Origin of the sequence: Paenarthrobacter sp. YJN-5 (assembly GCF_015040095.1) — a bacterium.
GTDB lineage: Bacteria > Actinomycetota > Actinomycetes > Actinomycetales > Micrococcaceae > Arthrobacter > Arthrobacter ureafaciens.
Genome location: NZ_CP053544.1, coordinates 1307862 through 1364613, shown reverse-complemented (window position 1 = coordinate 1364613; position 56752 = coordinate 1307862). Strand labels below are relative to the sequence as shown.

The 56752-nt window shown below is 63.2% G+C and carries 55 protein-coding genes (2 of these 55 only partly in view); 18 read left to right on the top strand and 37 right to left on the bottom strand.

Going from position 1 to position 56752, the window contains the following annotated elements:
• The 3 genes from HMI59_RS06475 to HMI59_RS06465 form a co-directional block, all read right to left on the bottom strand.
• A protein-coding gene (locus tag HMI59_RS06475; protein ID WP_193593166.1) for a shikimate 5-dehydrogenase crosses the window boundary here: on the bottom strand, nt 1-765 show its 5' portion. Its footprint begins 54 nt before the window's first position; only the first 765 of its 819 coding nucleotides appear in the window; its start codon is at nt 763-765; the stop codon falls past the left edge of the window.
• Between the two features lie 79 nt (nt 766-844).
• A complete protein-coding gene (gene ykgO, locus HMI59_RS06470) occupies nt 845-967 on the bottom strand; it encodes a type B 50S ribosomal protein L36 (RefSeq protein ID WP_021472472.1) in 123 nt (40 codons plus the stop codon).
• Nucleotides 968-992: 25 nt separating this feature from the next.
• On the bottom strand, nt 993-2123 hold the full coding sequence (locus HMI59_RS06465) for a GTP-binding protein (RefSeq protein ID WP_193593165.1): 1131 nt from the start codon (nt 2121-2123) through the stop codon (nt 993-995).
• 160 nt (nt 2124-2283) lie between these two features.
• Between HMI59_RS06465 and HMI59_RS06460 the strand changes: the two genes are divergently transcribed.
• On the top strand, nt 2284-3435 hold the full coding sequence (locus HMI59_RS06460) for a glutamate--cysteine ligase (RefSeq protein ID WP_071416253.1): 1152 nt from the start codon (nt 2284-2286) through the stop codon (nt 3433-3435).
• A 42-nt stretch (nt 3436-3477) separates the two neighbouring features.
• Here the strand turns inward: HMI59_RS06460 and tsaD are convergent, their stop codons facing one another.
• The 6 genes from tsaD to HMI59_RS06430 form a co-directional block, all read right to left on the bottom strand.
• Entirely contained in the window at nt 3478-4629 is a 1152-nt protein-coding gene (gene tsaD / locus HMI59_RS06455) for a tRNA (adenosine(37)-N6)-threonylcarbamoyltransferase complex transferase subunit TsaD (RefSeq protein WP_193593164.1), read from the bottom strand.
• Nucleotides 4626-5129, bottom strand: a complete 504-nt coding sequence (gene rimI / locus HMI59_RS06450) for a ribosomal protein S18-alanine N-acetyltransferase (protein ID WP_166183548.1) — start codon at nt 5127-5129, stop codon at nt 4626-4628. Before rimI ends, tsaD begins: the two co-directional genes overlap by 4 nt.
• Nucleotides 5129-5800 carry a tRNA (adenosine(37)-N6)-threonylcarbamoyltransferase complex dimerization subunit type 1 TsaB gene (gene tsaB, locus HMI59_RS06445; RefSeq protein WP_021472467.1) on the bottom strand — a complete coding sequence of 224 codons (672 nt, stop codon included), beginning with the start codon at nt 5798-5800 and terminating at the stop codon, nt 5129-5131. The genes rimI and tsaB overlap by 1 nt, the downstream gene beginning before the upstream one ends.
• On the bottom strand, nt 5800-6387 hold the full coding sequence (gene tsaE / locus HMI59_RS06440) for a tRNA (adenosine(37)-N6)-threonylcarbamoyltransferase complex ATPase subunit type 1 TsaE (protein WP_193593163.1): 588 nt from the start codon (nt 6385-6387) through the stop codon (nt 5800-5802). The genes tsaB and tsaE overlap by 1 nt, the downstream gene beginning before the upstream one ends.
• Nucleotides 6384-7661: an alanine racemase gene (gene alr, locus HMI59_RS06435; RefSeq protein WP_193593162.1), complete on the bottom strand. Its 1278-nt coding sequence runs from the start codon at nt 7659-7661 to the stop codon at nt 6384-6386. Before alr ends, tsaE begins: the two co-directional genes overlap by 4 nt.
• 63 nt (nt 7662-7724) lie before the next feature.
• Nucleotides 7725-8819, bottom strand: coding sequence for a carbohydrate kinase family protein (locus tag HMI59_RS06430; RefSeq protein WP_227471550.1), 1095 nt, complete (start codon nt 8817-8819; stop codon nt 7725-7727).
• Nucleotides 8820-8865: 46 nt separating this feature from the next.
• Between HMI59_RS06430 and HMI59_RS06425 the strand changes: the two genes are divergently transcribed.
• Nucleotides 8866-10263 (top strand): 6-phospho-beta-glucosidase, encoded by a 1398-nt coding sequence (locus tag HMI59_RS06425; RefSeq protein ID WP_193593161.1) that lies wholly within the window; start codon nt 8866-8868, stop codon nt 10261-10263.
• Here the strand turns inward: HMI59_RS06425 and HMI59_RS06420 are convergent.
• Nucleotides 10260-10775 carry a GNAT family N-acetyltransferase gene (locus HMI59_RS06420; RefSeq protein WP_071416720.1) on the bottom strand — a complete coding sequence of 172 codons (516 nt, stop codon included), beginning with the start codon at nt 10773-10775 and terminating at the stop codon, nt 10260-10262. The genes HMI59_RS06425 and HMI59_RS06420 overlap by 4 nt on opposite strands.
• A 92-nt stretch (nt 10776-10867) precedes the next feature.
• On the opposite strand from HMI59_RS06420, the gene mshA reads away from it, so the two are divergent.
• Together mshA and HMI59_RS06410 are read left to right on the top strand one after the other, a co-directional pair.
• Nucleotides 10868-12124 carry a D-inositol-3-phosphate glycosyltransferase gene (gene mshA, locus HMI59_RS06415; RefSeq protein ID WP_193593160.1) on the top strand — a complete coding sequence of 419 codons (1257 nt, stop codon included), beginning with the start codon at nt 10868-10870 and terminating at the stop codon, nt 12122-12124.
• A gap of 78 nt (nt 12125-12202) precedes the next feature.
• Nucleotides 12203-13891 carry a formate--tetrahydrofolate ligase gene (locus tag HMI59_RS06410; protein ID WP_193593159.1) on the top strand — a complete coding sequence of 563 codons (1689 nt, stop codon included), beginning with the start codon at nt 12203-12205 and terminating at the stop codon, nt 13889-13891.
• A 176-nt stretch (nt 13892-14067) separates the two neighbouring features.
• Here HMI59_RS06410 and HMI59_RS06405 read toward each other — a convergent pair whose 3' ends face one another.
• The 8 genes from HMI59_RS06405 to glmS all read right to left on the bottom strand — a co-directional run bounded on the left by HMI59_RS06405 (nt 14068) and on the right by glmS (nt 26967).
• Nucleotides 14068-15153 (bottom strand): inositol-3-phosphate synthase, encoded by a 1086-nt coding sequence (locus HMI59_RS06405; RefSeq protein WP_021472459.1) that lies wholly within the window; start codon nt 15151-15153, stop codon nt 14068-14070.
• Nucleotides 15154-15461: 308 nt separating this feature from the next.
• Nucleotides 15462-16499 (bottom strand): L-glyceraldehyde 3-phosphate reductase, encoded by a 1038-nt coding sequence (gene mgrA / locus HMI59_RS06400; protein ID WP_021472458.1) that lies wholly within the window; start codon nt 16497-16499, stop codon nt 15462-15464.
• 82 nt (nt 16500-16581) lie between these two features.
• The gene (gene treZ / locus HMI59_RS06395) at nt 16582-18348 is read right to left on the bottom strand and encodes a malto-oligosyltrehalose trehalohydrolase (protein ID WP_193593689.1); all 1767 of its coding nucleotides are present in this window, start codon (nt 18346-18348) and stop codon (nt 16582-16584) included.
• Between the two features lie 96 nt (nt 18349-18444).
• Nucleotides 18445-20757 carry a malto-oligosyltrehalose synthase gene (treY, locus tag HMI59_RS06390; RefSeq protein ID WP_193593158.1) on the bottom strand — a complete coding sequence of 771 codons (2313 nt, stop codon included), beginning with the start codon at nt 20755-20757 and terminating at the stop codon, nt 18445-18447.
• Nucleotides 20754-23075 carry a glycogen debranching protein GlgX gene (glgX, locus tag HMI59_RS06385; protein WP_079941119.1) on the bottom strand — a complete coding sequence of 774 codons (2322 nt, stop codon included), beginning with the start codon at nt 23073-23075 and terminating at the stop codon, nt 20754-20756. The genes treY and glgX overlap by 4 nt, the downstream gene beginning before the upstream one ends.
• A 69-nt stretch (nt 23076-23144) precedes the next feature.
• The gene (locus tag HMI59_RS06380) at nt 23145-24716 is read right to left on the bottom strand and encodes an NAD(P)H-hydrate dehydratase (protein ID WP_193593157.1); all 1572 of its coding nucleotides are present in this window, start codon (nt 24714-24716) and stop codon (nt 23145-23147) included.
• A gap of 18 nt (nt 24717-24734) precedes the next feature.
• A complete protein-coding gene (locus HMI59_RS06375) occupies nt 24735-25082 on the bottom strand; it encodes a holo-ACP synthase (protein ID WP_011775548.1) in 348 nt (115 codons plus the stop codon).
• A 4-nt stretch (nt 25083-25086) separates the two neighbouring features.
• A complete protein-coding gene (glmS, locus tag HMI59_RS06370) occupies nt 25087-26967 on the bottom strand; it encodes a glutamine--fructose-6-phosphate transaminase (isomerizing) (RefSeq protein WP_071416240.1) in 1881 nt (626 codons plus the stop codon).
• A 136-nt stretch (nt 26968-27103) separates the two neighbouring features.
• On the opposite strand from glmS, the gene coaA reads away from it, so the two are divergent.
• Complete coding sequence (coaA, locus tag HMI59_RS06365; RefSeq protein ID WP_193593688.1) at nt 27104-28078, top strand: type I pantothenate kinase; 975 nt, start codon at nt 27104-27106, stop codon at nt 28076-28078.
• A 5-nt stretch (nt 28079-28083) separates the two neighbouring features.
• Entirely contained in the window at nt 28084-28923 is an 840-nt protein-coding gene (locus HMI59_RS06360; protein ID WP_079941133.1) for a D-alanyl-D-alanine carboxypeptidase family protein, read from the top strand.
• 70 nt (nt 28924-28993) lie between these two features.
• Here HMI59_RS06360 and glmM read toward each other — a convergent pair whose 3' ends face one another.
• The 3 genes from glmM to rplM form a co-directional block, all read right to left on the bottom strand.
• Nucleotides 28994-30358, bottom strand: coding sequence for a phosphoglucosamine mutase (gene glmM / locus HMI59_RS06355; RefSeq protein WP_062097457.1), 1365 nt, complete (start codon nt 30356-30358; stop codon nt 28994-28996).
• A gap of 153 nt (nt 30359-30511) precedes the next feature.
• Nucleotides 30512-31018, bottom strand: coding sequence for a 30S ribosomal protein S9 (gene rpsI / locus HMI59_RS06350; protein WP_021472449.1), 507 nt, complete (start codon nt 31016-31018; stop codon nt 30512-30514).
• Between the two features lie 37 nt (nt 31019-31055).
• Nucleotides 31056-31499 carry a 50S ribosomal protein L13 gene (rplM, locus tag HMI59_RS06345; RefSeq protein ID WP_021472448.1) on the bottom strand — a complete coding sequence of 148 codons (444 nt, stop codon included), beginning with the start codon at nt 31497-31499 and terminating at the stop codon, nt 31056-31058.
• Between the two features lie 283 nt (nt 31500-31782).
• On the opposite strand from rplM, the gene HMI59_RS06340 reads away from it, so the two are divergent.
• The 9 genes from HMI59_RS06340 to HMI59_RS06300 all read left to right on the top strand — a co-directional run bounded on the left by HMI59_RS06340 (nt 31783) and on the right by HMI59_RS06300 (nt 39819).
• The gene (locus HMI59_RS06340) at nt 31783-32427 is read left to right on the top strand and encodes a prepilin peptidase (RefSeq protein ID WP_193593156.1); all 645 of its coding nucleotides are present in this window, start codon (nt 31783-31785) and stop codon (nt 32425-32427) included.
• A 339-nt stretch (nt 32428-32766) separates the two neighbouring features.
• Nucleotides 32767-32961: a Flp family type IVb pilin gene (locus HMI59_RS06335; protein WP_193593155.1), complete on the top strand. Its 195-nt coding sequence runs from the start codon at nt 32767-32769 to the stop codon at nt 32959-32961.
• 102 nt (nt 32962-33063) lie between these two features.
• Nucleotides 33064-33471 carry a TadE/TadG family type IV pilus assembly protein gene (locus HMI59_RS06330; protein ID WP_193593154.1) on the top strand — a complete coding sequence of 136 codons (408 nt, stop codon included), beginning with the start codon at nt 33064-33066 and terminating at the stop codon, nt 33469-33471.
• Nucleotides 33459-34538: a Tad domain-containing protein gene (locus HMI59_RS06325; RefSeq protein WP_227471548.1), complete on the top strand. Its 1080-nt coding sequence runs from the start codon at nt 33459-33461 to the stop codon at nt 34536-34538. The genes HMI59_RS06330 and HMI59_RS06325 overlap by 13 nt, the downstream gene beginning before the upstream one ends.
• Nucleotides 34539-34587: 49 nt before the next feature.
• Nucleotides 34588-35355 carry a Flp pilus assembly protein CpaB gene (locus HMI59_RS06320; RefSeq protein WP_193593153.1) on the top strand — a complete coding sequence of 256 codons (768 nt, stop codon included), beginning with the start codon at nt 34588-34590 and terminating at the stop codon, nt 35353-35355.
• Nucleotides 35352-36551, top strand: a complete 1200-nt coding sequence (locus HMI59_RS06315; protein ID WP_193593152.1) for an AAA family ATPase — start codon at nt 35352-35354, stop codon at nt 36549-36551. Before HMI59_RS06320 ends, HMI59_RS06315 begins: the two co-directional genes overlap by 4 nt.
• A 116-nt stretch (nt 36552-36667) precedes the next feature.
• Nucleotides 36668-37987: a CpaF family protein gene (locus HMI59_RS06310; protein ID WP_227471547.1), complete on the top strand. Its 1320-nt coding sequence runs from the start codon at nt 36668-36670 to the stop codon at nt 37985-37987.
• Nucleotides 37988-37989: 2 nt separating this feature from the next.
• On the top strand, nt 37990-38931 hold the full coding sequence (locus tag HMI59_RS06305) for a type II secretion system F family protein (RefSeq protein ID WP_193593150.1): 942 nt from the start codon (nt 37990-37992) through the stop codon (nt 38929-38931).
• 9 nt (nt 38932-38940) lie between these two features.
• A complete protein-coding gene (locus HMI59_RS06300; RefSeq protein ID WP_193593149.1) occupies nt 38941-39819 on the top strand; it encodes a type II secretion system F family protein in 879 nt (292 codons plus the stop codon).
• 130 nt (nt 39820-39949) lie between these two features.
• Here HMI59_RS06300 and HMI59_RS06295 read toward each other — a convergent pair whose 3' ends face one another.
• The 8 genes from HMI59_RS06295 to HMI59_RS06260 all read right to left on the bottom strand — a co-directional run bounded on the left by HMI59_RS06295 (nt 39950) and on the right by HMI59_RS06260 (nt 45194).
• Nucleotides 39950-40840: a tRNA pseudouridine(38-40) synthase TruA gene (locus HMI59_RS06295; protein WP_071416230.1), complete on the bottom strand. Its 891-nt coding sequence runs from the start codon at nt 40838-40840 to the stop codon at nt 39950-39952.
• Between the two features lie 20 nt (nt 40841-40860).
• Nucleotides 40861-41421: a 50S ribosomal protein L17 gene (gene rplQ, locus HMI59_RS06290; protein ID WP_193593148.1), complete on the bottom strand. Its 561-nt coding sequence runs from the start codon at nt 41419-41421 to the stop codon at nt 40861-40863.
• A 66-nt stretch (nt 41422-41487) separates the two neighbouring features.
• Complete coding sequence (locus tag HMI59_RS06285) at nt 41488-42498, bottom strand: DNA-directed RNA polymerase subunit alpha (RefSeq protein ID WP_021472436.1); 1011 nt, start codon at nt 42496-42498, stop codon at nt 41488-41490.
• Between the two features lie 137 nt (nt 42499-42635).
• Nucleotides 42636-43037, bottom strand: a complete 402-nt coding sequence (rpsK, locus tag HMI59_RS06280) for a 30S ribosomal protein S11 (protein ID WP_021472435.1) — start codon at nt 43035-43037, stop codon at nt 42636-42638.
• A 51-nt stretch (nt 43038-43088) separates the two neighbouring features.
• Nucleotides 43089-43466, bottom strand: coding sequence for a 30S ribosomal protein S13 (gene rpsM, locus HMI59_RS06275; protein ID WP_021472434.1), 378 nt, complete (start codon nt 43464-43466; stop codon nt 43089-43091).
• A 194-nt stretch (nt 43467-43660) separates the two neighbouring features.
• Nucleotides 43661-43774, bottom strand: coding sequence for a 50S ribosomal protein L36 (gene rpmJ, locus HMI59_RS06270; RefSeq protein WP_011775570.1), 114 nt, complete (start codon nt 43772-43774; stop codon nt 43661-43663).
• Nucleotides 43775-43844: 70 nt separating this feature from the next.
• Entirely contained in the window at nt 43845-44066 is a 222-nt protein-coding gene (infA, locus tag HMI59_RS06265; protein ID WP_011775571.1) for a translation initiation factor IF-1, read from the bottom strand.
• Between the two features lie 195 nt (nt 44067-44261).
• Nucleotides 44262-45194, bottom strand: coding sequence for a P1 family peptidase (locus HMI59_RS06260; RefSeq protein ID WP_193593147.1), 933 nt, complete (start codon nt 45192-45194; stop codon nt 44262-44264).
• Between the two features lie 224 nt (nt 45195-45418).
• Here HMI59_RS06260 and HMI59_RS06255 point away from each other — a divergent pair, with 224 nt between their 5' ends.
• From HMI59_RS06255 to HMI59_RS06245, 3 genes are read left to right on the top strand one after another with little or no spacing between them, the layout of a single operon-like run.
• Nucleotides 45419-46321 (top strand): carbohydrate ABC transporter permease, encoded by a 903-nt coding sequence (locus HMI59_RS06255; protein ID WP_193593146.1) that lies wholly within the window; start codon nt 45419-45421, stop codon nt 46319-46321.
• Nucleotides 46318-47262 carry a carbohydrate ABC transporter permease gene (locus HMI59_RS06250; RefSeq protein ID WP_193593145.1) on the top strand — a complete coding sequence of 315 codons (945 nt, stop codon included), beginning with the start codon at nt 46318-46320 and terminating at the stop codon, nt 47260-47262. The genes HMI59_RS06255 and HMI59_RS06250 overlap by 4 nt, the downstream gene beginning before the upstream one ends.
• A 53-nt stretch (nt 47263-47315) precedes the next feature.
• Entirely contained in the window at nt 47316-48662 is a 1347-nt protein-coding gene (locus HMI59_RS06245; protein ID WP_193593144.1) for an ABC transporter substrate-binding protein, read from the top strand.
• A 102-nt stretch (nt 48663-48764) separates the two neighbouring features.
• Here HMI59_RS06245 and map read toward each other — a convergent pair whose 3' ends face one another.
• From map to secY, 8 genes are all read right to left on the bottom strand, one after another.
• A complete protein-coding gene (gene map / locus HMI59_RS06240; RefSeq protein WP_193593143.1) occupies nt 48765-49592 on the bottom strand; it encodes a type I methionyl aminopeptidase in 828 nt (275 codons plus the stop codon).
• 31 nt (nt 49593-49623) lie between these two features.
• Nucleotides 49624-50535 (bottom strand): NAD(P)-dependent oxidoreductase, encoded by a 912-nt coding sequence (locus HMI59_RS06235; protein WP_193593142.1) that lies wholly within the window; start codon nt 50533-50535, stop codon nt 49624-49626.
• Nucleotides 50532-52304, bottom strand: coding sequence for a class I adenylate-forming enzyme family protein (locus HMI59_RS06230; protein WP_193593141.1), 1773 nt, complete (start codon nt 52302-52304; stop codon nt 50532-50534). The genes HMI59_RS06235 and HMI59_RS06230 overlap by 4 nt, the downstream gene beginning before the upstream one ends.
• On the bottom strand, nt 52294-53475 hold the full coding sequence (locus tag HMI59_RS06225) for a cytochrome P450 (protein WP_193593140.1): 1182 nt from the start codon (nt 53473-53475) through the stop codon (nt 52294-52296). Before HMI59_RS06225 ends, HMI59_RS06230 begins: the two co-directional genes overlap by 11 nt.
• Nucleotides 53476-53477: 2 nt before the next feature.
• Nucleotides 53478-54281: a glycosyltransferase family 2 protein gene (locus tag HMI59_RS06220; protein ID WP_193593139.1), complete on the bottom strand. Its 804-nt coding sequence runs from the start codon at nt 54279-54281 to the stop codon at nt 53478-53480.
• On the bottom strand, nt 54278-55333 hold the full coding sequence (locus tag HMI59_RS06215) for a 3-oxoacyl-ACP synthase III family protein (RefSeq protein ID WP_193593138.1): 1056 nt from the start codon (nt 55331-55333) through the stop codon (nt 54278-54280). Before HMI59_RS06215 ends, HMI59_RS06220 begins: the two co-directional genes overlap by 4 nt.
• Nucleotides 55334-55444: 111 nt before the next feature.
• Nucleotides 55445-56014 carry an adenylate kinase gene (locus HMI59_RS06210; RefSeq protein ID WP_193593686.1) on the bottom strand — a complete coding sequence of 190 codons (570 nt, stop codon included), beginning with the start codon at nt 56012-56014 and terminating at the stop codon, nt 55445-55447.
• A gap of 5 nt (nt 56015-56019) precedes the next feature.
• Nucleotides 56020-56752 carry the 3' portion of a preprotein translocase subunit SecY gene (gene secY, locus HMI59_RS06205; RefSeq protein WP_031216558.1) on the bottom strand. 578 nt of this gene lie beyond the right edge of the window, so 733 of the gene's 1311 nt are visible here — the last part of the coding sequence; the start codon falls outside the window, past its right edge; its stop codon occupies nt 56020-56022.

Here is a 56752-nt window from a genome sequence, read left to right as displayed (position 1 = left end):
ACGGACGCCCGTGTACAGAACGAACTGCTCTTCCGCCTGGATGGCAATCACTTCCGCTCCCGTGATGACGGGCTTGCCGGCCTGGCGCGCCGCAGCGATCAGCGGAGTCTCAGACGGCAAGGCGACGACGTCGAACACCACCTTCGCCGCTGCAATGGTGGCGTCGCCGAAGGACTGGGCAGTCTCGTCGGCACCGGCCATGCCCAGCGGCGTGACGTTGATGATGAGGTCCGCTGTGGAGCCGTTCGCGTCGTCCTGCCACGTAAAGCCATACAGCCCTGCGAGCGCCCTGCCCGTGGTTTCGTTGCGCGCCACGATGGTCACGTCGGTGAACCCGGCGTCACGGAGGGCGGCGGCCACAGCTTTGGCCATCCCGCCCGCGCCCCGGAGCAATACTGAGTGGCTGGTCGGCACCTCGTGGTCCTTCAGGAGCCGCGCGATGGCAATGTAGTCGGTGTTGTAGGCGGTGAGGACGCCGTCATTGTTCACGATCGTGTTGACGGAGTCGATGGCCTTCGCTGAGGGGTCCATGACGTCCACCAGGTCAATGACCTGCTCCTTGTAGGGCATGGAGACTGCGGCGCCACGGATGGGAAGTCCGCGGATGCCCGCGACCGCCATGGTGATGTCGGCGGGGGCAAAGGCTTTGTAAACGAAGTTCAGGCCCAACTGGTCATAGAGATAGTTATGGAACCTGGTCCCGATGTTGCTGGGTCGCGCGGCCAGCGAGATGCACAGGGACATGTCTTTGTTGAGGATGGGCATGCGTCCATTAAACAGCCCGGACAGGGCGGGCGGACCACTAAGTCATATTTATGAACGCCGACCCGCCCCGTGATCCCGGCTAGCCTTGCCGGGCCTTCATACGCGGGTTCTGCTTGTTGATCACGAAGGTGCGTCCGCGCCGCCGCACGATCTGGGCTCCGGGAATCTTCTTCAAGGCACGGAGCGAGTTGCGGACTTTCATTGATGTTCTCCTTTGTGTTGTAGGGCTAGAGGGCTTTGCTGAGCTCAAACGGGTCATCCCACGCCGCGGGCTGGGCCTCCATCTCCGCCTCGGTCAGCTGGCAGCCATCCAACAGCTGCCTGATTTCCTGTGCGTTCACGTCTTCCGACCGTCCGGTAAGGGCCAGCACGGTTCCGCGGTCGCCATGGTGGGCGTGCCCGTCAAGGACTATGTCGACGCCGGTGTCCGGCTTTGCCTGCGCGGCCGCCTCGACCGACCAAGGTCCTGTGCTTTCAAGCCAGACGCGAGGGCCTATCCCCTGAACTGCGATCCGGATGTTGGCGGCCGAGGCAATCCAAAGGCGGCCCCGCATCCAGTGGGTGCCGGCGGCCAGCTGCGGCAGGGCTTCACGAAAACGGCCCGGATGGAGTGGCTTGGACAGAGCGTGGAGGACGGTACTGAACGTCCCCGTGGCATCGTCCGGTGGACGGCGAACCACGCCGGGCCTGGTCCGGGCGATTGCCTCGACGCGGTCGTAGCATCCCGGCGTGAACTTATCAGCGGAGCCAATGACGGCGGCATGCGGCGCCAGCTGCCCAAGGAGTTCCGTGCCGGCCCGCCAGTGCGCGCTGTCAATCCGCGTTTCAGCGCTCAGCCCGGCACTGAGGCCCGGAAACAGCATGACGGAGTCCACGTGGCCCAATTCTCCGATGAGGAACTCGCCGCTGGTCCGGTCGTCTTCGGGCATTGCGGTGAAGCCGGATTCATACAGGGTGTGCCGGTCCCACATGTGGTCCTCGAGCTCCGCGGGGTCGACTCCCAGCACCGCGTTGTCGATGACTATGCGACCATCCAGGGCCTGCTTCAGTTCGGCTGCCGCCATGGCAGCTGCTACTCCCGGCGGGAGTCCCAGGACTACTTGGTCGAAGCCGCAGGAAGCGAGCCGCTCCGCAGTAGGGACTACATCCAGGCGGCCGGTGCAGCTGAGGCAGCCGTGCTCAAGAACCGTGGTTTCCCGCTCAAAGAGTTGGCCGTCCCGGTAAACCCTCCGCAGCACGAGCGACCCGTCCAGGAGGTCGTGGAGGACTACCGCCGAGTGGCCGTGGGTGCGGCCAAGCCGGGCAGCAGCAGAGTCGCGGCAATGGGTGTCTAGTGAGCTAAGGACGGTGGTGTGCATGAAAGCCAGAGTAATTGAGAACTGTTCTCAATAGCAAGAAGCGGAAAGACATTACCCTTCGCCCGTCCGGCGCCTTGGGCTGCACTAGACTTGATCCGACCGCTGGCGGCCCCGCAGCGGGGCGGCGTCCGGCCGAATGACAAAACAACGAGGGGACTACGTGCATATAGAGTTTGCGCCATCCAGGCAATCGACGCTGGGTGTGGAATGGGAGCTGGGGCTCGTCAGCGCACGCACAGGAGAACTCGTCTCGGTCGCGAACGACGTCCTCAAGGGCGTTGCCGCCAATCATCCGGACCTCAACGAGGACGACGAGCACCCCCATATCAAGCGGGAACTGCTCCTCAACACAGTCGAACTGGTTACAGGCGTCTGCAACACGGTCAAAGAAGCCAAAGAAGACCTCAGCCGTTCGCTGGCAGCGGTCCGCGAGGTCACGGATTCCATGGGCGTTGAGGTTTTCTGCGCCGGAAGCCACCCCTTCAGCCCTCCCCTCCTCCAACCGGTGACGGACAAGGAGCGCTACGCCAAGTTGATCGAGCGTACCCAGTGGTGGGGACGCCAGATGGTGATCTATGGCGTCCATGTCCACGTCGGCATCGACCGCCGGGACAAGGTCCTTCCGATTCTTGATGGACTGGTCAACTACTTCCCGCACTTCCAGGCCCTTTCGGCCTCCAGCCCCTACTGGTCCGGCGAAGAAACAGGGTACGCGTCCCAGCGGGCCCTGATGTTCCAGCAGTTGCCCACCGCAGGGTTGCCTTTCCAGTTCCAGTCCTGGGAGGCCTACGAGTCCTATGTGCAGGACATGTTCACCACTGGTGTCATCGACGCCATTTCGGAGATCCGCTGGGACATCAGGCCGGTGGCAGCGCTCGGAACTATCGAGATGCGCATTTGCGATGGCCTGGCAACACTGGAGGAAGTCGGTGCCATCGCGGCCCTGACGCAGTGCCTGGTTCACGAATTTTCCGGAATCCTGGACGCAGGGGGCACTATTCCCACCATGCCGCCGTGGCACGTGCAGGAGAACAAGTGGCGTGCAGCCCGGTATGGCATGGAAGCCATCATCATCCTGGACGCCGAGGGCAACGAGAAACTCGTCACCGAGCACCTCACCGAAACCCTGGCGCGGCTTGAGCCCATTGCCGCCGAGCTGGGCTGCTCGGAGGAACTCGCCGACGTTGCCAAGATCATTGAGCGGGGTGCCAGCTACCAGCGCCAGCGCCGTGTGGCCGCCGAACACAATGGCGATCTGCAGGCCGTGGTGATGGACCTCGTCCAGCAGATGCGCAAAGGCCCCGACGCCTGATCCCGCACCGGTTGGGGCGAGGTCAGGCCGGTTAGGTCGGGCTCAGGCCGGGACCGACACCGTGGTGACGGGCATGGAGGAATCCGGCGCAAACGCCACCCCGCTGGGGGCTATCCCTCCCATGATGAGCTGAGCCCCGAGGGCAGCAACCATGGCACCGTTGTCCGTGCACAGGTTCAGCGGCGGGACGTGCAGCTTGATCCCTGCCGAAGCACACCGCTGCCCGGTCAGTTCGCGGAGCCGGGAGTTGGCTGCGACGCCGCCTCCCAGCAAGAGGTCGGTGATGCCATGCTCCTTGCAGGCCAGAACAGCTTTGGACGTAATAACGTCCACAACAGCCTCCTGGAAAGCCGCCGCGATGTCCGCCACGGGAACCTCTTCACCGCGGGCTTCGAATTGCTCCACGCAGCGCGCCACAGCCGTTTTGAGGCCGCTGAACGACCAGTCATAGCGGTGCGGACCTTTTTCCTCGGCAGTGCCCATGTACTTGGGCTGGGTCAGGCCGCGCGGGAAGCGGATGGCTTTCGGGTTCCCTTGGCGTGCCAGCTTGTCGATGGCCGGACCACCCGGATACCCCAGGCCCAGAATGCGGGCAACCTTGTCGTAAGCCTCCCCCGCGGCGTCATCGATCGTGGATCCCAGGAGTTCAACGTCATCGGTGATGCTCCGGATCCGGAGGATCTCCGTGTGTCCTCCAGAGACCAGGAGGGCACCCAGGTTCTCCGGCAGTTGCCCGGCGGCACCCAGGCCGGCAGCACCCAGGCCTGCGGCAGCACCGGCGTCGTGCTGTGCATCCAGAAGGCCGACGCCCACATGCGCCACCAAGTGGTTGATCGCGTAAAGCGGCTTGCCGGTGGCTACTGCGAGCGCCTTGGCCGCGCAGACGCCCACCATGAGGGCTCCGGCCAGGCCGGGCCCGGACGTGACGGCAATCGCGTCGATGTCCTCCAGGGTCACTCCCGCTTCCTGCAGCGATTCCTGCAGCGTCGGGACGAAGGCGTCCAGGTGCGCCCGCGAGGCGATTTCCGGAATGACTCCGCCGAAGCGGACATGTTCGTCCATGGAAGAGGAGACCGTATTGGTCAGCAGCGTCGTCCCCCGCACAATGCCGACGCCGGTCTCGTCGCAGGAGGACTCGATGCCCAGGACCAGTGGTTCCTTGGGGGATGCGGCGTTGGGAAGTACGGCGCTCACGCCTCTGCTCCTTCTGTGGACCCGGCAACATTCAGTGGCAGCCGCATGATCAAGGCATCGGTGCCATCCCGGTAGTAGCGCGGGCGGATATGGATCTGTTCGAAACCGAAGCGGCGGTACAGCTGTTGCGCCCGCGGGTTGTCTGTACGGACCTCCAGCAATACATCAGCGGCTTTGCGGCGCCGCGCTTCGTCGATGAGTTCGGTGAGGATCGCTGAGCCGATGCCCTTGCCTTCGCATTCAGGCACGACGGCGATCGTCTGGATGTCCGCGATGGGCTCAATGCACATCAACCCCGCGTAGGCGATGATTTCGCCTGCGGACTCTGCCACCACATAACGGCGTGTTTCGGGCTGGGACAGCTCATCGAAGAACATCTGCAGCGGCCAGGCATCGATCGGAAACAGCCTGCGTTCCAGGGCCTCCACTGCGGGCACGTCGGCGTCTGTCATGTCCCGGAGGGAGATGCCGGCCCGTTCGAGGTTGGGAGACAGCTTCATCACAAGGCCCGCTTCCGGGGTCCAGGCACCTGGGCATCGGACTCGCGCAGGTAAAGGGGTGTCGAATCCAGCAGGGTCTCCCCCGCGGCGAGCTTCGCCAAGGCGAACTGTCCCAAGGAAGCGGCGTCCGGCTGCGTCGCAGCGAAGTCTTCGTTGGCGTCCAGGACCTCAGAGTACAAGCCGGCTCCGGCGCCGAACACGGGAAGGTCCGGCAGTTGGGCCGCGAAGCCCACATGGGGACCGTCCACCAGGTGGGGAAGTTGGCCGTCAGCCAGGGTGTAGTGCGCCCAGTAAACCTCTTTGCGCCGGGCATCCGTGGCCACCAGGAATTCCGGCACGGCGGACGTGGATCCGGCCACCTCCAAGGCGATGGCGTCCAAGCTCATCTGCCCGTACAGCGGCTTGTTCCAGACGAAAGATAGTGTGCGGGCCGTCGCGATGCCGGAGCGCAGGCCCGTGAAGGGACCGGGGCCGACGCCGGTGACGATGGCATCGATGTCCGCACCCGTGATGCCGGCGCGTGCCAGGAGCTGCCCGATCCCGGGCGCCAGGACTTCCGCATGGCTGCGGGTGTCCTCGGTGACGAAGGAATCCACCACGGTTTCCAAGGCTTCATCGGAAATGAGTGCGGCGCTGGCGACGGCGGAAGTGTCTATGGCCAGGATCAGCATCAGTTGTTTCCCCCTGTCAGCGCGGTTTCCAGGACGTCCGGTACTTCCGCCCAGCGGGGACCGTAGCCGCGGAAAACGATGGTGCGTGGCTCGTCGTCCTCCTCGGTATCGAAGTCAAGGACGTCGTCCTGCCGGTGAGTGTCGGTTTCCGTCGTGGATTCGCCGCCTACGGCCCGGTGCAGTTCCACGTCCAGCCGGCTTTCGGCAAGATGCTCCACCCGGTCGCGGCCCCACTCCACCACCGTCACGGACGTATCCATGGTGTTTTCGAGGTCAATGTCATCGATTTCGGCCGCAGACTCAAGGCGGTAGGCGTCCACGTGGACCAGGTCCGGACCGCCGGGCCGGGGGCCGTCCGGAAGATTGGGATGGATGCGCACCAGGACGAAAGTGGGCGAGATGATGCCCGCCCGGACACCCAGCCCCTCGCCGAGGCCCTGGGTGAACGTTGTCTTGCCCGCACCCAGTTCACCGGTGAGGACCAGGAGATCTCCTGCTTCCAGTACCCCGCCCAGAGCTGCGGCGAGCGCGTGTGTCTGCTCCGCCGTCGTGACGTTGAAGCGGTGTTCCCATTGCGGTTGGTTCACAGCGAGGCTGCCTTTGCCGCAGCCTCACTGGGCCGGACCGAGCCGGCAGCTGATTCAGCCCCGGCCGCTGGCCCGCCAGCGGACTCATTGACGTAGGTGCGCGGAACGCGGGGGCTGATGCGGGTCACGATCTCGTAGTTGATGGTGCCTGCGGCGCGGCCCCAATCGTCCGCGGTGGGACCGTCGTCGGTGCCTTCACCGAACATGACCGCCTCAGCGCCCTTGAGGTTGGCTGCTTCCTCGGGCGTCAGCGGCCCGAAGTCGATCACCATCTGGTCCATGGCGATCCTGCCCACCACCGGGTACGTGACGCCGTTGACGCGGATCGGCCCGCCGGTGGCCACCCGCGGAACACCGTCCGCGTACCCCAGGGGGATGAGGCCCAGCGTGGTACGGCCGGCGGTGTGGTAGTTCAGTCCGTAGGACACGCCTTGGCCCTCAGGGACCGTCTTGCAGTTGGAAACAAGGGTGCGGACCGTCATGGCCGGGCGGAGGCCAAGTTCGGCGGAAGTGGCACCTTGGAACGGTGAGAGTCCGTAAATACCCAGCCCGACGCGGACCAGGTCGAAGTGTGAATCGGGACGTGACAGGGTGGCCGGAGTATTGGCGATGTGGCGGACTTCAGTATCCACGCCGGCGTCCTCCGCGATGGCGATTGCTTCCCGGAAGACAGCCAGTTGCTGGTCCGTCTCCGGCCGCTGCGGTTCATCGGCTACGGCCAGATGCGAGAAGATGCCCACGACGCGCAGGAGCCCTTCGTCCTGGTACTCCATGGCCTGGCCCACCAACTGGTCCCAGTCGGCGATGGGGCATCCGTTGCGGCCAAGGCCCGTATCGATCTTCAGGTGGACCCTGGCGGGACGTTCCTGCTCACGGGCCGCCGCAACCACCGCGTCAAGCTCCCAACCGGAGACCCCGACGTCGACGCCGGCGGCCACTGCCGCTTGGAAGTTGCTTTCCCGCGTGTGCAGCCAAGCCAGCATGGGAGCATCGAGGCCCGCTGCCCGCAGGGCCAACGCCTCGGAAATATGGGCAACCCCAAGCCAGCTGGCCCCCGCTTCCAGTGCTGCGCGGGCAACCTGCACTGCGCCGTGCCCGTAAGCATCGGCCTTCACGACGGCCATGACGTTGGCCGGGGATGCGATTCCGGCGAACTGACGAACGTTGTGCCGCACGGCTTCGAGGTCGATCACGGCGGAGCGCTCAAGCACCGCTGTTTTGGCGATTGATGGTTTCGACCCGATTCCGATGTCTGCAGCTGCTTCGTAAGTCACCCTAGAGATTCTAGTGGCGCCAGTGAACTGCCGTTAACTGCGGGAGGGTTGGCGGGCCCGCCGCTACTGCGCGTCGGACAGGTGCGCAATGGTCGCCCGGGCCCGGCGCTGCGCTTCGGCGGGGATGTCCTTGACGATCGGTTCCAGGAAGGCGAACCGCCTGAGCCATTGGCTCGTTTGGCGTTCCTTCCGGGCGTTGGCGCGCTGCCACCAGTCGGCGATGTCACCCCATCCGGGCGCCGCGAGGGAGCCGCCCACCTGCTGGACTGCCAGCGAGGCGCACAGGTTGGCGAACCGCAGGCGGTCCCCGAGCTTCCACCCGGCAAGGCTTCCTACGATGAAGGCCGCGTCGAAGCAATCTCCTGCTCCGGTGGGGTCGGATGCCGGCACTGGCAGGGAAGGCACCCATTCTTCCTCGCCCGTTTCGGAGTCCACCGCCATGGCCCCTTGCGCTCCGAGCGTCACCACGGCCACGGGAACGCGGTCGGCCAGGGAATACAGGGCAGCCCAGGGATCGGCTTTGCCGGTGAAGGCCATGGCCTCGGGCGCGTTGGGGAGGAACGCGTGGAAGTGTTCCAGTTGCTCCAGCCTGCGGTGGGACCATTCACCGCTGGGGTCCCAGCCGACGACCCCGAAAAGTTTGGTGCCGCTTTCCTTTGCTGTGAGCATCCACGGTTCCAGTTCCTCGCCGAGATCCGCGACGGCGGCGAGCGCCTTGGGCGGTTTGCCGATCATCTCCGAGGCATTGACGGGAGCAGGATGGCCGTGGGTGACCATGGACCGGTCCTGGTTGACGCACATGGACACCGTCACCGGAGAGTGCCAGCCCGGGATCCTGCGTGAGAGCGAAAGGTCCACGTGTTCCTGGGATTCGAGGATCTGCCAGTTGTAATCCCCATAGCCGTCATCACCGAAAGTGGCCGCGAGGCTGGTCCGCAAACCCAGCCTGGCAGCGGCAATCGCCTGGTTGGCCACTCCCCCGGGACAACTGCCCATCCCTTCGCTCCACACTTCAGTGCCCGGTTCCGGGGAATGCGGAAGGCCGGTGAAAATGATGTCCTGGAAAACAGTCCCGGTGAGAAGTAGATCGCACTGGTGGTCGCCGTCGGACCTTACAGCGGCAAGGGGATCGAAGCGACGCTGTGGCATTGCATCCATGCACGGCACACTACGCTGCACCCTCCGGGCTGCATAGACTCGAATCATGCGGCTCATGATCGCCGGCGGCGGCGGATTCCGGGTTCCCCTCATCTACCGCGCCTTGTGCTCCGGCCCTTTCGCGGATGTGGTGGACGAGTTGGTGCTCTACGACGTCGATCCGTCCCGCCTGGCGGCTGTTGAAGCCGTCCTCCGGGACATGCCGGTTGCGGACGGCGCGCCGCCCGCCGTCGTGGTTTCCACAGACCTTGGCGCTGCATTGACGGGCACCGACGTGGTTTTCGCGGCCATCCGCCCAGGCGGCACGGCCGGCCGGATCATCGATGAACGCGTCCCGCTGGACCTCGGCCTCCTGGGGCAGGAGACCACGGGCGCAGGCGGGATTTCCTACGCCCTCCGGACCATCCCGAGGATGCTCGAACTTGCCCGTGCCATGCGCCTGAACAGCCCGGACGCGTGGTTGATCAACTTCACCAATCCTGCCGGGATGGTGACCGAGGCGTTGGTGCCGGTGCTCGGGCGGAAAGTGATCGGAATCTGCGATTCCGCCGGTGGCTTGGTCAAGCGCGCGGCGGCGGCCGCAGGCCATGCGTTGCCGGACGGAAGGCTCGACGGCGTGGGCTACTACGGGCTCAACCACCTGGGTTGGCTTTACCGCCTGGCACCGGAAGGACGGGACCTGCTCCCCGGCCTCCTTGCCGACCCCGCAGCGTTGGCGTCAATTGAGGAAGGCCGGCTCTTCGGGCAGCACACCCTGGAACTGCTCGGCTGCCTTCCGAACGAATATCTCTATTACTATTACGACACCCAGCAGGCCATCGACGGGATCCGCCGCCAAGCGAGTACCCGCGGAGCATCGATCCATGACCAGCAGAAGGCCCTCTACACAGCGCTGGCGGACCCGGCCAACGCCTACGCGTTATGGGAAGAAGCCCGCCGGTCCCGGGAGGAAGGCTACCTCGCGGAATCACGGTCCAAGGGCGAGCAAAGGGACGAGCAGGACCTGGCCGGGGGCGGCTACGAACGCGTTGCATTGTCTCTCATGCGCGCCCTCTTCCCCGGTTCTGCAGCTTCCGTGACCACCCAGTTGATCCTCAACGTTCCCAACTCGCCCGCGGCAGCTGTCCCGGGGGCTCCCCCGGCCGAGGTGGCGGTGCCCGGTTTGCCGGCGGACGCCGTCGTCGAGGTTCCCTGCGAGGTGACGTCCGACGGCGCCCTGCCGCTTCCGCAGGACCGTCCCGGCGGGCCTTTCCTCACCTTGATGCGCCACATCAAGGAAGTGGAAAGGCTCACGATCACCGCCGTGGTGGAGGGTGACCGGGAAGCCGCGGTGCAGGCGTTCGCTGCGCACCCTTTGGTGGGTTCCGAGGAGCTGGGCCGCCGCCTCCTTGACGGGTATGAGGCGGGCTTCCCTGAACTCGCGGGGCTCTGGCGGGGGCGCTAAATCTCCTGGTACATCACGTGCAGGCCGACGTAGCCGATCTCCGGGTGCTCGAAGGCATCGGGGACGGTGGCCAGGATGCGGAAACCCATGGACTGCCAGAGCCACACAGCCCTGACGTTGCTTTCCACCACCGCGTTGAACTGCATGGAGCGGAAACCGGCGGCCTTCGCTTCCTTCAGGGAGTAGGAGCACAGGGCGCGTGCCACCCCTTGGCCGGAATGCTTGGCGCCCACCATGTACCCCGCGTTGGCCACATGGCTGCCGCCGCCGGCCTGGTTGGGATGGAATTCACCGGTCCCCAGGACCGTGCCGTCTTCCCGGACCGCCACGAACGTCTGGCCCGGGGCTGCCTTCATCCACTTGGCTTTGGCTGCTTCTTCATCAGTGTCCCGGTCCCACGTGAACGTTTCGCCCTCACGGATGACCGGTTCCATGACCGACCAGATGCCGGGCCAGTCATCAGGGGTTGCGGGGCGGATTTCAAAAGAATCGTCGTGGCTCACAGCGGACAGGCTAGCAGTTTGGCGTGCCTCCGGCAGGATCGCCGCAGGAGTAGTGTTTTCTGCAGGGAATTCCCTCGATACATCAGGGCAGGAGGTGAGCGGTGCCAATGATCCGCCGCGTCGCATTCCTGTCGCTGCACACCTCCCCCATGGAACAGCCGGGCGCAGGTGATGCCGGCGGCATGAACGTCTATGTGCGGGCGCTGGCCATGGCGCTGGCCGAGGTGGGCGTTGAGGTGGAGATCTTCACCCGTGCCACCACTGCCGGGCAGCCCGCCGTCGAACATCCCGGGCCGGGAGTCTGCGTCCACAACGTGATGGCCGGCCCGCGCCGCAAACTGCCCAAGGAAGAGCTTCCCGCCCTGCTGCACCAGATGGTGGATGAGATCGACCGCATCCGTCACCAACAACCCCACGGCCGTTACGACGTCATCCATTCGCACTATTGGGTTTCCGGGGTTGCGGGCCTTGAGCTGTCCGAACGCTGGCGGCTGCCCCTGGTCCACACCATGCACACCATGGCCAAGGTCAAAAACCTCGTCCTTGAGTCCGGCGAGCGCCGCGAACCCCGCCGCCGGGAGGAAGGCGAGCAGAGGATCGTCAACGGCGCCACCCGGCTGATTGCCAACACCCCGGCTGAGGCGCAGGAGCTGGTGGCACACTACGGCGCTGACATCGACCGCATCGACGTGGCACCACCCGGAGTGGATCTGCGGGTTTTCACGCCCGCTTTCCGGCGCAAGGCCCGCAGGGAACACGACGTCGGCCCGGACACCTTCCACCTTGTCTTCGCCGGGCGGATCCAGCGGCTGAAGGGACCCCAGGTGTTCGTGAAGGCGGCCGGCCTCCTTCGCCAGCGCCGCCCGGACATCAACCTTGAACTGACCATCCTCGGATCGTTGAGCGGGGCCAAGGACTTCGACCTGACCAAGATCATCGAAGAAGCCGGGCTCAGCGATGTGGTCACCCACAGGCCGCCCGTAGTGGCGCCCGAACTCGCAGGCTGGTTCCGGTCCGCCGACGTCGTGGTGATGCCTTCCTTCAGCGAGTCCTTCGGCCTGGTGGCCTTGGAAGCACAGGCGTGCGGTACTCCGGTCATCGCCACCAACGTCGGCGGGCTGACACGGGCTGTGTCGGATGGCCGCACGGGGATCCTGGTGGACGGCCATGACCCTTCCGACTGGGCAGATGCCTTGGAGGACCTCTACGACGACGTCCGGACCCGTGAAGACATGGGCCGGGCCGCGGCGACATATGCCGAGTCCTTTGGCTGGCAGCGGACGGCTGCGATCACTCTGGAAAGCTACCGGGAGTCCGTGGCCGGGCTACTGGTTCCGGCTACCGGGAGCCTGGCCTGAGTGGCTGCTTCCGAGGGTCCGTGTGGGTGTGCTGATAGATTGTCGGGCACAGCGTAAGCACCCAGTCGAAGGACAACGATGTCTGAGAACAAAGTCTTGTCGGATCTTGAGATTGCCCGCCGTGCCGGCATCAAGCCCATTACGGAAATTGCCGAACGTGCCGGGATCAACGCTGACGCCCTGGAGCTTTACGGCCCGTACAAAGCCAAAATAAATCCCGCCCACTTGCGCCTGCCGGGCGGCAAGCCCGCGGGCAAAGTCGTCCTGGTTTCCGCCATGTCCCCCACGCCTGCCGGTGAGGGGAAATCCACCACCACCGTGGGACTTGCCGATTCCCTGGCACGTGCCGGGCACAAGGTGATGATTGCGCTCCGGGAACCGTCCCTTGGACCCATCCTGGGGATGAAGGGCGGCGCCACCGGCGGTGGCTACTCCCAGGTCCTCCCCATGGACGACATCAACCTCCATTTCACCGGGGACTTCCACGCCATCACGTCGGCCAACAACGCCCTCATGGCGCTCGTGGACAACCACATCTACCAGGGCAACCAATTGGGCATCGACCCTCGCCGGATGACGTTCAAACGCGTCCTGGACATGAACGACCGCTCACTGCGGGAAATCGTCATCGGCCTCGGCGGGCCTGCCCAAGGCGTACCCCGGCAGGATGGTTTCGACATCACCGTGGCGTCCGAGATCATGGCCGTCTTCTGCCTCTCCTCGGACCTCGACGACCTCCGTACCAGGCTGGGCAGGATCACGTTCGGCTACACCTATGAGCGCAAGCCCGTCACCGTGGCCGACCTCGGCGTTGAAGGTGCCCTGACCCTGCTCCTCAAGGACGCCATCAAACCGAACCTCGTTCAAACAATCGCGGGCACGCCAGCACTGGTCCACGGCGGCCCCTTCGCCAACATCGCGCACGGCTGCAACTCACTCATCGCCACGCGTACCGCCCAGCAACTGGCCGACGTCGTGGTGACGGAAGCTGGATTCGGTGCGGACCTTGGTGCGGAGAAGTACATGGATATCAAATCCCGGATCGCGGACGTGGCCCCGTCCGCCGTCGTGATTGTGGCCACCATCCGCGCCCTGAAGATGCAGGGCGGTGTCCCCAAGGACGAATTGGGCGTGCCGAACGTGGAGGCGGTGGCCGCCGGTGTCGGGAACCTGAAACGGCACGTTGGAAACGTCGCCAAGTTTGGTATTTCGCCCGTGGTGGCCATCAATAAGTTCGGCACCGACACTCCCGAGGAGCTTGACTGGTTCCTGGCCTGGTGCGCCGCGGAAGGCGTGCAGGCCGCCGTCGCCGATGTGTGGGGCCGGGGCGGCGGAGGCGACGGCGGGGACGAACTGGCGGCGAAGGTGGCAGCCGCGGTGGACGCGCCGTCGAACTTTCACCACCTGTACCCGCTCGAGATGCCGGTCGAGGACAAGATCCGGACCATTGTGCAGGAAATTTACGGTGCGGACGGCGTCGAATTCTCGGTCCCGGCGCTGCGGCGGCTGGCGGAGATCGAGAAGAACGGCTGGGGCGGCCTGCCCGTCTGCATGGCCAAGACCCAGTACTCGTTTACAGACGACGCGTCCCAACTCGGAGCGCCGAAGGGATTCCGGGTGCACGTGCGGGAGCTCATTCCCAAGACCGGTGCGGGCTTCATCGTGGCGCTGACCGGTGCAGTCATGACCATGCCCGGCCTGCCCAAGGAACCGGCTGCGATGCGGATGAACGTGGACGAGGACGGCAACCCCACAGGCCTTTTCTGATCCTCTTCCACATCCCATCGCCTTTCCGGCGTTCCTCTTCCACATCCCATCGCCTATCCGGCGTTCCTCTTCCACATCCCATCGCCTTTCCCGCGTTCCTCTTCCACATCCCACGCGAAAACAACTGACGCCCCCGCACACAGTGCGGGGGCGTCAGAAGAACCGGGGTTTGCTGTTTAGCGTTCGATGTCGCCACGGATGAAGGCTTCGACCTTCTCGCGTGCGACGTCGTCGTTGAACTGCTCCGGCGGGGACTTCATGAAGTAGCTCGACGCGGAGAGCAGCGGGCCGCCGATGCCGCGGTCCAAACCGATCTTGGCGGCACGAATGGCGTCGATGATGACGCCCGCGGAGTTCGGGGAATCCCACACCTCGAGCTTGTATTCGAGGGAAACAGGCGCGTCACCGAAATTGCGGCCCTCAAGGCGGACAAAGGCCCATTTGCGGTCATCAAGCCACGCGACGTAGTCCGACGGGCCGATGTGGACGTCGTCCGCATGCAGCTCAGCTTCAACGTTCGAGGTGACGGCCTGCGTCTTGGAGATCTTCTTGGATTCAAGGCGGTCACGCTCGAGCATGTTCTTGAAGTCCATGTTGCCGCCGACGTTCAACTGGTACGTGCGGTCCAGGGTAACGCCACGGTCTTCGAACAGCTTGGCCATGACGCGGTGCGTGATAGTGGCACCGATCTGGCTCTTGATGTCGTCGCCAACAATCGGAATACCGGCCTCGGTGAACTTGTCAGCCCACTCCTTGGTACCGGCAATGAAGACGGGCAGGGCGTTCACGAAGGCAACACCGGCGTCGATGGCGCACTGGGCGTAGAACTTGGCAGCCTGGTCCGAACCGACGGGCAGGTAGCAGACCATGACATCCGCTTTGGCTTCGCGAAGGGCAGCGACGACGTCGACAGCTTCTTCGGGTGCCTCAACGATGGTTTCGCGGTAGTAGCGGCCAAGGCCGTCGAGCGTGTGGCCGCGCTGGACCTTGACGCCCGTAGCCGGGACATCGGCGATCTTGATGGTGTTGTTTTCGCTCGCACCGATGGCATCGGCGAGGTCCAGCCCGACCTTCTTGCTGTCGACGTCGAAAGCGGCGACGAACTGGACATCGTTGACGTGGTACGGACCGAACTCAACGTGCATCAGACCCGGAATCGTTGCTTTGGGGTCGGCGTCGCGGTAGTACTGGACACCCTGGACCAGCGATGCGGCGCAGTTACCTACGCCGACAATGGCAACACGAATCGGATGTGAAGACACGGAACTCCTTTGGGGAAACCTCAGGTGCCAAGCACCATCCGACTGAGCCCGGAGGGCGGCTTACAGGCACGGCGCCGCTCGGCGCCCACTTTGCATTGTAACCAACACCCGAGGAGCCCTTTTTGTTCCCGGCAGCCCCCTTCGCAATATGTCAGCGACGAACGTCGTCCCCCAAACGCGACGGGATCTGGCAGAGCAACGCGCCAAACACGACGGGACGTGAGAGAGCAACACCCCAAACACGACGGGATGTGGCAGAGCAACACCCCAAACACGACGGGATGTGAAAGAGCAACGCGGGCTGCAGGTTACTTTTGCGCCCAACGGTTGATGTCCGATTCGACGGCGAACTCGTCAATTGCGGTGAGCTCGTCGTCGGTGAACCCCAGGTTGTTGATGGCGCTCAAGGTGTCCTCGAGTTGCGCAACGCTGGACGCACCGACGAGTGCGGAGGTCACCGGTGAACCCTTCGGCTGGTCGCGGAGAATCCAGGCGATCGCCATCTGGGCAAGCGTCTGACCGCGGCCTTCGGCGATGGCGTTCAGGCCCCGCACCCTGTCCAGCCGTTCCTCGGTCAGCGAGGACTCGGAAAGGAAGCGTTCCTTCGCCGCCCGGGAGTCTGCAGGCACTCCGTTGAGGTAGCGGTTGGTCAGCATGCCTTGCGCCAAGGGTGAGAAAGCGATGGAACCGGCGCCCACCTGGTCCAGTGCTTCGTAGAGGTTCGGCGAGCCGTCCTCGGTCCAGCGGTTCAGCATGGAGTAGCTGGGCTGGTGAATCAGCAAGGGTGTGCCAAGTTCCTTCAGGATGCGGGCCGCCTCAAGGGTCTGCTCCGGCGTGTAGGAGGAGATGCCTGCGTACAGCGCCTTGCCGGAGCGAACGGCGTAATCCAGGGCGCCCATGGTTTCTTCAAGGGGCGTCTCCGGGTCCGGGCGGTGGCTGTAGAAGATGTCAACATATTCCAAGCCCATGCGCTGCAGGGATTGGTCCAGGCTGGAGATCAGGTATTTCCGGGATCCCCATTCACCATAGGGCCCGGGCCACATGTAGTAACCGGCCTTGGTGGAGATGACCAGTTCGTCCCGGTACGGTTTGAAGTCCTCTTTGAGGTGCCGGCCGAAGTTGGTCTCCGCGGAACCGTCCGGCGGTCCGTAGTTGTTGGCGAGGTCGAAGTGGTTCACGCCCAGATCGAAGGCGCGGCGCAGGATGGCGCGCTGCTCGTCAAAACGTTTGTCGTCACCGAAGTTGTGCCACAAGCCCAGCGAGATGGCCGGAAGCTTCAACCCACTCCGTCCAACGCGGCGGTAGGGCATGGTTTCGTAACGGTTCTCCGCAGCCGAATAAGTCATACGTACCATCCTGCCACCGGAGGCCGGACAGTGACGGCGCCGTCCGGAATGTGGGCGCCGTCACCTGCCTGGGCCACTCGGCTTAGTTGACGCGTACGACGGCGGCGCTCTCACCCGGGAGGGTCAGCGAACCGTCGGCGATGACCGCTTCGGGTTCGGTTGCCAAGAGCAGGGTACCTTCGAGCACAGTCTCCAGAGCTTCGCTGCCGAAGTTGCAGACGACGCGTACCTTGCCGCGGGAGAACTGCAGCCAGTGCTCGTCGTCGTCGTATTCCACGGCGGTCTCCGCAAAGCCCCCGTCGGTCAGTTCCGGAGTTTCACGGCGCAGCCGTGCCAAATCCCCGTAGAGCTGCAGGAGCCGCGCATGGCTGCCCTGGCCGGCTTCCTCCCATTTCAGCTTGGAACGCTGGAAGGTTTCCGGGTCCTGGGGATCGGGTACCACGTCCGGGTCCCAACCCATCCGTTCGAATTCCTTGATCCTTCCTTCGGCCGTCGCCTTGCCGAGATCCGGTTCGGGGTGGGAGGTGAAGAACTGCCATGGCGTGGATGCGGCAAACTCTTCGCCCATAAAAAGCATCGGGGTGAAGGGTGAGGTCATGGTGACCACCGCCCCGATCGCCAGCTTCCCGTCGGAGAGGGACGATGTGAGCCGGTCCCCCGTGGCGCGGTTCCCGATCTGGTCGTGGTTCTGCAAGCAGACCACCAGGGCTGATGGGTGGGCCAGGTCCTGCCGGATGGGCCGCCCATGGTGGCGTTCCCGGAAGCTGGAGTAGCTGCCGTCGTGCAGGAATCCGTGTTCCAATACCTTCGCAAGGACGGCGAGGGAATCGAAGTCCGAATAGTAGCCGGTGGTTTCCCCGCTGAGGTTGACGTGGAGGGCGTGGTGGAAGTCGTCGCTCCACTGGCCTTCCAAGCCGTACCCGTTGACGTTGCGCGGATAGATGAGGCGCGGGTTGTTGAGGTCCGATTCGGCGATCATGGTCCGGGGAATCCCTGTTTCGGATTCGACCTGGTCACCCAGCGCCCCGAACTCCTCAAGGATGTGCACGGCCCGTTCATCTTTGAGGGCGTGAACGGCGTCCAGCCTCAGTCCATCCACGTGGTACTCACGCAGCCACATGGCGGCGTTCTCCAGGATGTACCGTCGGACATCGTCCGAGCCGGGTCCGTCGAGGTTGACCGAATCACCCCAGGTGTTCCCCTCCCCCGACTTCAGGTAGGGCCCGAACTTTGGCAAGTAGTTGCCGCTGGGGCCGAGGTGGTTGTAGACCACGTCCTGAATGACTCCGAGCCCGGCCTGATGGGCTGCGTCAACGAACTGCTGGTAAGCGGCAGGTCCACCGTATGCCTCGTGAACGGCGTACCAGAGGACGCCGTCGTAGCCCCAGTTGTGGACACCGTTGAACGCGTTGACGGGCAACAGCTCGATGAAGTCGACACCCAGGTCCACCAGGTAGTCCAGCTTTCCGGCAGCAGCCTCCAGCGTCCCTTCGGGCGTGAATGTCCCCAGGTGCAACTCGTAAATCACGGCCCCCTGGAGTTTCCGCCCTTTCCAGTCCTGGTCCTTCCACTGGTGGGCGGAGGCATCAAAGGTGGCGGACAGCCCATGGACGCCGTCCGGCTGCCGCCTGGAGCGCGGGTCCGGAAAAGGGCCCTCGCCGTCCACCAGGTAACCGTAGGCGGTGTTGTCAGCCGTGGGAACGACCGCGGGGACACGCCACCAACCGCGCGCACCGCCGTCGTGGTTTCGCTCCATGGCGTACTCGCGGCCGTCCGCGAGCAGCTTCACCGAATCTGCGTTCGGCGCCCAAACATCAAAAAGGTCTTTCCCGGCTGCGTGTTCCAGCATCATGCCCCCTGTCATTCGTTCAAACACTTGGTTCAGTTCAAACACGCTGACCACGCGTGAGCAGCGCCCACGCGTGGTCAGCGGTGCGTAGGAAACTCAGTCGACCGGTACCAGCAGCGCCACGGGGTACTGATCCAGCAGTGTGCCCAACTCAACGGAGCCGGCCTGGTAGGTAGAGCCGGTGAGCTCGTCCTTGTAGCTGGCAGGCAGGTCGATGGATGTGTCCCGCCAACCACCGTCGCGGGCCAGGCGCTTGGGCAAGCGCGTGGCAACCGTGAGGGCGCCGAGCTTCGCGTCGCCACGGTCGAACGCCACTGCGTGGGCAGCAGCCGAACCTTGGACAGGCACCGGACGGTAACCGCCGAACAGTTCCGGACGGTCCCGGCGCAGCCTCAGCGCCCGGGAGACCACCAACAGCTTTGCGGCTTCCTCCGTGTATTCAGGTTGGGCGCCTGCGTCGAGCTCGGCGAGCGCGCTGATCCGGGCCTCGAAATCCACCGGGCGCCGGTTGTCCGGGTCGGTGAGTGATCCGTCCCGGAATTCCGTGCCCTGGTAAACGTCCGGGACCCCCGGCATCGTCAGCTGGACAATCTTGGCCGACAACGAGTTCGAAGTACCGTACGGTTCCAGCTCGGCGACGAAGTTCTCCAGCGCAGCTTCCACCTCAGGGACGTCAAAGACGGCGTCGACGGCGGCAGCCAAGTGCCGCTCAAACTCCTGGTCCGGATCGGTCCAGTTGGTGGAGTTGCCGGCCTCCCGGGCGGCTTTCAGCGCGTAGGACTGCAGCCTTCCGCGGTCCGCGGGCCATGCCCCGGCGATGGCCTGCCAGATGAGCGCGGCGAGGGGGCCGTCCGGGATGGGAGCCAGTTCCTGCACGGTGCCCAGGAACAGCTCCCACTCCGGGACCGATTCCGCGATAACCGTGATTCGGGCCCTTGCATCCTCGCTGCGCTTGGTGTCGTGGGTGCTGAGGGTGGTCATGGACAACGGAAGCTCGGCTTGGCGGCGCGCCATGCGTTCGTGGAACTCCTCCGGAGCAATGGCGAACTCCGTCGGGTCCGCTCCGACCTCCGTCAGGGTGCCCAGACGGGTGTAGCGGAAGAACGCAGTGTCCTCCACGCCCTTGGCCATCACCATGCCGGAGGTCTGCTGGAAGCGGCGCGCCAGTTCTCCCGAGGTGTCCAGCAGAAGGGGCTGGAGTCCCTCAAGGACCGACCTCAACTCGGGGCGGCGCGAGGCCGCGTTGGCGATGGCTTCCTCAAGGACCTCCCGCCCGTACGGAAGGTAGGAGCGGTAGATGGGGAACCAGCAAATGATCTCAGCCAGGGCATCAGCGACGTCCAGGCGGGGCAAGGCGCTGGATTCGGGAACCAACCGGGACAAGCGAAGGATCTCCGAACGCAGGATGCCGTCCGCGATCCGCCTCTTGGTGCCGTGGATCATCACGTGGTAATCCGCGGGTTCGGCTTCATCGCGCAGGCGGGCATCCAGGGAGTTCAAGTACTCCTCCGCAGCCGGATCCACGAACAGACGGTCCACGTCCGCCAAGGCGTCGTAGCCCGTAGTTCCCTCGCATTGGAACGTCTCCGGGAGCTTCTCCCCCGGTTCCAGAATCTTCTCGATCAGCAAGTAGGCCCCACCGGTAGCCTCGCGAAGCCGGACCAGGTAGCCCTCGGGATCCGCCAAGCCGTCGGGGTGGTCGATCCGCAGACCGTCCACCAGGCCCTCGCGGAACCACCGCACAATTTCCTCGTGGGACTCGTCAAAGACCCAGGGGACCTCCACCCGAACGCCGGCCAGGGAGTTGACGGCGAAGAAGCGACGGTAGTTCAGTTCGGCATCCGCACGACGCCAGCCCACCAGTTCATAGTGCTGGCGGGAATGGACTTCCTGCGGGGTGTCGCCGTCATTGAAGCTGCCCTCGGCGAGCGGGAAGCGGTGGTCGTAATAATGGAGTTCACCGTCGGCCAGTTTGAGCTGGTCAACATCGTCATCGCTGCCCAGCACCGGGATACGGATCTTGCCGCCGCCGAAGTCCCAGTCGACGTCGAAAGCCTCGGCGTACTTGGACTTGCGGCCTTCTTTGAGCAGGTCCCACCACCAGGGGTTCTGTCCCGGTGTTGCGACACCCATGTGGTTGGGCACGATGTCCGCCAGGACACCGAGCCCCTGCTCACGGGCCGCCTTGGACAAGGCAGCCAGACCCTCCGGTCCCCCACGTGAGGGATCCACGGTGGAGGGATCGGTCACGTCATAACCGTGGTCCGAGCCTTCCTCCGCCGTGAGGATCGGCGAGACGTACACCCAGTCGATACCAAGGTTGTGCAGGTAGCCGGTCAGCTTGGCCGCGTCCTGAAGCGTGAAGCTTGGGCGGATCTGGAGCCTGTACGTGGAGACCGGCGTCCTCATGCCTTGTCCCCTTCTGCGTCCTCTTCCGCCTCCGGAGCTTCGGTAGCTTCGGTAGCTTCGGTGTCGGTGGCTTCGCTGCCGGCGTCGTCATCCTTATAGTCCAGAGCCAAGGACGACACCGCCGGCGCCGTGATCGAAGCGGTCTCCGGCGTGCTGGTCTGGGTCAGTGCCGCCAGCGAAGCAGCCACGGAGTGGTCCGGCTCGACCTCGGGCGCGGTGTGGGCGCGGAGGACCACGAGCGACTTTCCGGCGACCATGAGGATCTGCTCCGGCTTGACGACGTCGGCCTCGGCGCCTTCCGCGCCGGTGTCGATCATGACGTCCCAGGCGGGGGCGTACTCTTCGGACGGGATCCTGAAGCCCACCTCGTCCACGTCCGCGTTGAAGTACAGCAGGAAGTTGACGTCGGTAATCCGCCGGCCTTGGTTGTCCTGGCCGCGGATGCCGTCGCCGTTCAGGAACACTCCCACGGACCGGCCCAACGCGGCGTCCCAGTCCTCGGGAGCCATGGTGCCGCCGTCCTTGTCCAGCCATACGATGTCCGGAAGGCGTTCGCCCTCGCCACGGACCGCAGGGCGTCCGTCAAAGAAGCGGCTCCGCCGGAGGCTCGGGTGCTTGGCGCGGAGGGCGCTGACTGCAGCGGTGAACTCGATCAGCGGCTGGTCGACGTTTTCCCAGTTGATCCACGTGAGCTCGGAGTCCTGGCAGTAACCGTTGTTGTTGCCCTGCTGGGTGCGGCCAAGTTCGTCGCCGTGCAGGAGCATGGGGACACCCTGGGACAGGAACAGGGAAGCAATGAAGTTCCGTTGCTGGCGGGCACGCAAGCCGAGCACCGTGGGATCATCCGTGGGTCCTTCGACGCCACAGTTCCAGGAGCGGTTGTGGGATTCGCCGTCGTTGTTGTCCTCACCATTGGCGTCATTGTGCTTCTCGTTGTAGGAAACGAGGTCCATCAAGGTGAAGCCGTCGTGGGCGGTGACAAAGTTGATGGAGGCATAGGGCCGGCGGCCGGAGTGCTCGTACAGGTCGGCCGAGCCTGTGAGGCGCGAGGCGAATTCACCCAGGGTGGACGGCTCGCCCCGCCAGAAGTCGCGGACGGTGTCCCGGTACTTGCCGTTCCATTCCGTCCACTGTGGCGGGAAGTTGCCCACCTGGTAGCCACCCGGGCCAACGTCCCACGGCTCCGCGATGAGCTTGACCTGGGACACTACCGGGTCCTGCTGAATGAGTTCGAAGAACGTGGAGAGCTTGTCAACGTCGTAGAACTCGCGGGCAAGCGTGGAGGCGAGGTCAAAACGGAAACCGTCGACGTGCATCTCCGTGACCCAGTAGCGCAGTGAGTCCATGAGCAGCTGGAGCGAGTGCGGGTGCCGGACATTCAGGGAGTTCCCTGTGCCGGTGTAGTCCATGTAGTACTTCTGGTCGTCCTCCACCAGGCGGTAGTAGGCCGAGTTGTCGATGCCCTTGAAGGACAGCGTGGGACCCAGGTGGTTGCCTTCCGCGGTGTGGTTGTACACGACGTCGAGGATGACCTCAATGCCTGCGGTGTGCAGGGCACGGACCATCGCTTTGAAGTCCTGGACCTGCTGGCCGGTATCGCCCTTGGAGCTGTAGCTGTTGTGCGGGGCGAAGAAGCCAATGGTGTTGTAGCCCCAGTAGTTGTTCAGGCCCTTGTCCTGCAGGATGCCGTCATTCACGAACTGGTGCACCGGCATTAGCTCGATGGCTGTGATCCCGAGCTTCTGCAGGTGGGAAATGACTGCCGGATGGGCGACGCCGGCATAGGTACCGCGCTGCTCCTCGGGTACCTCGGGATGCAGCTGGGTGAGGCCCTTGACGTGGGCTTCGTAGATGACCGACTTGTGGTACGGGATGCGCGGAAGCTTGTCTCCGTCCCAGTCGAAGAACGGGTTAATGACCACGCCCAGCATCATGTGGGGAGCGGAATCGTCGTCATTGCGGGAATCGGGGTCTCCAAGGTTGTAGGAGAACAACGCCGGGTCCCAGTCAATCTGCCGGTGGACTGCCTTGGCATACGGGTCCAGCAGGAGCTTGTTCGGGTTGAACCGCAATCCTGCATCGGGATCATAAGGACCGTGCACCCGGTAGCCGTACTTCTGCCCTGGCTGTGCCTGCGGAAGGTAGCAGTGCCACACATAGCCGTCCACTTCCGTGACTTCGACGCGCTCTTCCACGCCGTCGTCATCGAAGAGGCATAGTTCCACCCGCTCAGCCCTTTCGCTGAACAAAGCAAAATTGGTGCCCGTGCCGTCAAACGTGGCGCCGAGCGGATAAGCCGATCCAGGCCAGACTTCCATGCGTTCTCCTCTTGGATGATGCGAACAACTGCTGCAAGCCTACTCATGACCTACGACAAGACAGTAACCTTACCGTTTTCTCGAGTCGCATTCCGCGCTGAGCGAACCCAGAACGCGGGGTACAGCCGCCATGATCGCCGAGGCAGTAAGGGGCCCCCCGTCAAAAACCTGCGACGCTGAGGTGCCGGCACGGCCATGAACGGTTGCCGCAACTGCCGCCACAGCAGCCCAGCGATCCTCCAGTGCCAGCCCCAAGGCTGCGTAAGCGCCGTCGTCGTCCGTCAGTGCCTCAGCGGACTGGGCCATCAACGATCCCAGCACCCCCGCCAGAACGTCCCCGCTTCCCGCGGTGGCCATCCAAGGCGTCCCCTCGGACTGGCTGAAAACAACGCCCGACGGCGACGCCACCAGTGTGGAGGCACCCTTCAGGAGCACTGTGGCCCCGGTTTGTTGGGCAGCCAGCCGGACAAAATGGAGCGACCTGGACTCGACGTCCTCACGGGTCACAGCCACCTCCCCGGCCGCATGCAAGGAGCCAAGCAGGGTAGCGAGCTCACCGGCATGCGGGGTCAGGATCCAGTTCGCAGGACAACGCTCCGGAAGGAGGCTCAGGGCGCCGGCGTCGACCACCACCGGCAGCCCGGCGTCCCGGGCGGACCGAAACACCTTGCGGGCGCGGTCCTGCTGCTCATTCCCGTCCACGCCGGGTCCGATCAGCCACGCTTGCACGCGGCCGGGTTCATCGCTTTCCCACAGCGATTCCGGGGTGCGGGCCAGGACTTGGCGGGCAGCAGCCTCCGGCCCTTGGTAACGGACCATGCCCACACCGGAGACGGCGGCCGCATGCACGCACAATTCGGCCGCCCCCACGTATCGCTCCGAACCGGCCACCACACCCAGCACTCCCCTGGAGTACTTCTGGGAGCGGTGGGTAGGCCGGGGAAGCAAGAGCGCTGCGTCCTTGGCGGTCAGCCGGCGCAGTTCCGGCGCTTCCAACAAGTGCTCGATGCCGATGTCCACCAGCGCCACGCGGCCCGCACAGCCTTCGCCGGGATCGGCCAGCAGTCCGGCCTTGATACCACCGAAAGTGACCGTGACATCGGCCTCCAGGACCGGCCAGTGCACTTCGCCCGAGTTGGCGTCAACGCCGCTGGGAACATCACAGGCCACCACGCACGCGGAACCGAGCTCCTGCAGGCAGGCAACCAACTCCGCGGCGGCACCGCGCAGCCCACCCCGGGCACCTGTCCCGAGCAGGGCGTCGATGACGACGTCGCTGCCGGCAGCCACGACGGCCAGCTCTTCGGGGTCGCCGGATTCCAGGTGGAGCACCCGGCCACCCGCAGCTTCAAACGCGGCCAGCCCTTCCGAATGGGCCGCGTCCGCGGCGAGTACCGCCGTCGTTCGCATTCCCCGGCGCGCCAGCATGGAGGCAGCGAACAGGCCGTCGCCACCGTTGTTTCCCTTGCCGGCCAGCACGGTGACGCTGGCACCGGTGAGCTTGCGCCGTTTCCGGACTTCGCGGACGACTTCCTGTGCCAGGCCATAAGCTGCCCGCTGCATGAGAACAGCGCCCTCACCGGAGTCCAGGAGCGGTTGTTCCGCGTTCCTGATCTGTTGTCCGGTGAAGGCGCTGATCATTGTTCTGTTGTGCCTGCCCTAGCCCTCGGCCAGGACCGTGGCGGTGGCGATGCCGCCGTCGTGGCTCATGGACAGGTGCCAGCGCTTGACGCCCTTGGCTTCGGCAACGGCCAGAACCGTTCCCTTCACCTGCACGGTGGGGCCGTTCTCATCAAGGCCGATCCAGCAGTCCTGCCAGTTCATACCTGCGGGAGCGCCCAGGACCTTTGCCACCGCTTCCTTCGCGGCAAACCGCGCAGCCAGGGAACGCGTGTTGAGTTCCCTCTCGGCGGGCACGAACAAACGGTCCCTTAGTCCCGGTGTCCGTTCCAACTGCCGTCCGAACCGCTCGATGTCTACGACGTCTACGCCAATGCCAACAATCATGCGGTTATTCTACGGTCACGCTCTTGGCGAGGTTACGCGGCTGGTCGACGTCGTAGCCCTTCGCTCCTGCAAGCTCTGCTGCGAAGATCTGCAGCGGAACCGTGGTGAGCAGCGGCATAAGCAGCGTGGGGGTCTCCGGTACGTAGAACACGTGTTCTGCGTAGTCCTTGACTGACTCGTCGCCTTCCTCGGCAATAACCAGGGTGCGGGCACCGCGTGCGCGGACTTCCTGGATGTTGCTGACTACCTTGGCGTGCAGGGAATCGCGGCCACGCGGGGACGGCACCACCACGAAGACGGGCTGGCCGTCGTCGATCAGGGCGATCGGACCGTGCTTGAGTTCACCGGCGGCAAAGCCTTCGGCGTGGATGTAGGCGATTTCCTTGAGCTTCAAGGCGCCTTCCAATGCCACCGGGTAGCCGACGTGGCGGCCGAGGAACAGCACGGACTTCTCGTCCTTCATGCTGCGGGCCAGTTCGCGCAACGGGCCGGAGCCGTCCAGGATCTGCTGGATCTTGGCAGGAATCTTGCCGAGGTCCGCCAGGACATCCTTGATCTGGCCGCTGAAGATGTTGCCACGCAACTGCGCCAGGTAAAGGCCAAGGAGGTAGGCGGCGGTGATCTGAGCCAGGAACGCCTTGGTGGAAGCCACTGCGATTTCCGGGCCGGCGTGCGTGTACAGCACAGCGTCGGATTCACGCGGGATGGTTGATCCGTTGGTGTTGCAGATGGAGATCGTCTTGGCGCCCTGTTCGCGGGCGTAGCGGACGGCCATGAGGGTGTCCATGGTCTCACCGGACTGGCTGATGGAAACCACCAGCGTGTTCGCGTCCACGATCGGATCGCGGTAACGGAACTCGTGGGCGAGCTCGACCTCGGTGGGGATCCGGCACCAGTTCTCGATTGCGTACTTGGCCACGAGGCCGGCGTATGCAGCAGTACCGCAGGCGAGGACGATGATCTTGTTGACCTGCTTGAGCAGTTCAGGATCGATGCGGAGTTCGTCCAGGGTCAGCTTGCCGTTCAGGTCCGAACGGCCCAGCAGGGTCTGGCCTACGGCGTCGGGCTGATCGTGGATTTCCTTCTCCATGAAGGAGTTGAAGCCGCCCTTTTCCGCGGAAGCAGGATCCCAGTCAACGTGGTATTCCTTGCCCTCGGCCGGAGCGCCGAAGAAGTCGGTGATCTCCACGGAGTCGGCGGTGATGGTGACGATCTGGTCCTGGCCGAGTTCGACTGCACGGCGGGTGTAGTCGATGAAGCCGGAGACATCCGAACCGAGGAAGTTCTCACCGTCGCCGAGGCCCACCACGAGCGGGGAGTTACGGCGGGCAGCAACGACGACGTCGGGCTGGTCGGCGTGAACGGCCAGGAGCGTGAAGGCTCCTTCGAGGCGCTGGCATGCCAGGCGCATCGCAGCGGTGAGGTCACCGCCGTCGCCATTCGCGGAACGGAAGATATCGCCCAGCAGGGCGGCAGCAACTTCGGTGTCCGTTTCGGATTCGAAGGTGACGCCCTTGGCGAGGAGTTCCTGCTTGAGTTCGGCGAAGTTTTCGATGATGCCGTTGTGGATCAACGCCAGGCGGCCACCGTCGGAGAGATGGGGGTGGGCGTTACGGTCGGTGGGTCCGCCGTGGGTGGCCCAACGGGTGTGGCCAATGCCGGTCAGGGATTCCGGGACCGGGTTTGCTTCAAGTTCGCTGACCAGGTTGCTCAGCTTTCCGGACTTTTTCCGGGACGAGATGGTCCCGTCAGCCACTACTGCGACGCCTGCGGAGTCGTAGCCGCGGTACTCAAGACGACGCAGCCCCTCCACAACGACGTCAAGGGCGCTGTGCTCAGCTGCCTTACGAGACGAATTGCCAACATAGCCTACGATTCCACACATGAGGTCAAGCCTACCGGCTCAGTCAAACAACTGACGTGGGACATCCCCCCTCCCCGCTTGACTGGTGAGATGCGGATCACGACTCCGGCCATCGCTGCTCGTCGCGCATTTCCTGATCAGCCCCGCGGAGGGGAGAATCGAGAGCGTGACTTTGCAACGCACCGAAGCAAATGGCGACGGCGCTTCTCCCTTTGTTGAGCTGGACCGGCAGACCTGGTCCCGGCTTGCGGCCCAGATGGAGCAGCCCCTCAACGAAGAGGACATCTTCCGCCTCCGCGGCCTCGGCGACCCCCTTGATATGAAGGAAGTACGGGAGGTGTATCTCCCGCTTTCCCGCCTCCTGCACCTCTACGTGGAGGCCTCGCACCAGCTGCACGCAGCCACCACCACTTTCCTTGGCGAACAAACACTGCGCACGCCGTTCGTGATCGGCGTGGCCGGATCCGTCGCGGTGGGCAAGTCCACCATCGCCCGCGTACTCCGCGAAATGCTCCGCCGCTGGCCCGGGACCCCGAATGTGGAACTCATCACCACCGATGGATTCCTCTATCCCTTGGCCGAGCTGAAGCGGCGCCATCTGCTGGAGCGGAAAGGGTTCCCCGAGTCCTATGACCGGCGTGCGCTGTTACGCTTCGTGTCCGCCGTCAAGGGCGGCGCTGAGGAAGTGCGGGCGCCCTGGTACTCGCACGTCACCTACGACATCGTGCCAGGCAAGGAAGTGGTGGTCCGCCGGCCCGACGTCCTGATCGTTGAAGGCCTCAACGTGTTGGCGCCCGCACGCCCCCGCATCGACGGGAAGCAGGGCCTGGCCCTGAGCGACTTCTTCGATTTCTCCATCTACGTCGACGCCAAGACCTCCTACATCGAGGAATGGTACGTAGACCGGTTCCGCAAGCTCCGCACCACGGCCTTCGCCCAGCCGGAGTCCTACTTCCACCGCTACGCCACCCTGTCTGACGAGGACGCCGAGTCAACCGCCCGTGGCATCTGGAAGCGCATCAACGAACCCAACCTCGAAGAGAACGTCCTCCCCACCCGGGGGCGCGCCCAGCTGGTGCTCACCAAGGAAGCGGACCACTCCATCCGGCGCATGCTTCTGCGGAAGGTGTGACGCCCGTGTCAAGCACAGGGCAGCCCAGCAGGCGGGCATTCACGGGGCTGTTGACTGCCGGCGCCGGCCTCATCGCCCTCTCCGCCTGCACCCCTGAGACGTCCACGCCCTCCCCCGCCGCGGTCGACGCGCCAAGCGGCACTCCCTCGGCAACTGCAACCACCCAGGCTCCGGAAGTCACTCCTGCGGCAGCGGCCACCAGCACCCAACCCGGCCCATCGCCGTCGAGCGCTGCCGCTACGCAGTACTCACTCACCGACCCCACCAGCCCCTGGGTGGTGGTCAACAAGCACCGGCCCCTGAACCCGCAAATCTACGTGCCCGCCGATCTGGTGCAGCCCGCCGTGCGGCTCGCCGTCAGCGGCGAAGCGAGCCTGCTGAACAGTACGACGGCGGCTGCCGCAGAAAAGATGTTCGGCGCGGCGGCAGCGGAGGGCGTCATCATGGCGTTGGCCTCCGGCTACCGGTCCTATTCAACCCAAGTGGCTACCTACAACGGCTACGTTGCCGGCAGCGGCCAAGCAGCTGCGGACCGTGCGTCGGCAAGACCAGGGTTCTCCGAACACCAAACCGGCTGGTCCTTCGACATCTCCGACGGCGGTGGAGCCTGCAGCTTCCAGCCATGCTTCGCGGAACAGCCTGCTGCCGTGTGGGCCAAAGCCAACGCGCATAAGTTCGGGTTCGTGGTCCGCTACCCGTGGATGTTCCACGAGATCACCGGCTACTTCTACGAGTCGTGGCACCTGAGGTACATCGGCGTGGAGGCAGCCACGGCCATGGCCACGGGTGGCATTGCCACCTTGGAGGAGTACTTTGGCCTGGAGGCTGCGCCGGACTACCTGTGAGATCCAGCGCTTTAAAGCACGCGGCCCGCTCCCCTTCCCGGGGGCGGGCCGCATTCGTAAGGTCAGAGCCTCAGACAGCCAGCTCGGTAGACACTGCCAAACGTTCCTTGACCACGGCAGCCAGGCCGGTGCAGATGCGCTCAGCGGTTTCCATGTCCGCAGCTTCAACCATGACGCGCACCAGCGCTTCCGTGCCGGAAGGACGGAGCAGGACACGGCCGGTCTCGCCAAGTTCCTCAGTAGCGGCGGCAACGGCAGCTGCGACGCCCTCATCGGTTCCGGCGCGGGCCTTGTCCACCCCCTTGACGTTGATCATGAGCTGCGGAAGCTTGGTCATCGCGGTGGCGAGTTCCTGCAGGCTGCGTCCGGTGAGCGCCACTTGGGCAGCCAACTGGAGACCTGTCAGGACACCGTCGCCCGTGGTGGCGTAGTCGGAGAAGATCACATGGCCGGACTGTTCGCCGCCCAGGTTGTAGCCGCCGTCGCGCATCTCCTCGAGGACGTAACGGTCGCCAACGGCGGTTTCACGGATGGTGATGCCGGCGTCGCGAAGGGCGATCTTCAGGCCGAGGTTGCTCATGACCGTGGCAACCAGGATGTTGTCCTTGAGCTTGCCGGCCTTGTTCAGTGCCAACGCCAGGATGGCCATGATCTGGTCGCCATCCACCTCGTTACCTGCGTGGTCAACGGCAAGGCAACGGTCGGCGTCGCCGTCGTGGGCAATGCCCAGGTCCGCACCGTGCTGAACCACCGCTTCCTTGAGCGGGCCAAGGTGCGTGGAGCCGACGCCGTCGTTGATGTTAAGTCCGTCAGGCTCGGCACCGATGACAACCACATCGGCTCCTGCGTCCTTGAATACCTGGGGCGAGCAACCGCTGGCTGCACCGTGCGCGCAGTCCAGGACTACTTTGAGCCCGTCCAAACGCTTGGGCAGCGTGCGGAGGAGATGGACGATGTAGCGGTCTTCGGCGTCTGAGAAGCGCTGGATCCGGCCGACGTCGCCACCCACGGGGCGCTGCGGCTCCTTGCCGAGCTGCGCCTCGATGGCGTCTTCCACCTCGTCGGGGAGCTTCTGTCCGCCGCGGGCGAAGAACTTAATGCCGTTGTCCGGCGCCGGGTTGTGGGAGGCAGACAGCATCACACCGAAGTCGGCATCGAGGTCTGCCACCAAGTAAGCGGCGGCGGGAGTGGGCAGCACACCGGCGTCGTAGACATCCACGCCGGAGCTCGAAAGCCCGGCTTCGACGGCCGCGGCGAGGAATTCACCGCTGGCCCGGGGGTCCCTGGCGACGACGGCGCGCGGCCGCTTACCGTCGGTTGTGCGGTCATGGCCGAGTACGACGGCGGCGGCCTGGGCGAGCTGCATAGCCAGCTCCGCGGTAAGCAACCCGTTCGCGAGACCGCGCACGCCATCTGTTCCAAATAATCTAGACATCGGGTCAAGTTTAGACGACGGCGGCCCGGCGGCCGTTCACGGCACGTACCGGAGCGTCACGCCCGAGCCGGTTTCCGCACGTTAAACGACGGAAACCCGCCCCACCAAATAGTGGAACGGGCTCCCGTGCCCCGCGAGGGGGCGAAGCGCGATTTAGCGCTTGGAGTACTGCTGAGCCTTACGTGCCTTCTTGAGACCGGCCTTCTTACGCTCGATGACGCGGGCGTCACGAGTGAGGAAGCCAGCCTTCTTGAGGGTGGGGCGGTTGTTCTCGACGTCGATCTCGTTCAAGGAACGAGCAATGCCGAGACGCAGTGCGCCAGCCTGGCCGGAGGGGCCACCGCCGTGGATACGGGCGATGACGTCATAAGCACCTTCGAGGTCAAGCACGCGGAACGGTTCGTTGACATCCTGCTGGTGCAGCTTGTTCGGGAAGTAGTTTGCCAGCTCGCGGCCGTTGATGGTCCACTTGCCGGAACCCGGAACAACGCGAACGCGTGCAACGGCTTCCTTGCGACGGCCAACAGCTGCACCGGCAACGGTCAGTGCAGGGCGCTCCTTCTTGGGCGCGTCCTCGGCGGGTGCGCTTTCAGAGGTGTAGCTGGTGAGGTTTTCCTCAGCCTCGACGGCTTCGGCGGTCAGTTCTTCGTTCTGAGCCACGGTTCTCCTTGAATAAAAAGTTGTTTGGTGGCCAGGACTACTGGGCGACCTGGGTGATTTCGAAAGTCTTCGGCTGCTGCGCAGCGTGCGGGTGCTCCGGGCCTGCGTAGACCTTAAGCTTGCCCAGCTGCTGGGCTGCAAGGGAGTTCTTGGGGAGCATGCCCTTGATGGCCTTCTCAACAGCGCGAACCGGGTTCTTCTCCAGCAGTTCTGCGTAGTTGACGGAGGTCAGGCCGCCCGGGTAGCCGGAGTGGCGGTATGCGCGCTTCTGCTCCAGCTTGGCGCCGGTGAGGGCGACCTTTTCAGCGTTGATGATGATGACGAAGTCGCCCATGTCCATGTGGGACGCAAAGGTCGGCTTGTGCTTTCCGCGCAGCAGTGTTGCGGTCTGGCTGGCAAGACGACCAAGGACAACATCGGTGGCGTCAATGACGTGCCACTGGCGGTTGATATCGCCGGGCTTCGGGGTGTACGTACGCACGGTTTTGCCTCGTTCTTGTTCTGGCGTTCATGTTTTGGGACACGCAATAAGACGTGCACCTACTCTGTATGCGTTACCGGAGCAGAGGTGAGGGCTCTATAGACCAGTCATCCCAAAGTCTCGAAATGCCACCCGGGTTACTGACCCTGCAACTGGATCCCCAAGTGGGCATGTGTCATCGAGATAGGACACGCACAACGACTATAAACAATACCTTCAACGGTATGTCCGGGTCAAAATGGGGTGACCGCGCCTTGGGGCCGGCTGCCTTTAAGGAGGGCTCATGACCGACGGACCTACCCTGCCGCTCCTGCTCGCCCTGGGCGCCCTGCTGTTGAGTCCCTTGAGTGAGCTGCTCATCGCCCGGTCGCTCCCCCGGCTCAGCGGGCTTCCCTCCCTAAGGGTACGGATCACGACGGCGGCAGTCACCGCGCTGCTGTTCGGCTTACTGGGATGGCGTTTTGGCATTTCCCCGGAGCTGCCGGCCTTTCTTTTATTGGCCCTTCTTGGAGTGCAGCTTTCCCGAATTGATTTTGCCCTCCATTTACTGCCGAACGGCCTTGTTCTGAGTCTTCTGGGGGGCGGCTTGGTACTCCTGGGGGTCTCTTCCGCGGTCTCGCCGGGGTGGCCGGAGCTGCTCAGAGCCCTCCTGGGAGGGCTGGTTTTGTTCGCCGGCTACCTGATTTTGGGAATTATTTCGCCGCGCAGCCTCGGAATGGGCGATGTGAAGCTCGCAGCGCCACTTGGACTGTACTTGGGGTACTTGGGTTGGAAGCAAGTACTCTTCGGCGGACTACTGGGGTTCGTGGTGGGCGGGGTGCTCACGGTGCTGATGTTACGGCTGAGATCCGCGGAAAAACCGGCTGAAACGGCCCACGGCCCCGCTATGGTGGCAGCCGCCCTGGGCGTCGTACTGGTGCTCCAGTAGTACGTCCTTAGCTCTTTTCTTCCCGTTGGGCAGCGGCCGGTTTTTGCCCGGAAAAACCTAAGTCTCCTGAGCTTTCCAAGTAGTCCCTTGGCAGTTTCCGTGCCAAAACTGAGTACTCCCCCGGGACCCTACGTGTGAGCGCATATTGGCCCGCCAATAAATCGAGTACGACTACGCATTGTTCCTTGCCATGCCCCTGGGGAATTCTTGAGACATCGAATTCCGGACCGCTAAAGGAAATACGGGGGTAGTTCGGAGGACGTAGCAAATTCACATAATTTGCGGACCTATAACTGAAACCCATCATTTCATAAATCATTATCTGGGAAGGATTTTCCAATGTCTTCTTTCATGATCAACACCATGGCTTTTATCGCCGGCGTCAGGGACCGCCTGACCCAAGAAGAGAAGGGCGCGACGATGGTTGAGTACGGCATCATGGTCGCCGGCATCGCAGTCTTGGTCATTGGCGCAGTGTTCGCACTCGGTGGCCAGGTCTTGAACCTGTTCAACGGCATCGATTTGACCCCGTAATTTTGCACGTTGGTTGGTCATGGACGGCGCAAACAGCCATCCATGACCAACCAATCTCTTTTAACTTATTGATCCGTCTGGTTCTGGGACCGGGAGAGTGCCGTGAAGTATAAGACCAAAGAACGTGGGGCGGTGGCTGTAGAAATGGCTATCGTCTTACCACTACTTCTTTTAATTCTCGTGGGCATCATGGAATTTGGACGTGCCTACAACGTCCAAGTGTCGCTGACACAGGCTGCACGGGAAGGTGCACGATACGCGGCGGTTCATTACCAAGAGGGTGGACTCGACGTTGCCGGCACAGCATTGTCCGCTGCTCCATCGCTCGACGGGTTGGGAGTCACCGTCACTGATAACGCTTCAAGCTGCGCGCCGGGCTCCAACGTTGAAGTGACTACCAGCGTGTCACTGCCCTCACTGTCAGGGTTTCTCGACTCCGGGCTCTTTGGCGCGCCGGGGATCTTTCCCCTCAATATGACCGGAGTAGGAGTCATGAGATGCGGCGGATGAATGCGGGACGTAGGAACGTTCAGGCAGTCAACGAGACTGATGGCGAGCGGGGTGCAGCAACCATAATCGTTGCCGGAATGATGCTCGTTCTTCTAGGCTTTGCAGCGCTGGCTGTTGATGTCGGGGCAATGTACGCCGAAAAGGCTCAGCTACAGAACGGCGCAGACGCGGCTGCCCTGGCTATCGCCACGGATTGTGCTAACGGAAACTGCGGCAGCTCGTCAGCCACGGCCAATCAATTTGCGAACAGTAATGCGAACGACGATTCCAGCGGTGCCGCCGTCACCTTCCCTGCAGCCACAACCGTACGGGTGGTAACCAACGCGCGGGATGCGGATACCGGTGACAATAGCTTTTCCTTGTTCTTCGCGAGGGCCCTGGGAATCGAAGCTGCCGACGTTGGAGCTGTTGCCGAAGCATCCTGGGGAGCCCCGTCCGCCGCCGACGTCATCCCGCTGACCTTTTCCCGGTGCGAGGCAGATCCGACGTTCTTCAAGGGGCTTCAGTTCTTCCCCACGCACGGCACTTCACTTGCAGATGATCCGAAGTATGCCTGCAAGCATAAGGCATCCTCCGGACATGAATTGCCCGGCGGTTTCGGGTGGCTACAGCATCCCGGTTCGGCCTGCAACGTCAGGGTCGATGTCACCAACCCGTGGATCGAGGCCAGGCCTGGGAGCAGCTTCGACGGCTCGTGCAGCAGTACCTTCACCCGCTGGGAAGCGGCACTGAAGGCAGGAAAGAGCGTCGATATTTTGGTACCAATCTTTGACACTGCGTGTCCCGATAAGGGCGGGAAGGGTGTGAATCCCTGCGCCGCTTCTCCCTTCGGTAAGTCGTTCCGCATCGAAGCATTCGCTCAGATCTCACTGAGAGGCTGGCATCTCACTGGAGGCGGCACCACCTACCTCACCTCAGAGGCAGCAGCCCTGAAATCCAGCCTGAAGCTGAAGAACAGCGATACCGGCCTCTACGGAGAATTCATCAAAAAGGTGTCTCTGGAAGACGCGGCAGTCATGGGCGGACCCGACACCTACGGTGCCATGACCATTCAACTGACCGAATAACACCACACCTGGAGCTTCCAGCTCTGCGGAAAACAAAGGAGATGAGAAAGTGAAAGCACGCCTACTGGGAGGCATTGCCGCACTGCTTTTGGCAGTCATTGGCACCGTTTTGCTGGTCACCTACGTTCAGGGGGCCGACAAACGGGCGCAGCAAGGGCTCGATCCCGTCAATGTCCTGGTTGTCAAGGAAAGGATCCCTGCCGGCACAAAGGCTGAGGATCTCGGAAACAAAGTCAAAACTGAAAGCCTGCCGCAGTCCGCGGTGGCGCCTGGCACCATCAATGCCCTAGGTGATCAGAAGGGCAAAGTCACCAGCGTTGACCTGCAGCCCGGTGAGCAGCTTCTGGGCGTGAAGCTGGTCAATCCCAACGAGCTTGTTCCGGGCACCGTCCCTGTCCCTGAAGGACTTCAAGAGGCCACGTTTGTTCTGGCACCCGAACGAATCCTCGGCGGACGCATTGAGGCCGGGGATACAGTCACCGTCTTCGCCTCGTTCAAGCTCGACGAGGCGGTTTCTGCCGGCGCAGGTTTGCCTGCCGGCATGACAGGTTGGAAAGACTTTACGGAACTGCTCTACCATGACGTCCTCGTGACTGCTGTTCAGCAGGCTGCTCCCAACGCTGAAAAGTCCGCAGGAACCGAAAAAGGCGTGGCTCTCCCTAACGGTTCTGCTTACGTCACAGTGGCCCTCAGCGACGCGAACGCCGCCAAGATGGTCTTTGGCGCTGAATTTGGCACTCTCTGGCTCTCCAAGCAGACGGATAAGACAGTCAAGAGCGATCCACCGACGACGACCTTCGGAGGGCTGGTCCAATGAGCCGCTTCGTAGCCATCACAGCCGTTCGGGATTTCGAGGGACGCGTACGTCAGGCTATCTCCGGGGGCCTGCACGGAGAACTCCAGACGCTCTCGCCAGATGTCCTGCACGTGGGCACAGAAGAAATCTTCAAGCAACTGACTGGAGCCCCACCCGAGGTCATGATCCTCGGTCCTGGCGTATTCGCTGATGACGCCTTCAAATTGGCTACAGTCATCGATCTGCAATACCCGGAGATTAGCCTCCTTATGGCAACCGAGCCAAACGCAGACATAGTCTTGAAGGCTATGCACTCAGGGGTCCGGGACATTGTGGCACCCGAAGCCGACGTCAACGAACTCCGCGTACTGCTCGAACGTGCCTGCTTGGCTTCAGCGAGCAGGCGGCGCGGGATGCAAGCCGCTGCAGAGTCAGGGCAGGAGCGTGGGCGGGTCATTGCCGTCATGTCGCCAAAGGGTGGAGTCGGAAAGACAACGGTGGCTACCAACCTCGCCGTTGGCTTGGGAGCGTTCGCACCCATGAGTGTGGTGATCGTGGACCTGGACCTGCAGTTCGGGGACGTCGCTTCCGGCTTGCTGTTGGAGCCTGAACATTCCATCACCGAGGCAGTCCACGGGGCTGCAGCCCAGGATTCCATGGTTCTCAAAGCGTTCCTCACCGTTCATCCCGCAGGAATCTATGCTTTGTGCGCACCACAGAAGCCTTCCGACTCGGACTACATCACGGCTGATCATGTCACCAGACTGATTAATCAGCTGGCCACGGAATTCAAGTATGTGGTTGTGGATACTGCCCCGGGGCTCGGCGAGCACTGCCTTGCCACACTGGAACTCGCTACCGATGGAGTCTGGGTCTGCGGGATGGATGTCCCTAGTATTCGCGGGCTCCGCAAGTGCTTCAGCGTCCTCAAGGAGCTACAACTGCTGCCGCAGGGCCGGCACACCGTGCTGAACTTCGCTGACCGGAAGAGCGGCCTTTCAGTCCAGGATGTTGAGGCCACCATCGGGGTTCCGGTCGACACTGTGATTCCCCGTTCGCGAACACTCCCCTACTCAACAAACCGGGGCATTCCCGTATTGCAGGGAACGGTCCGGGATTCGGCCATCAAGGGCCTGAGAAAGTTGGTTCAACGTTTCGACCCCCAGTTTGAATCCGTGCCCCAGACCAAGCTGCACAGAAGGGTAGTGGTGTCATGAAACTGTCCGAGAGGCTCTCGAGGAATAGCCCGCTGGCCGTGGCTAGCCCTGTCGGAACCGATTTCTCTGGCGGCACTACCGCGGACCAGAGCGCAGGGTTACCCGAGGCAGCCCCAATGTTGGGTGGGTCGCCAGCCATCCCTGCCGTCGATGCTTTGGCAGGCCTTAAGCAACGTGCGGCCTCTGCGCTGTTCGAGCGTATGGGCAACCGAATTGGTGATACGTCAACCTCCGAAGAGGAACTCCGTTCCTTAGCGGTGGATGAGCTCTCCGCCGTCATTGACGACGAACAGGTTCCCCTGTCTCCAGAGGAGCGACGACGGCTCATCCGTGAGATCGCTGATGAAGTCATGGGCTTCGGCCCGCTGCAGCGACTGCTGGAAGACCCCTCGATCACCGAGGTAATGGTCAACCGCTATGACCAGATCTACGTGGAACGGCATGGACAACTGTCATTGACGGAACTGCAATTCAGTTCGGACGAGCATCTGAGGAAGGTGATCGAACGCATTGTTTCCAAGGTTGGACGCCGCATCGATGAATCCTCGCCCTTGGTGGACGCACGCTTGGAAGACGGCTCCCGCGTCAACGCCATCATTCCCCCGCTCGCGGTCAACGGTCCTTCGCTCACCATCAGGAAGTTCAGCCATGTGCCATTGACTGTGCGGAACCTCATCGACTGGGGCTCCATGAGCCAGGAGATGGCTGAATTGCTGAGTGCCTGTGTCCGCGCTCGACTGAACGTCATCGTCTCAGGCGGCACGGGCACGGGAAAGACGACACTCCTGAACGTGTTGTCTTCATTCATTCCGGCGTCTGACCGCATCGTCACCATCGAAGATGCCGTCGAGTTGCAGCTTCAACAGCGGCACGTCGTCCGTCTGGAAAGCCGGCCGCCAAATATCGAGGGGAAGGGTGCCGTCACCATCCGCGACCTGGTGCGTAACTCGCTCCGCATGCGTCCCGATCGGATCATTGTGGGCGAGGTTCGCGGCGGTGAGTCGTTGGACATGCTGCAGGCGATGAACACCGGCCATGATGGATCCCTGTCCACCGTCCATGCCAACTCCCCCAGGGATGCGATTGCGCGGTTGGAGACGCTGGTACTGATGGCTGGAATGGACCTTCCCCTTCGAGCCATCCGGGAACAGGTCTCCTCCGCCGTCGACGTCATCGTACAGGTGACACGCCTTCGCGACGGCAGCCGCCGCATCACGCACGTCACTGAGGTACAGGGGATGGAAGGAGACGTAGTGACCCTCCAGGATGCTTTTATCTTCGATTATTCGGCCGGACTGGATGCGCAGGGCCGCTTTCTGGGCAAAGCGGTTCCGACCGGTATCCGCCCTCGGTTCCTCGACCGTTTCGCGGAGCTGGGAATCTCCGTATCACCGGCGACATTCGGCGTACTCCCCGTCCCGACTGGAAGGAAGTAGCCATGGATTCGCCAGCCACCTTCGCCGCCGCCATTGTATTATGTTTTGCCGCCATCTTTGTCCTGATGGGCGTGGTGTTGAAACCAAGACGGGCCACCATTCCCCTCGACCGCCGGAGGCTTGAGAGCTCACCGGATATGTCAGGCGTTGGACGTGTTTCCGAGTCCGCTGTTCGCTTGGTGGATTCCGCACTCGGCAAGTCCGGGGGTCCTTTCAACCGTGAAGTCTTGTACAACGCAGGAGTGAAGCAGGCCCCGGCCGACGTCACCGTGGTAGTTGCAATCGCCTCACTGCTTTTCGGCTTCTTCGGGTGGCTCGTCCTCAATCCAGTGATGGGTGTACTGCTGGCTGTCGGCACACCTTTCGGAGCAAAGTTGCTTCTGGTCGTCAAGAGGGACAAACGCCGTGCCAAGTTTGAGACCCAACTGACGGACACTATCCAGATGTTGATTGGCGGGCTTCGCGTGGGCCACAGCATCATGCGAAGCCTCGAAGCGGCTGCCCATGAGTCCCAAGAACCCACGTCCGAGGAGCTCTCGAGAATCGTCAATGAGGTCAGGATCGGCAAGGATCCGCGACAAGCTCTGGAAGACTCAGCTGTGCGCACGGACAGTGAAGACTTCCGTTGGATTGGCCAAGCCATTCAAATAAACCGCGAAGTGGGCGGTGATCTTGCAGAGGTCCTGGAGCAGGTGGGAGGAACCATTAGGGAGCGCAGCGAAATCAAGGGGCACATACGTTCCCTCAGCGCGGAAGGAAAGATGTCCGCACTGATCCTCATGGCTTTACCTGTAGTGGTCGCTGTGGCCATGACGTTCATCAATCCGAGTTACGTGAAGGTGTTCGTCGACCATCCGTTGGGCAACGTCATGGTAGTGCTCAGTTTCGTCATGTTTGTTATTGGCGGTTTCTGGATGAGCCGCACCGTGAAGATCAAGTTCTAGGAGGCCGTCATGACTCCCATCGCATGGCTCATCGTCGCCATTATCGTGCTCCCCCTGGCCTACCTCGCGTGGTCAATGGCAACCATAGATCGCAAAGGCATCGTGGCGATCCAGACCAATCTTGGTTCAGGGTTTGCCCAAGGTTCCGGTGTCAGCGTGCAACGCCCACCGGTCCTGCTGGGGGTTGCACGTAAACTTACACCCGGCAGCTATGAAGCCAAACTGGACCATTGGCTCGCCGTCGCCGGGCGTCCAGCGTCGATGCCGCTGACCAAACTCATAGCGATCAAACCTGCGCTTGCAGTAGCAGGTGCACTCTGTGGAATCTTGCTCTTCCTGACCAGTCCCGGTCCCGGTCTCGTAGCGCTGGGATTGTTCCTCACGGCGCTTCTGTACTTCATTCCCGATCTGTTGATCTACAACGCGGGCCTCAAAAGGCAGGAAGCCATCAAGCTCGAATTCCCGAACACCCTCGACCAGATGCTCATATCGGTCGAAGCTGGCCTGGGGTTTGAAGCAGCGATGGAGCGCGTCTCCTCACACGGAACCGGCCCCCTTGGACAGGAGCTTATGAGGACCTTGCAGGACATTCAGGTGGGCCGACCCCGTCAGGAAGCCTACGAAGCTTTGGCCGAACGATGCACGGTGCCGGACATCAGAAGTTTCGTTCTCGCCGTGATCCAAGCAGACAAGTATGGCATCGGCATCGCGAATGTCCTGCGTGCCCAAGCCAAGCAAGCGCGCGTCAAGCGCCGACAAAACGCAGAAGAAAAAGCGATGAAGTTGCCTGTCAAGGTGCTATTTCCTCTGCTCTTCTGTATCTTCCCTGTGCTGTTCATAGTCCTTCTGGGGCCCGCCGCGATCAGGATCATCCAAGCATTCAGCTGATGCTCCAGCGGGAAATAGACCGGCCGTCCGCGGATCCCAGACCACGGGCGGTCACCATGGCCCCCTTCCGGTACCCAGAGCCGGGAGGGGGTCCTCCAACGCCCAGGTCCAGAAAGCAGCAACGAAGGAACTACTCCCGTCTGGCCCGCGTCAGCTCAGCCCGCGCAAGCAGCTCGTCATCCGAGGGGTAGGCGACTTCTTCGAGAACCAGCGGGTGCGGCGCAGCGAGCAAGGACTTCGGATCACGCGCCCGTTCCAGAAGGCGTTCGTGCAGCCACTCCGGAGGCTCAAGTCCCTCCCCCACGCGCAACGTGGATCCCACTAGGGAGCGCACCATGTTGTGGCAGAAGGCATCCGCCTGCACAGTGGCAACGATGATGCCGTCCGCTCCCCGCGAGAACGAGAACTGCTGCAGCTCGCGGATGGTGGTGGCTCCCTCACGGGGTTTGCAGTAGGAACGGAAGTCCTGCAACCCCAGCAAGAGTGACGCACCTGAGTTCATCAGGGACACGTCCAACGGCGCTTTGTGCCACAACGTAATCCCCCGCAGCACAGGATCCCAGCGCTCGGTGCCGTCGGCAATCCGGTAGCTGTAACGACGCCACAACGCAGAGAACCTGGCGTCGAAACCCTCCGGCGCCAGCCCGGCGTCGTGCACTTCGATCGCGCCGGTCAGGTCCCCGAGCACGCGGCTCAATGCACCGCGAAGGCGGCGCTGGAGCGAAACCGCAGGATCGACGTCGTGACCGCGGGTCAAACCCAGCCACTCGGCGGACGTGAAGTCGATGTGAACCACCTGTCCGCGGGCGTGGACACCTGCGTCCGTACGCCCGGCCACGGTGACCCGCACAGGCCTGCGCACCAGGAGGGCCAGTGCCTCCTCCAGTGCACCTTGGACTGTCAACAGTCCGGGCTGGACCGCCCATCCGTTGAAGGGGCCGCCGTCGTAGGACAGGTCCATCCGGATACGCAAAAACCCGCCGCCCTCCGAAACGGGGGCAGCGGGTTTTTGTTCGTTCATAGACTCAAGTCTACTGAAATTTACTTCTTGTCCTCATCGGCCGGAGCCTCTTCGGTCTGAGCTTCTTCAGTCTCGGCAGCTTCAGCAGCCGGAGCCTCTTCAGCATCGGGGGCCTCAGCAGCTTCGGTCTCAACAACCTCTTCCTCAGCAGGAGCTTCGGCAGCCGGAGCAGCCTTGGCAGCGGCAGCGGTTGCTTCAGCAACTACAGCCTGCTTGGGGGAAACGGGCTCGAGAACCAGTTCGATGACAGCCATGGGAGCGTTGTCGCCCTTGCGGTTGCCGATCTTGGTGATACGGGTGTAGCCACCGTCACGGTTGGCAACAGCGCCGGCGATGTCGGTGAACAGCTCGTGGACAATGCCCTTGTCGCTGATCAGGCCGAGGACACGGCGGCGGGAAGCGAGGTCGCCACGCTTGGCGAAGGTGACCAGACGCTCTGCGTACGGCTTGAGGCGCTTGGCCTTGGTAACCGTGGTGGTGATGCGCTTGTGCTCGAAGAGCGCTGCTGCCAGGTTCGCGAGCATCAGGCGCTCGTGAGCCGGGCCGCCTCCGAGGCGCGGACCCTTAGTGGGGGTTGGCATAGTTATTTCTCCTGTTGTGTAAGCCGGCCGGGTCCATCACTGGACCCGTCGACCAAGATCTGCTTTTTAGAGCTCGTCGTCGCTGAACGCGGCGTCGTCCTCTTCGATGGCTGCGGCGCGGGCTGCGAGATCGAAACCGGGAGGGGAATCCTTGAGGGACAGACCCAGTTCGACGAGCTTTGCCTTGACCTCGTCAATGGACTTCGCACCGAAGTTACGAATGTCCATCAGGTCAGCCTCGGAGCGGGCAACGAGTTCACCCACGGTGTGGATGCCCTCACGCTTGAGGCAGTTGTAGGAACGGACCGTGAGGTCCAGATCCTCGATCGGCAGAGCCATATCAGCTGCCAGGGCAGCGTCAGTCGGCGACGGGCCAATCTCGATACCTTCAGCTGCGGTGTTCAGCTCACGGGCCAGACCGAACAGTTCCACCAGGGTGGTGCCTGCAGAAGCAACAGCGTCACGCGGAGCGATAGCCTGCTTGGTCTCGACGTCGACAATGAGCTTGTCGAAGTCGGTGCGCTGCTCAACACGGGTAGCTTCCACGCGGAAAGTTACCTTCAAGACAGGCGAGTAGATCGAGTCGACCGGGATACGGCCGATCTCGGAGTCGCCGGACTTGTTCTGAGCTGCCGAAACGTAGCCACGGCCGCGCTCGATGGTCAGTTCGAGTTCGAACTTGCCCTTCGAGTTCAGAGTGGCAATGTGCAGATCCGGGTTGTGGAATTCGACGCCGGCCGGCGGAGCGATGTCCGCGGCGGTGACGACTCCGGGGCCCTGCTTGCGCAGGTACGCAACAACCGGCTCATCGTGCTCGGAGGAAACCGAAAGGTTCTTGATGTTCAGGATGATCTCGGTGACATCTTCCTTGACACCCGGAACCGTGGTGAACTCGTGCAGCACGCCATCGATCCGGATGCTGGTTACAGCAGCACCGGGGATGGAGGAGAGCAGGGTACGGCGGAGGGAGTTTCCGAGGGTGTAACCGAAGCCCGGCTCCAGCGGTTCAATAATGAAACGGGAGCGGTTCTCGGCTACAACTTCTTCAGACAGGGTGGGGCGCTGTGCAATGAGCACTTAGGTTTCCTTTCGGCGAGCATCCGCTATATGACGCAACACAGGTGGTGGAAATCGGCTTCGGTTTCCAGCCTGACCAGCCGGACCATGCTTGTGGATTCACAAGCAGGCCCGGCCGTCAGGCAGGTGCAACCTAATTAGACGCGGCGGCGCTTCGGCGGGCGGCAACCGTTGTGGGCGCTGGGGGTGACGTCCTGGATGGAGCCAACCTCGAGGCCAGCAGCCTGAAGCGAACGGATTGCGGTTTCGCGTCCCGAACCCGGGCCCTTGACAAAAACGTCAACCTTGCGCAGACCGTGCTCCTGAGCGCGCTTTGCAGCAGCTTCAGCAGCCATCTGGGCGGCGAACGGGGTGGACTTACGGGAGCCCTTGAATCCAACCTCACCGGCGGAAGCCCAGGAGATCACAGCACCGGTCGGGTCCGTGATGGACACGATGGTGTTGTTGAAGGTGCTCTTGATGTGCGCCTGTCCAAGCGCAATATTCTTCTTATCCTTGCGACGCGGCTTACGAACCGCTCCACGAGTCTTCGGGGGCATTATTTCTCCTACAGAAAGTTATCGGGGGAAAACCAGGTCAATCCCGAGGGATTAACGTCCGGCCTTCTTCTTGCCGGCGACGGTGCGCTTCGGGCCCTTGCGGGTACGAGCGTTGGTCTTCGTACGCTGACCGCGTACGGGCAGGCCCTTGCGGTGGCGCAGGCCTTCGTAGCTGCCGATCTCAACCTTGCGGCGGATGTCAGCGGCTACCTCGCGGCGAAGGTCACCCTCAACCTTGTAGTTGCCTTCAATGTAGTCACGCAGCTGGACCAGCTCGGCGTCGGTCAGGTCCTTGACGCGGACGTCAGGGCTGATGCCGGTGGCAGCCAGGGTTTCGTGTGCACGGGTCTTGCCCACGCCGTAGATGTAAGTAAGCGCAATTTCCAACCGCTTTTCGCGGGGAATGTCTACGCCAGCGAGACGAGCCATAGTGGCGGTACTCCTTGAATAAACCGGAGGTCGTAGGCAGTACACCCGCACTGTCAGTGCGGCCCCAGCCTCCGACCGGGGGTACGCTGTCCGGGCTCTGTAAAGCGTCCCGGGTCAGCTTGTGCTGCCTTTATTTACTTGCGTGGGTAGCAACCCAGGTTTGCCCTCGCGGGCGCTGATTCCCTTGCGGGGAATTAGCCCTGGCGCTGCTTGTGGCGCGGGTTCTCGCAGATCACCATGACCCGGCCGTTACGGCGGATCACTTTGCACTTGTCGCAGATCTGCTTGACGCTCGGCTTGACCTTCATGGCGTTCCTTTGCGTGTTTTGCAGTTGATCTGCTGGAGCGGCCCAGGCATAGCCTCAGTCGCCCAGCAATTTACTTGTAGCGGTAGACGATACGACCACGTGTGAGGTCGTATGGGCTCAGCTCCACCACTACGCGGTCCTCGGGGAGGATTCGAATGTAGTGCTGACGCATCTTCCCAGAGATGTGTGCGAGAACGACGTGCTTGTTGGTGAGCTCAACACGAAACATCGCGTTGGGCAGCGCCTCAGTCACAACGCCCTCGATCTCAATGACCCCGTCCTTCTTGGCCATATCCTCCGCTAACTGTTGTTTGCCGCAGTCCTCCGGTTAGGCACCGGCGATCCAGCGGACGTTTTTTGTTTGCTTTGGTCTTCTTGGAACCACCACACCAAAAAGGGCGTGACGGTACAGACAACCAACAGACAACTTTACGCCACAAAGGCGGGAAAGTTAAATCCGCCATGGTAGCGCAACAACTCCGGCGCGTCACTCCCCGGCAGCGTTGTATGCAGGGAAGGTACCTGCCGCCGTCGTGATGCCTTCGGCCGCAAGGACGCCATCAAGGACTGCCATCCGGACAGCTTCCGCCGCCGCGCTTTGCAGCGTGATCAGCGAAACCTGCCGCGCCTGTTCGGTGCTGCGGTCAAGCCCGACGGCGCCGGTCGCCAACGCGAAAACAGTGTCACCGTCGGCGAGGGTGTGGGAGGGGTCCACGGCGCGCGCGAGCCCGGCATGTCCGCTGTTGGCTGTCCGCTTGCACTCGGCGACGTCCAGGACCGCGTTCGTGGCGATGACGACGAGCGTGGTGTTCAGCCCGCCCTGGTGGCCCTGCACAACCGGGCCTGCCCCCACCGGCGCGCCCAAAGCATTGACCACCGCCAAGGCACCAACCACGACTCCCCCATCCAGCGTGATCGACGCCGTCCCCACGCCGCCTTTGTACTGTCCGCGGGCAACTACGGCTCCGGTACCGGCGCCAACGTTTCCGCGCCCGACGGCGGCATGGTCGCCTGAGGCGAAAGCTGCGGCAGCTGCCTGGTAGCCCATGTCCGCGTCGGGCCGGGCATGCACGTCACCGCCGCGCCCGAGGTCGAAGATCGCCGCAGCGGGAACGATTGGCACCACGGTGCCCGGGACGGAGAATCCCCTCCCTTGTTCCTCGCACCAACGCTGCGCCCCATACGCCGATACCAGCCCGAATGCGCTCCCACCGGTGAGGACCACGGCATCCACAGTGGGCACCAATGTGGTGGGATCCAAGGCGTCAGTCTCGTGCGTGCCGGGTCCACCACCACGCACGTCCACCGAACCCACGGTTCCCGGAGGCGGAAGAACCACAGTCACGCCGGTCAGCCATCCGTCGCCGATCTTTTGTACCTGCCCTACGCGGATGCCGGGAACGTCGGTTATCTGACCCATGGCTCCATTCTCCACCCGCAGCGTCGCACTCCAACTGGTAGCCCGACCTCACGTAAGAACACTGCGGGAACTATCCGTAAACAGGCCCGTAAAAGTTAGCCAACTATCGCTTGAATGTCCCCGTTTGGCTCATTGCGGGCTATTCGGCGTGGTGAGCTAGGGCTGTCTCCGCCGCCCCGGTCCGGGCCCGGCACGAATAACCCGCCTCACAACGTAAGTGATCCATGACTACCCGACTCGTAAACAACTGGTCCGGCCGCAGCCGCAAGGATTTCGTCGTATTCCTTGCCATGGCACTGCCGAACCTGGCCCTGATCGCCACCTTCACCTACTGGCCGCTCATCAACAACATCTACTACTCCACGCTGGACTGGACGCTCGGTTCGGCCTCGGCCACTGTGGTGGGCCTGCAGAACTACGTCACGTTCTTCACCGGCGAGGACGCTCCGAAGGTCCTGGGCACCACGGCGGTCTTCACGGTCGTCACCGTGGGTGGCTCCATGATCCTGGGGCTGCTTGTCGCCCTGGCGCTGAATTCCAAAGTCAGGGGCACCACGTTTGCCCGGTCAGTGGTCTTCGCACCGTACGTGCTCTCCGGCGTCGGCGTCGGATTGGTATGGCTTTTCATCTTCGACCCCGGCTACGGCGTCCTGGCCTGGATCCTCCGTGGCCTGGGGCAGCAGAGCCCGCAGTGGATGAACGATCCGCAGTTGTCATTGGTGATGGTGATGATCGTCTACGTCTGGAAGAACCTGGGCTACTGCGCCGTGGTCTACCTCGCCGGGCTGCAGTCCCTGCCACGGGAGGTCATGGAAGCCGCTGCACTGGACGGCGCCAACAACGTGCGCCGGTTCTTCAACATCTCGGTTCCGCTGCTGTCCCCCACCACGTTCTTCCTGCTGATCACCACCATGCTCAGTTCCCTGCAGGCCTTCGACCTGATCCGCATCATGACACCACTCGGAAACGGGACCAGCACCTTGATTTACGAGGCCTACCTCCAGGCGTTCGGCGCCTATAACCGGGCTGGCTACTCGGCAGCCATCTCCGTGGTGCTCTTCGCCGTCCTCCTGGTCATTACGGTCCTCCAACTGCGCTTTGTTGAGCGAAAGGTCCACTACTCATGAGCGCCCAGTCTCCCGCCGCCGTCGTGCCTTCCAACGAACCGCAGCACAACGAGCCGCAACCCCGCACGCCACAGCCCCACGAGCCGCAACCCGTGCCCCGGCCGTTGTCCAGGACGAACCTAATCCAAACGTTTGCCGCCGGCTACGTCCCGCTGGTCCTCACCACGTTGGTGGTGTTCCTGCCCCTGTTGTGGATGGTGCTCAGCTCCTTCAAGCAACCCGGCGAGATCGTCACAACCGACCTGAAGATCCTTCCGGACTCCTTGAATCTGGAGAACTACGCCACGGCGATGACCACGGTCCCGTTCGCGCAGTTCTTCGCCAACAGCCTGGTCGTTACCACCGTCGGCTCCACCATCAAGGTGGTCCTTGCCATTCTGACTGCCTACGCCCTGGTGTTCGTCCGGTTTCCGTTCAAGAACGTGATCTTCGTGCTGATCCTGGTGGCCCTCATGGTGCCGGCCCAAGTGTCCATCCTGCCCAACTACATCCTGGTCGCAGGCATGGGCGGAAAGAACACCCTGTGGGGCATCATCCTTCCGGGCCTGGGAACAGCGTTCGGCACGTTCCTTCTCCGCCAGCACTTCCTGACCCTTCCGCCATCCATCCTTGAAGCCGCAGAAATCGACGGCGCCGGGCATTGGCGGCGGTTGTGGCAAATCATCGTTCCGGTTTCCCTGCCCTCTGTGGCCACCGTTGCCCTGGTGACCGTGGTCAGTGAATGGAATGACTACATCTGGCCGCTCATCATCACCGATCGACCGGAAACCATGACGCTGCCGGTAGGCCTCACCCTGCTCCAAAACTCCGAAGGAAACGGGGCCGGCTGGGGAATCCTCATGGCGGGCGCGGTTCTGGTGATCGTCCCCATCCTGCTGGTTTTCGCCGCACTGCAGCGCTACATCGTCGCCGGCCTCACCCAAGGCAGCGTCACAGGCTGACATTCCCCGGCCACACCAATTCGCATCGTAGGAAGTAAGTGAGAGGAAGCACCATGCGCACCAATCTTGACCGTCGGCATTTCCTTGGCCTCGCAGGCCTGGGTGCCGGGGCCGCGGCATTAACTGCCTGCGGCGGGCCATCCACCGCGGGTCCGGGGACCGCCGTCGAATCTGCTGCCGTCGACTTCACCAACGTCAAGCCGGCCGCCTCGTTCGATTTCTGGACCAACCACCCGGGCAAGTCCCAAGACGTGGAAAAGGCCATCATCAGCAAGTTCCAGGCACAGTTCCCCGACATCAAGGTGAACCTGGTGACCGCAGGCGCCAACTATGAGGAAATTGCGCAGAAGTTCCAGACTTCCCAAGCCGCCAAGACCGGACTTCCCGGCCTGGTTGTCCTCTCCGATGTGTGGTGGTTCCGGTACTTCTCCAACGGCAGCATCATCCCGATCGACAATCTGGTGAAGCAGCTGGACATCCAGCTCGACGACTTCCAGAAGTCCCTGGTTGACGACTACAAGTACGACAACCAGCAGTGGGCCCTGCCATACGGCCGCTCCACCCCGCTTTTCTACTACAACAAAGACCACTTCAAGGCCGCAGGCCTTCCCGACCGGGCTCCGGCAACGTGGCAGGAATTCGCCGAGTGGGCTCCCAAGCTGAAAGCCTCCTCCGGCGCGCAGTACGCCTACATTTATCCCGCGCTGGCCGGCTACGCGGGCTGGACCTTGCAGAACAACCTCTGGGGCTGGGGCGGCAACTGGTCCAAGGACTGGGAAATCACGTGCGATTCGGACAAGTCGGTTGCCGCGCTGCAGTGGGCCCAGGACTCGATCTATAGGGACGGTTGGGCAGGCGTTTCCTCCAAGGAGGCCGCAGACGACTTCGCCGCCGGCATCACCTCGGCAACCATTTCCTCCACGGGTTCCCTGCTGGGCGTCCTGAAAGCAGCCAAGTTCAACGTGGGAGTCGGCTTCCTGCCGGGCGGTCCCGAGGCAACCACCGAAGTCTGTCCTACCGGTGGCGCCGGGTTGGGCATTCCGAGCGGTATCAGCAAAGAGGAGCAGCTCGCAGCCGCGACGTTCCTCAAGTTCATGACGGAGCCGGAAAACACGGCCGCCTTCTCGGCCGCAACGGGTTACATGCCCACGCGCCTGTCCGCCGACATGTCAGCTGTACTGGCCGCCACGCCCCAGATCAAGACGGCCATGGACCAGCTCGCTGTCACCCGTGTCCAGGACAACGCCCGGGTGTTCCTTCCCGGCGCCGACCAGGAAATGGCCAAGGCGGCAGCCAAGATCCTCACCCAGCAGGGTGACGTCAAAGCAACGATGACCGAGTTGAAGAAGACGCTCGAGGGCATCTACACCAAGGACGTCAAGCCCAAGCTGAAGGGCTGAAACCCTTGGGAAAAGGAAGTGCGGGGTTGCATGGGCAGCCCCGCACTTCCTTTTGACTCTTTGTTATGGCAACGCCAGGCCGGTTGACACCAGCAGGGAAAGTCAGGGGATGGGTACCGGCACGACGCCGAGCGGCGCAAGGTTGGCTGCCCCGCCGTCCGGCGAGGACAGGACCCAAATGCCCTTTTCATGGACGGCAACGGAGTGCTCCCACTGGCACGAGCGCTTGCCGTCGGTGGTGACTACGGTCCAGTCGTCATCCAGGGTCGCCGTTTCAATGCCTCCGCGCACCAGCATCGGTTCGATGGCCAGGCACAGGCCGGGCCGGATCTTAGGGCCACGGTGGCTGGTGCGGTAGTTCAGGACATCCGGGGCCATGTGCATCTCGGAACCAATCCCGTGGCCGACGTAATCCTCAAGGATCCCGAGGGGCTTGCCTGGCACTGAGGACACGTAGTCATCGATCGCATTGCCGATGTCTCCCACGAACTTGCCCTTGGCCAGACCGGCGATGCCGTGCCACATGGCGGCCTCGGTGACATCGGAAAGCCGCTGGTCCTCGGGGTCAGCGTTTCCAACGATCACGGTGCGGGCCGAGTCCGAGTGCCAGCCGTCCACGATGCAGCCGCCGTCGATCGAGATGATGTCCCCGTCTTCCAGGACCCTGTTGCCGGGGATTCCGTGGACGACTTCCTCGTTGACCGAGGTGCAGATGGTTGCCGGGAAGCCGTGGTATCCGAGGAAGTTGGACTTGGCGCCGGCATCGTTGAGGACGGCAGCAAAGACGTCATCGAGGTCCTTGGTGGTGACACCTGCCTTGGCTGCTGCAACCGCTGCGTCAAGGGCACGGCTAAGGACCAGTCCTGCCTCGTGCATCTTGCGCATCTGCTGGTTGGACTTGTATTCAATGCGGGGCTGACCGAACGCCATGTTCTCCTCTGGATGTTCCCACGAGCGCCGATCAGGCCCCGTGCTCCAACCATTTTCGCGCATCCGAGAGCGTGGTCGAAATTGGTTCGACCCCAAGCCCCTCGCGAAGCCTGTCCAAGCAATAGGTGCGCTCCCGCCCGAGTTGGCTCACGGCATAGCGGGTCAGCCGCGGCGGAGTCCCCGTTGCCATGGCAGCAGCTTCGAAAAAGCCGGCCACGGCCATCGCCACGGCCTCCGGAATATACCGGATGCCCGTGTGCGGGTGGCCCGTCACGTCAAGGACCTCACGCAGCACTGAACCGAGCTCCACAGGCTCCGCATCAGCCACATTTACGGCCCCGCGGAGTTCGGACCCGCAGGCTGCGAGCGCGGCGGTAGTCAAATTGTCGATATGCGTCAGCTGATGCCTCACGGTGGGACGCCCGACGCTGAGGAGCCGTCCGCGCCGGATGTTGCCGATGAGCCGTGGCAACAGCGTCCGGTCGCCTTGGCCGTAGACTCCGTGTGGCCGGAGGGACAAGGCGTTGCCGTGCTTGCGTGCTTCGATGTCGGCCAGCGCCTTGCTGCGCCCGTAGGCGTTCAGGTGCTTGGACGCGACCTCTTCCTCAACGCGGTTCACGCAGGACTCCCACCAGGGGTAGACGCTGGAACTTGAGATATGGACCAGGCGCGTCCGCGCATAGGCCTCGCTGAGGGCCCGCGTCCCCAGGACATTGACCCGGTGAAACATCCGGGGGTCGCCCCAGTCCGCGACGTGGGCACCGGCATGCACGACGGCGTCAACCTCCGGCAGGCGCGCTGGCGGACGGTCCGCGAGGTCCCAGTATGCATAGCCCGGGTCCCGGCGACGCGCGAACCTTACAACCTCCCATCCCTTGACTTCAGCGGCCCGGGCGATCGCTCCCCCGACGAAACCCGTGGCACCCGTAACGGCGATCTTCATGCCGGGCCCACCAGAGCCGCTGCGTCTATAACCGCTCCGAACTGCTGCCTGAGCGCTTCACGATCCGGCTTCCGGTGCCGCCCGCTGACCGGCATATTGTCCAGGACTTCGATGCGGTCCGGGAGTGCCGATTCGTCGATGAGTCGCGGTAGCTCCTGGCCGAGCCGGGCCTTCAGAGCCGCGGCCGACTGACCGGCCCGCGGCACAACCGCCAGCCACACGGATTCGTCACCGATGCCGTCCGGAACACCTACCATCGCCGCTTCAGCGACACCCGCCACGCCGGCGATGACGGGTTCATACAAAGCGGGGTAGATGTTGGTCTTGCCCCGGATGATCATGTCCTTCTTGCGTCCGATCATCACCAGCCGTGGCCGCGCCCCGGAGCTGGTGGACGCACCCCGTGCCCTGGAGCTGGTGGACGCGCCCCGTGCCCCCGCCCCGTAGTCGAGCCTCACCAAGTCTCCCGTCGCGTGTTCGATCATTGGGTCCTGGCCCAAATAGCCGTGGCACATGTTGGGCCCGCGGGCGAACAGTTCGTGGTCCTCACCGAGGCGGATTTCGACGGCGGGCAGCGGTTCCCCGAGGAAGTCGCCCTCACCACGGCCATCCTGTGTGAGGTGCCCGGCGTCAGCTCCGGAGGCGAAGGCAAGCTTCTCCCTGCCGTCCGCTATTGCTATGGGCAGAAGCTCGGTCATTCCGTAAATGAGCTTGAAGTCCACATCGGGCAAGACCCGCATGGCCCGCTCCAGAAAAGGTGCCAGAACGGGGGCCGCTCCCAGCATCACAGTTCCCAAGGTCTTCGGAAACGTGACCTCCCCACGCTCAATCCCGTCGAGGATGGGCGCCAGCTGCGACGGCACCAGGAAAAGGTGAGTGGCGCCGTCGTACGTTGACCTTTTCCCGGCGACCGGCCCAAGTTCGCCGGCCAACCGAAGGGGGTCGATGTGCGCCGAAAAGCCGTACGAGGGCATTGTCCAGTGCGCCCCGGCGATCAAGGCCGGCAGGCCCATCATGAGCTGCTCCGAGTGGATACGGTCCCCGTCGCTGAAGGTGCATTTGGTGCTCAACTGCTGGAAACCGGCAGCCAAGGAACCGCGGGTATGGACAACACCCTTCGGTGCTCCCGTGGTTCCGGAGGTGAAGATGATCACCGCTTCCTGGGCGGGATGGTGCCCGGGCTGTCCCTTGGTGGTGCCAGTAGTCAGGGGACGTCTCAGCGTCTTCACCGGGGTAGCTCCCCGGGGCACCCCCGGCATCCAAGGTCCCGAATAGTAGTGGCGGACGTCCATCGCGCCGTAATCGGGCAGGAGCAGGCCACGCCGACGTGCCAGGGGGCGGATGGGGCTCCTGGTACTCACTGCGTAGAGAAGCGATTCGGCAGCCGCCCAACCCGGCGCGGCCAGCTCCGCCCTGTCCCGGAACAACGAAGGACCGATGCCGGGGTCAATGAACACCACCGACCCTCCGGCCCGGACGGCACCCAACGCGAGGATGAACGCGGCCGGACTCGGCCTTACCGAGAAGAGCATCCTTTCACCCTTGCCAAAGCCGTCGGCCTGCAGGCGCACCGACGTTGCTTCGATGCCTTCCATCAGCTGCCGGTAGGTGATGGTCGGACCGGGCCTCACTGACACCTTGCCGCCGGGCCGATTCCTGGTCCTGCCCGGAGCTGTGATGGCGGGATTGTCCGGGACACGTTCAGCCGCCGCGTAGACGGCGGCAATGAGGTCAGGGCTGTCCTGCCCGCCGGTGATTTCAGAGGGCATTGGCGAGCTCCAGCTTCCGGTAGCCCGGAATCAGCACACGCGTGCTGACCGCCCGGGAGGCGATGGCCCACGGCCTCTGCGCAAATCTGTCCAGGAGAACCTCCAAGGTTGCAGTGATCTCCGCCATGGCCAGCGGCATGCCGATGCAGAAATGTGGTCCTGCCCCGAACCACAACTGGCGCGCTTGGGCCGGGATGGGTTCCCCCGGGTTGAAACCACCCAGGCTCTTGGCAGCATGGATGGTGGACAACAGGATCCGGTCCCCGGTGCGCACAGCCGTTCCTCCGATGTTCCCGGGGGCAACGGCGTTTCGCAGCATCATGGGCGACGGCACCGTGAACCTCAAGGACTCGTTCACGGCTGCCCCCATTCCCGACCTGTCCGCAACCAGTTCCTCGACGCGTCCGGTATCGGCAAGCAACGCCACCAGCCGGGGCACGAATGACACGAGCGTTTCCGTTCCCACCATCACGAAGGCACTGATGATGCCCATCGCTTCGTCTTCGCTCATGCCCAGCCCGCGGAGCCGACCCGGGAAGGTTTCAGGGTCTCCCTCGCGGTAGGCGCTTCGGGCAGGTCCTGCGAGAACCTCGACGGCGGCCCTCCCCTTGGCAGCCTGCTCCGGCGTCAGGGTTGGGCGACCTAAACGAACCAAGGATGAGATGGAGGACCCTAAATCGAAGAGTTCCTTGTTCGGCAGTCTGCCCGGAGCATGGTCCGGAACGCCCAGCAACCGTGAGATGACGCCGCCCGCCAGTTCCTTGACGCAGTCCACCAGGTCCACCCGTCCCGGCCCGTCCAAGTCGTGCTCAACGCGGACCTTCAACGCAACGGATGCCGGTTGGACGATTTCCGCCACCGAGGCCGGAGTGAACAAGTCAGCGAGCTTCCGCCTTAGCTCGCGATGCTCTGCGCCGTCCATGTTGACCAGTGCCTTCGGGCCTACGACCGGAGTCCAAAGACCTCCGGAGGCAGAGGGCCCGTTCTTTACGAAGCGTTCACCGTCCAACAGCACATCACGCACCAACCGTGCTTCACTGACCAGGACACCCAGCCCCGGGATCCTCATCACCGGTTTCGCGGCGCCCAGCGATCGGATGGTCGGGTACAGCAAGGGATGCGCTCCGAGGTGGACGCGCCGTTCCCAGCGCTCAGCGGTTGCAACTGACATGGCTACCGAATGTCCACGTGCTCGGGACGGTAACGGTGGTCCGCGTACCAAGCCAGCGTGTTCTTCAAGCCCCACGCTTTGACCCGCCGGGAGGACCCGTAGACCACGACGTCCCTCCGCAGCCCGTAGTTGCGTGTCAACTTCCGGACGCGGTTGGACAGGGCCCGGTCCTCGTGGAGGTCCTCGATCCTGGTCCGCGGGAATCCCCCGGAGCGGTGATACATATCCGCGGTGATAGCCATGTTGCAGCCCGGAAGCATTTGGTAAGGGCCCAAATAGCCCTCTCCCTTGTTGCCGGGCCTGATCTTTCCGAAGAAAGAGGCAACCTCGACGGCCACCAGCATCAAACGACGATCCCGTGCAGTGATGCCTTCGTCCTGCCGGGGAATCAGCTGCCCGGCAATCAGTTCCAAGCCATCGTGGAAGGCCGCCATGATCCGGGCCGTCCAATCCTTGGCAGCGAGGCAATCCGCGTCCGTGCGGGCCAACCATGTGGCACCGTGTTCGACTCCGAACCGCATACCCGTATCGGCAGCTGCGCCTGTGCCCTTCTCCGTTTCATGGATCAGCCTGATGTCCATGACAGGGTGCTCACTGGCGAAGGCTTCCACGATGGCGCAGCTGGCGTCGGTGGATCCGTTATCCACCACAACCACCGTGAAGTCCTGATAGTCCTGCGCAGCGAGCGAATCCAAGGCCTGGCGGACAAGCTTCTCTTCGTTGAGCATCGGCACTGCGATGCACAGCGGCCTGGTAGCGGAATCGCTGTGCAACCCTGCTCCGGCTCCTGCTGACGAGTGGTTCATAGCCGCACCACCGCGATGCCCAGGCTGACGCCGCCGGCCAGGCCTACCAGGGCAACCAGGTCTCCCGGACCACATCGTCCACCATCCAGGGCGAGCTTCAACTGCAACGGAAGACTAACGGAGGCCAAGTTGCCGAACTCTTCCACTGCCGGGACCAACAGGTCGCGCGGCACTCCCGCACGTTCTGCAAAGATCTCCCGGTAGGGCGCGCTGACTTGGTGGACACAGACCACCGCGAAGTCTTGCCAGTTCAGCTTGAGGGCCTCCAAGGTCTCTCCCAGGACATCGGAGCCCAAGTCCAGGAAGGCGTCCTTCAGCTTCTCCCCGTCCATGGTGAAATAGCTGGCTTCGGGATCACGGGGAAACGCAGATCCACCTGCGGCCAAGGTCCCTACCGGCCAGTGGATGCTCTTTGCAGTGAATGCCATGCCAAGAATGCCCTCGGCCGCCGGGCTTGAAGGCTCACTGTCAGCAATAGCGCCTTCGGAAGCTTCGAGCAGGACAGCCGCGCCGCCGTCGCTCATGGTGTAACCGGGGAAGCTGGACGCGAAAGTCGCGAAATCAGGAACAGACCACCTGACCGCCCGCGAGGGCGACTCCCCCGTCACCACCAGAACCCGACCGTAACGGCGGGAGGCAATCAGGGAATCGGCCACTTCCAGTCCGTTCAGGAAACTGTTGCAGGCGTTCTTGACGTCCATCACCGGGCAACTGAGTCCCAGCTTCGCGGCGGCAATATGGGCTGTGGCCGGCTCCACCATGTCCTGGCTCGCGGAGGCAAAAACCAGAAGGTCGACATCCGGGGCCTGGAGCCCGCAACTGGCCAGGACCTTGGCTGCTGCGTTGACGGCAAGATCTGACGCCTGCTCCGACTCGGCCATCACGCTACGGGACCGGATGCCTGTGACGCGGGAAATCAAACCCTTGGGAATCCGGAAGCCCGGGCTCGATTCGACGATGCGCTGCTCGACGGCAACCGTGTCCAGACGTGCAGGAGGCACATAGACTTCCAGACCTGCAATCCGGCTCCTGCCGGACATGACTGTGTGCATGCGCTTCCCCCAAAGACGGCCATGAAAAGGAAAAAGGGTGTGTCCCGCACTCATCGTACGGGACACACCCCTTGGCACATGAGCCGGAACACCGGCTATGTGGAGAAAGTGCTAGACAGCCTTGGCAGCTTCAATGGCGGTCAGGACACGGTCAGTGACCTCATCGATTCCACCTATGCCGTCAACCTGGGTCAGGATGCCGCGCTCGGCGTACTTGGCCACGACGGCCTCAGTCTGCTCGTGGTAGAGGTCGAGGCGGTGGCGGATGACGGCTTCATTGTCGTCAGACCGGCCGGTCTCCTTGGCGCGGCCGAGGAGGCGGCTGACCAGTTCCTCGTCGTCGGCAGTCAGCTGGAGCACGACGTCGAGCTCCTGCTGGGTCTCGGCGAGGATGTTGTCCAGGTAGTCCACCTGTGCCGTGGTGCGGGGGTAGCCGTCCAGGAGGAAGCCGTTCTCGACGTCGCTCTCGCCCAGGCGGTCCCGAACCATCTTGTTGGTGACGCTGTCCGGTACGAAGTCACCGGCGTCCATGTACTTCTTGGCCTCCAGGCCAAGGGGGGTCTCTCCCTTGACGTTGGCACGGAAGATGTCGCCCGTGGAGATGGCGACTACGCCGAGGCGCGCGGAAATCCGTTCAGCCTGCGTACCCTTGCCCGAACCCGGAGGTCCAATGATCAGCATTCTCGTCATCGCAAAAGCCCTTCATAGTGACGTTGTTGTAGCTGCGCATCAATCTGCTTCACGGTTTCCAAGCCCACACCCACCATGATCAGGATTGACGTGCCACCGAACGGGAAGTTCTGGTTGGCGTTGATCAGGACGAGTGCAACCAGCGGAATGAGTGCCACGAAGCCCAAGTAAAGAGCTCCCGGCAAAGTAATCCTGGAAAGCACGTACTGCAGGTAATCCGCGGTCGGTTTACCCGCCCGGATGCCCGGAATGAATCCCCCGTACTTCTTCATGTTGTCCGACACTTCTTCAGGGTTGAAGGTGATGGCCACGTAGAAGTAGGTGAAAAACACGATCATGGCGAAGTAGAGAGCCATGTAGATGGGGTGGTCGCCCTTGGTGAGGTTGTTGTTGATCCACTCAACCCAGGGGGCCATCTGCTCTCCCGCCTGCGGCTGGTTGAACTGTGCAATCAGGCCAGGCAGGTAAAGCATGGAGGACGCGAAGATGACGGGCACGACGCCGGCCATGTTCACCTTGATGGGAATGTAGGTGCTGGTTCCGCCAACAGTGCGGCGGCCAATCATGCGCTTGGCGTATTGCACCGGGACGCGCCTCTGGGACTGTTCGACGAACACCACCAGCGCCACCGTGACCAGGCCGATGGCAAGGACGATGAAGAAGGTTCCCGGGCCCTGCGCGGTCCAGATGGCACCCAGCGACTGCGGGAAGCCAGCAGCGATCGAGGTG

Excerpts from the sequence above, each read along its gene's own strand:
- glmS (WP_071416240.1), bottom strand. The coding sequence starts at position 26,967 with ATGTGTGGAATCGTAGGCTATGTTGGCAATTCGTCTCGTAAGGCAGCT.
- HMI59_RS06300 (WP_193593149.1), top strand. The coding sequence starts at position 38,941 with ATGACTCCCATCGCATGGCTCATCGTCGCCATTATCGTGCTCCCCCTG.
- mgrA (WP_021472458.1), bottom strand. The coding sequence starts at position 16,499 with ATGACTTATTCGGCTGCGGAGAACCGTTACGAAACCATGCCCTACCGC.
- rpsM (WP_021472434.1), bottom strand. The coding sequence starts at position 43,466 with ATGGCTCGTCTCGCTGGCGTAGACATTCCCCGCGAAAAGCGGTTGGAA.
- HMI59_RS06210 (WP_193593686.1), bottom strand. The coding sequence starts at position 56,014 with ATGCTGATCATTGGACCTCCGGGTTCGGGCAAGGGTACGCAGGCTGAA.
- HMI59_RS06380 (WP_193593157.1), bottom strand. The coding sequence starts at position 24,716 with ATGATCAGCGCCTTCACCGGACAACAGATCAGGAACGCGGAACAACCG.
- HMI59_RS06340 (WP_193593156.1), top strand. The coding sequence starts at position 31,783 with ATGACCGACGGACCTACCCTGCCGCTCCTGCTCGCCCTGGGCGCCCTG.
- HMI59_RS06310 (WP_227471547.1), top strand. The coding sequence starts at position 36,668 with ATGTTGGGTGGGTCGCCAGCCATCCCTGCCGTCGATGCTTTGGCAGGC.
- rplQ (WP_193593148.1), bottom strand. The coding sequence starts at position 41,421 with ATGCCAACCCCCACTAAGGGTCCGCGCCTCGGAGGCGGCCCGGCTCAC.
- HMI59_RS06305 (WP_193593150.1), top strand. The coding sequence starts at position 37,990 with ATGGATTCGCCAGCCACCTTCGCCGCCGCCATTGTATTATGTTTTGCC.
- HMI59_RS06465 (WP_193593165.1), bottom strand. The coding sequence starts at position 2,123 with ATGCACACCACCGTCCTTAGCTCACTAGACACCCATTGCCGCGACTCT.
- treZ (WP_193593689.1), bottom strand. The coding sequence starts at position 18,348 with ATGCTGGAACACGCAGCCGGGAAAGACCTTTTTGATGTTTGGGCGCCG.
- HMI59_RS06225 (WP_193593140.1), bottom strand. The coding sequence starts at position 53,475 with ATGTCAGTTGCAACCGCTGAGCGCTGGGAACGGCGCGTCCACCTCGGA.
- HMI59_RS06230 (WP_193593141.1), bottom strand. The coding sequence starts at position 52,304 with ATGCCCTCTGAAATCACCGGCGGGCAGGACAGCCCTGACCTCATTGCC.
- HMI59_RS06215 (WP_193593138.1), bottom strand. The coding sequence starts at position 55,333 with ATGCACACAGTCATGTCCGGCAGGAGCCGGATTGCAGGTCTGGAAGTC.
- HMI59_RS06430 (WP_227471550.1), bottom strand. The coding sequence starts at position 8,819 with ATGGATGCAATGCCACAGCGTCGCTTCGATCCCCTTGCCGCTGTAAGG.
- ykgO (WP_021472472.1), bottom strand. The coding sequence starts at position 967 with ATGAAAGTCCGCAACTCGCTCCGTGCCTTGAAGAAGATTCCCGGAGCC.
- glmM (WP_062097457.1), bottom strand. The coding sequence starts at position 30,358 with ATGTCTAGATTATTTGGAACAGATGGCGTGCGCGGTCTCGCGAACGGG.
- rpsK (WP_021472435.1), bottom strand. The coding sequence starts at position 43,037 with ATGCCCCCGAAGACTCGTGGAGCGGTTCGTAAGCCGCGTCGCAAGGAT.
- rimI (WP_166183548.1), bottom strand. The coding sequence starts at position 5,129 with ATGAAGCTGTCTCCCAACCTCGAACGGGCCGGCATCTCCCTCCGGGAC.
- HMI59_RS06325 (WP_227471548.1), top strand. The coding sequence starts at position 33,459 with ATGCGGCGGATGAATGCGGGACGTAGGAACGTTCAGGCAGTCAACGAG.
- HMI59_RS06375 (WP_011775548.1), bottom strand. The coding sequence starts at position 25,082 with ATGATTGTTGGCATTGGCGTAGACGTCGTAGACATCGAGCGGTTCGGA.
- rpmJ (WP_011775570.1), bottom strand. The coding sequence starts at position 43,774 with ATGAAGGTCAAGCCGAGCGTCAAGCAGATCTGCGACAAGTGCAAAGTG.
- map (WP_193593143.1), bottom strand. The coding sequence starts at position 49,592 with ATGGCGTTCGGTCAGCCCCGCATTGAATACAAGTCCAACCAGCAGATG.
- HMI59_RS06295 (WP_071416230.1), bottom strand. The coding sequence starts at position 40,840 with ATGAACGAACAAAAACCCGCTGCCCCCGTTTCGGAGGGCGGCGGGTTT.
- treY (WP_193593158.1), bottom strand. The coding sequence starts at position 20,757 with ATGAGGACGCCGGTCTCCACGTACAGGCTCCAGATCCGCCCAAGCTTC.
- HMI59_RS06260 (WP_193593147.1), bottom strand. The coding sequence starts at position 45,194 with ATGGGTCAGATAACCGACGTTCCCGGCATCCGCGTAGGGCAGGTACAA.
- HMI59_RS06255 (WP_193593146.1), top strand. The coding sequence starts at position 45,419 with ATGACTACCCGACTCGTAAACAACTGGTCCGGCCGCAGCCGCAAGGAT.
- glgX (WP_079941119.1), bottom strand. The coding sequence starts at position 23,075 with ATGGAAGTCTGGCCTGGATCGGCTTATCCGCTCGGCGCCACGTTTGAC.
- HMI59_RS06315 (WP_193593152.1), top strand. The coding sequence starts at position 35,352 with ATGAGCCGCTTCGTAGCCATCACAGCCGTTCGGGATTTCGAGGGACGC.
- HMI59_RS06410 (WP_193593159.1), top strand. The coding sequence starts at position 12,203 with ATGTCTGAGAACAAAGTCTTGTCGGATCTTGAGATTGCCCGCCGTGCC.
- HMI59_RS06245 (WP_193593144.1), top strand. The coding sequence starts at position 47,316 with ATGCGCACCAATCTTGACCGTCGGCATTTCCTTGGCCTCGCAGGCCTG.
- HMI59_RS06235 (WP_193593142.1), bottom strand. The coding sequence starts at position 50,535 with ATGAAGATCGCCGTTACGGGTGCCACGGGTTTCGTCGGGGGAGCGATC.
- HMI59_RS06220 (WP_193593139.1), bottom strand. The coding sequence starts at position 54,281 with ATGAACCACTCGTCAGCAGGAGCCGGAGCAGGGTTGCACAGCGATTCC.
- HMI59_RS06425 (WP_193593161.1), top strand. The coding sequence starts at position 8,866 with ATGCGGCTCATGATCGCCGGCGGCGGCGGATTCCGGGTTCCCCTCATC.
- tsaB (WP_021472467.1), bottom strand. The coding sequence starts at position 5,800 with ATGCTGATCCTGGCCATAGACACTTCCGCCGTCGCCAGCGCCGCACTC.
- HMI59_RS06250 (WP_193593145.1), top strand. The coding sequence starts at position 46,318 with ATGAGCGCCCAGTCTCCCGCCGCCGTCGTGCCTTCCAACGAACCGCAG.
- infA (WP_011775571.1), bottom strand. The coding sequence starts at position 44,066 with ATGGCCAAGAAGGACGGGGTCATTGAGATCGAGGGCGTTGTGACTGAG.
- HMI59_RS06335 (WP_193593155.1), top strand. The coding sequence starts at position 32,767 with ATGTCTTCTTTCATGATCAACACCATGGCTTTTATCGCCGGCGTCAGG.